52 protein-coding genes, 9 tRNA genes and 1 rRNA gene (1 of these 62 running past the window's edge) are annotated in these 57671 nt (G+C 47.3%); 56 read left to right on the plus strand and 6 right to left on the minus strand.

The window, feature by feature from the left end:
- The 12 genes from RQP50_RS17035 to RQP50_RS17090 form a co-directional block, all read left to right on the plus strand.
- Positions 1-123, plus strand: a 23S ribosomal RNA gene (locus RQP50_RS17035); the annotation flags it as partial.
- A 113-nt stretch (positions 124-236) separates the two neighbouring features.
- Positions 237-325 (plus strand) — tRNA-Ser (locus RQP50_RS17040).
- Between the two features lie 33 nt (positions 326-358).
- Positions 359-435: transfer RNA gene (locus RQP50_RS17045), tRNA-Met, on the plus strand.
- A 23-nt stretch (positions 436-458) separates the two neighbouring features.
- Positions 459-534, plus strand: a tRNA-Val gene (locus RQP50_RS17050).
- A gap of 6 nt (positions 535-540) precedes the next feature.
- Positions 541-616: transfer RNA gene (locus tag RQP50_RS17055), tRNA-Thr, on the plus strand.
- Between the two features lie 13 nt (positions 617-629).
- Positions 630-706 (plus strand) — tRNA-Asp (locus RQP50_RS17060).
- A 53-nt stretch (positions 707-759) separates the two neighbouring features.
- A tRNA-Phe gene (locus RQP50_RS17065) sits at positions 760-835 on the plus strand.
- A gap of 9 nt (positions 836-844) precedes the next feature.
- A tRNA-Tyr gene (locus RQP50_RS17070) sits at positions 845-929 on the plus strand.
- A gap of 5 nt (positions 930-934) precedes the next feature.
- A tRNA-Lys gene (locus RQP50_RS17075) sits at positions 935-1010 on the plus strand.
- Between the two features lie 77 nt (positions 1011-1087).
- A complete protein-coding gene (locus tag RQP50_RS17080) occupies positions 1088-1285 on the plus strand; it encodes a hypothetical protein (protein WP_139295378.1) in 198 nt (65 codons plus the stop codon).
- 107 nt (positions 1286-1392) lie between these two features.
- The gene (locus RQP50_RS17085) at positions 1393-2511 is read left to right on the plus strand and encodes a PucR family transcriptional regulator (RefSeq protein WP_021252863.1); all 1119 of its coding nucleotides are present in this window, start codon (positions 1393-1395) and stop codon (positions 2509-2511) included.
- 112 nt (positions 2512-2623) lie between these two features.
- The gene (locus tag RQP50_RS17090) at positions 2624-3745 is read left to right on the plus strand and encodes an ABC transporter ATP-binding protein (protein WP_021252862.1); all 1122 of its coding nucleotides are present in this window, start codon (positions 2624-2626) and stop codon (positions 3743-3745) included.
- Between the two features lie 176 nt (positions 3746-3921).
- On the opposite strand, the gene RQP50_RS17095 is transcribed toward RQP50_RS17090, so the two are convergent.
- A complete protein-coding gene (locus RQP50_RS17095) occupies positions 3922-5742 on the minus strand; it encodes a fibronectin type III domain-containing protein (RefSeq protein WP_315746166.1) in 1821 nt (606 codons plus the stop codon).
- A 379-nt stretch (positions 5743-6121) separates the two neighbouring features.
- On the opposite strand from RQP50_RS17095, the gene hprK reads away from it, so the two are divergent.
- The 22 genes from hprK (at position 6122) to RQP50_RS17205 (ending at position 28572) form a co-directional block, all read left to right on the plus strand.
- Positions 6122-7060, plus strand: coding sequence for an HPr(Ser) kinase/phosphatase (gene hprK / locus RQP50_RS17100; RefSeq protein ID WP_021252860.1), 939 nt, complete (start codon positions 6122-6124; stop codon positions 7058-7060).
- Positions 7061-7097: 37 nt separating this feature from the next.
- Positions 7098-8246 carry a prolipoprotein diacylglyceryl transferase gene (lgt, locus tag RQP50_RS17105; RefSeq protein WP_268626259.1) on the plus strand — a complete coding sequence of 383 codons (1149 nt, stop codon included), beginning with the start codon at positions 7098-7100 and terminating at the stop codon, positions 8244-8246.
- Between the two features lie 9 nt (positions 8247-8255).
- Positions 8256-8903, plus strand: coding sequence for a pyrophosphatase PpaX (gene ppaX / locus RQP50_RS17110; RefSeq protein WP_315746428.1), 648 nt, complete (start codon positions 8256-8258; stop codon positions 8901-8903).
- Positions 8904-8905: 2 nt separating this feature from the next.
- The gene (locus tag RQP50_RS17115) at positions 8906-9412 is read left to right on the plus strand and encodes an acyltransferase (RefSeq protein WP_315746167.1); all 507 of its coding nucleotides are present in this window, start codon (positions 8906-8908) and stop codon (positions 9410-9412) included.
- 160 nt (positions 9413-9572) lie between these two features.
- Positions 9573-10802 (plus strand): polysaccharide deacetylase family protein, encoded by a 1230-nt coding sequence (locus RQP50_RS17120; RefSeq protein WP_021252856.1) that lies wholly within the window; start codon positions 9573-9575, stop codon positions 10800-10802.
- A 92-nt stretch (positions 10803-10894) separates the two neighbouring features.
- Entirely contained in the window at positions 10895-12073 is a 1179-nt protein-coding gene (locus RQP50_RS17125) for an acyltransferase (RefSeq protein WP_315746168.1), read from the plus strand.
- A gap of 89 nt (positions 12074-12162) precedes the next feature.
- On the plus strand, positions 12163-13344 hold the full coding sequence (locus RQP50_RS17130; protein WP_315746169.1) for an acyltransferase: 1182 nt from the start codon (positions 12163-12165) through the stop codon (positions 13342-13344).
- Between the two features lie 276 nt (positions 13345-13620).
- A complete protein-coding gene (locus RQP50_RS17135) occupies positions 13621-14838 on the plus strand; it encodes an ATP phosphoribosyltransferase regulatory subunit (RefSeq protein WP_315746170.1) in 1218 nt (405 codons plus the stop codon).
- Between the two features lie 20 nt (positions 14839-14858).
- Complete coding sequence (hisG, locus tag RQP50_RS17140) at positions 14859-15512, plus strand: ATP phosphoribosyltransferase (protein WP_315746171.1); 654 nt, start codon at positions 14859-14861, stop codon at positions 15510-15512.
- 72 nt (positions 15513-15584) lie between these two features.
- Complete coding sequence (gene hisD, locus RQP50_RS17145) at positions 15585-16913, plus strand: histidinol dehydrogenase (RefSeq protein ID WP_315746172.1); 1329 nt, start codon at positions 15585-15587, stop codon at positions 16911-16913.
- Between the two features lie 417 nt (positions 16914-17330).
- On the plus strand, positions 17331-17939 hold the full coding sequence (gene hisB / locus RQP50_RS17150; protein WP_072730308.1) for an imidazoleglycerol-phosphate dehydratase HisB: 609 nt from the start codon (positions 17331-17333) through the stop codon (positions 17937-17939).
- A gap of 3 nt (positions 17940-17942) precedes the next feature.
- Positions 17943-18587: an imidazole glycerol phosphate synthase subunit HisH gene (gene hisH / locus RQP50_RS17155; protein WP_315746173.1), complete on the plus strand. Its 645-nt coding sequence runs from the start codon at positions 17943-17945 to the stop codon at positions 18585-18587.
- A 33-nt stretch (positions 18588-18620) separates the two neighbouring features.
- Positions 18621-19364 carry a 1-(5-phosphoribosyl)-5-[(5-phosphoribosylamino)methylideneamino]imidazole-4-carboxamide isomerase gene (gene hisA, locus RQP50_RS17160; RefSeq protein WP_072730306.1) on the plus strand — a complete coding sequence of 248 codons (744 nt, stop codon included), beginning with the start codon at positions 18621-18623 and terminating at the stop codon, positions 19362-19364.
- Between the two features lie 24 nt (positions 19365-19388).
- Entirely contained in the window at positions 19389-20147 is a 759-nt protein-coding gene (gene hisF / locus RQP50_RS17165) for an imidazole glycerol phosphate synthase subunit HisF (protein ID WP_315746175.1), read from the plus strand.
- The gene (gene hisIE, locus RQP50_RS17170; protein WP_315746176.1) at positions 20144-20851 is read left to right on the plus strand and encodes a bifunctional phosphoribosyl-AMP cyclohydrolase/phosphoribosyl-ATP diphosphatase HisIE; all 708 of its coding nucleotides are present in this window, start codon (positions 20144-20146) and stop codon (positions 20849-20851) included. Before hisF ends, hisIE begins: the two co-directional genes overlap by 4 nt.
- A 414-nt stretch (positions 20852-21265) precedes the next feature.
- Entirely contained in the window at positions 21266-23077 is a 1812-nt protein-coding gene (locus RQP50_RS17175; RefSeq protein WP_315746177.1) for a tetratricopeptide repeat protein, read from the plus strand.
- Positions 23078-23116: 39 nt separating this feature from the next.
- Positions 23117-24082: a thioredoxin-disulfide reductase gene (trxB, locus tag RQP50_RS17180; protein ID WP_072730302.1), complete on the plus strand. Its 966-nt coding sequence runs from the start codon at positions 23117-23119 to the stop codon at positions 24080-24082.
- A gap of 288 nt (positions 24083-24370) precedes the next feature.
- The gene (locus RQP50_RS17185; protein ID WP_021252842.1) at positions 24371-25321 is read left to right on the plus strand and encodes an ROK family glucokinase; all 951 of its coding nucleotides are present in this window, start codon (positions 24371-24373) and stop codon (positions 25319-25321) included.
- Positions 25322-25351: 30 nt separating this feature from the next.
- Positions 25352-26248 carry an RNase adapter RapZ gene (rapZ, locus tag RQP50_RS17190; protein ID WP_021252841.1) on the plus strand — a complete coding sequence of 299 codons (897 nt, stop codon included), beginning with the start codon at positions 25352-25354 and terminating at the stop codon, positions 26246-26248.
- Between the two features lie 12 nt (positions 26249-26260).
- On the plus strand, positions 26261-27247 hold the full coding sequence (locus tag RQP50_RS17195; RefSeq protein ID WP_021252840.1) for a gluconeogenesis factor YvcK family protein: 987 nt from the start codon (positions 26261-26263) through the stop codon (positions 27245-27247).
- Positions 27248-27253: 6 nt separating this feature from the next.
- Positions 27254-28186, plus strand: coding sequence for a DNA-binding protein WhiA (gene whiA / locus RQP50_RS17200; protein WP_021252839.1), 933 nt, complete (start codon positions 27254-27256; stop codon positions 28184-28186).
- Between the two features lie 119 nt (positions 28187-28305).
- Positions 28306-28572: an HPr family phosphocarrier protein gene (locus tag RQP50_RS17205; RefSeq protein ID WP_005545782.1), complete on the plus strand. Its 267-nt coding sequence runs from the start codon at positions 28306-28308 to the stop codon at positions 28570-28572.
- 205 nt (positions 28573-28777) lie between these two features.
- Here the strand turns inward: RQP50_RS17205 and RQP50_RS17210 are convergent, their stop codons facing one another.
- A complete protein-coding gene (locus RQP50_RS17210) occupies positions 28778-29272 on the minus strand; it encodes a hypothetical protein (protein WP_072730301.1) in 495 nt (164 codons plus the stop codon).
- A gap of 286 nt (positions 29273-29558) precedes the next feature.
- On the opposite strand from RQP50_RS17210, the gene RQP50_RS17215 reads away from it, so the two are divergent.
- The 6 genes from RQP50_RS17215 to RQP50_RS17240 all read left to right on the plus strand — a co-directional run bounded on the left by RQP50_RS17215 (position 29559) and on the right by RQP50_RS17240 (position 34707).
- Positions 29559-30329: an SIMPL domain-containing protein gene (locus tag RQP50_RS17215; RefSeq protein ID WP_072730300.1), complete on the plus strand. Its 771-nt coding sequence runs from the start codon at positions 29559-29561 to the stop codon at positions 30327-30329.
- A 454-nt stretch (positions 30330-30783) separates the two neighbouring features.
- Complete coding sequence (locus RQP50_RS17220; protein WP_175400538.1) at positions 30784-30924, plus strand: hypothetical protein; 141 nt, start codon at positions 30784-30786, stop codon at positions 30922-30924.
- Between the two features lie 7 nt (positions 30925-30931).
- Positions 30932-31903, plus strand: coding sequence for an ABC transporter ATP-binding protein (locus RQP50_RS17225; RefSeq protein ID WP_028533457.1), 972 nt, complete (start codon positions 30932-30934; stop codon positions 31901-31903).
- The gene (locus tag RQP50_RS17230; protein ID WP_021252835.1) at positions 31900-32751 is read left to right on the plus strand and encodes an ABC transporter permease; all 852 of its coding nucleotides are present in this window, start codon (positions 31900-31902) and stop codon (positions 32749-32751) included. Before RQP50_RS17225 ends, RQP50_RS17230 begins: the two co-directional genes overlap by 4 nt.
- The gene (locus tag RQP50_RS17235; RefSeq protein ID WP_315746181.1) at positions 32748-33566 is read left to right on the plus strand and encodes an ABC transporter permease; all 819 of its coding nucleotides are present in this window, start codon (positions 32748-32750) and stop codon (positions 33564-33566) included. The genes RQP50_RS17230 and RQP50_RS17235 overlap by 4 nt, the downstream gene beginning before the upstream one ends.
- Positions 33567-33660: 94 nt before the next feature.
- On the plus strand, positions 33661-34707 hold the full coding sequence (locus tag RQP50_RS17240; protein ID WP_072730298.1) for an ABC transporter substrate-binding protein: 1047 nt from the start codon (positions 33661-33663) through the stop codon (positions 34705-34707).
- Between the two features lie 73 nt (positions 34708-34780).
- On the opposite strand, the gene RQP50_RS17245 is transcribed toward RQP50_RS17240, so the two are convergent.
- A complete protein-coding gene (locus tag RQP50_RS17245) occupies positions 34781-35461 on the minus strand; it encodes an alpha/beta fold hydrolase (protein ID WP_072730297.1) in 681 nt (226 codons plus the stop codon).
- 457 nt (positions 35462-35918) lie between these two features.
- On the opposite strand from RQP50_RS17245, the gene RQP50_RS17250 reads away from it, so the two are divergent.
- From RQP50_RS17250 to RQP50_RS17260, 3 genes are all read left to right on the plus strand, one after another.
- Positions 35919-36875: an ABC transporter permease gene (locus RQP50_RS17250; protein WP_021252831.1), complete on the plus strand. Its 957-nt coding sequence runs from the start codon at positions 35919-35921 to the stop codon at positions 36873-36875.
- 18 nt (positions 36876-36893) lie between these two features.
- Positions 36894-37805: a carbohydrate ABC transporter permease gene (locus tag RQP50_RS17255; protein WP_021258708.1), complete on the plus strand. Its 912-nt coding sequence runs from the start codon at positions 36894-36896 to the stop codon at positions 37803-37805.
- 216 nt (positions 37806-38021) lie between these two features.
- Positions 38022-39629 carry an extracellular solute-binding protein gene (locus tag RQP50_RS17260; RefSeq protein WP_072730296.1) on the plus strand — a complete coding sequence of 536 codons (1608 nt, stop codon included), beginning with the start codon at positions 38022-38024 and terminating at the stop codon, positions 39627-39629.
- 108 nt (positions 39630-39737) lie between these two features.
- On the opposite strand, the gene RQP50_RS17265 is transcribed toward RQP50_RS17260, so the two are convergent.
- Entirely contained in the window at positions 39738-42047 is a 2310-nt protein-coding gene (locus tag RQP50_RS17265) for a helix-turn-helix domain-containing protein (protein WP_315746182.1), read from the minus strand.
- A gap of 696 nt (positions 42048-42743) precedes the next feature.
- Between RQP50_RS17265 and RQP50_RS17270 the strand changes: the two genes are divergently transcribed.
- Positions 42744-43910, plus strand: coding sequence for a cytochrome P450 (locus tag RQP50_RS17270; protein ID WP_072730294.1), 1167 nt, complete (start codon positions 42744-42746; stop codon positions 43908-43910).
- 106 nt (positions 43911-44016) lie between these two features.
- Here the strand turns inward: RQP50_RS17270 and clpP are convergent, their stop codons facing one another.
- Both clpP and RQP50_RS17280 read right to left on the minus strand, forming a co-directional pair.
- Positions 44017-44598 (minus strand): ATP-dependent Clp endopeptidase proteolytic subunit ClpP, encoded by a 582-nt coding sequence (gene clpP / locus RQP50_RS17275; RefSeq protein WP_021252826.1) that lies wholly within the window; start codon positions 44596-44598, stop codon positions 44017-44019.
- Positions 44599-44801: 203 nt separating this feature from the next.
- A tRNA-Arg gene (locus RQP50_RS17280) sits at positions 44802-44876 on the minus strand.
- A gap of 563 nt (positions 44877-45439) precedes the next feature.
- On the opposite strand from RQP50_RS17280, the gene RQP50_RS17285 reads away from it, so the two are divergent.
- The 12 genes from RQP50_RS17285 to rnr form a co-directional block, all read left to right on the plus strand.
- Positions 45440-46489, plus strand: a complete 1050-nt coding sequence (locus tag RQP50_RS17285; RefSeq protein ID WP_315746183.1) for a sugar-binding transcriptional regulator — start codon at positions 45440-45442, stop codon at positions 46487-46489.
- A 41-nt stretch (positions 46490-46530) separates the two neighbouring features.
- On the plus strand, positions 46531-47535 hold the full coding sequence (gene gap / locus RQP50_RS17290) for a type I glyceraldehyde-3-phosphate dehydrogenase (protein ID WP_072730293.1): 1005 nt from the start codon (positions 46531-46533) through the stop codon (positions 47533-47535).
- Positions 47536-47814: 279 nt separating this feature from the next.
- Positions 47815-48996 carry a phosphoglycerate kinase gene (locus RQP50_RS17295; RefSeq protein ID WP_021252823.1) on the plus strand — a complete coding sequence of 394 codons (1182 nt, stop codon included), beginning with the start codon at positions 47815-47817 and terminating at the stop codon, positions 48994-48996.
- 60 nt (positions 48997-49056) lie between these two features.
- A complete protein-coding gene (gene tpiA / locus RQP50_RS17300) occupies positions 49057-49809 on the plus strand; it encodes a triose-phosphate isomerase (RefSeq protein WP_021252822.1) in 753 nt (250 codons plus the stop codon).
- Between the two features lies 1 nt (position 49810).
- Positions 49811-51349, plus strand: coding sequence for a 2,3-bisphosphoglycerate-independent phosphoglycerate mutase (gpmI, locus tag RQP50_RS17305; protein ID WP_021252821.1), 1539 nt, complete (start codon positions 49811-49813; stop codon positions 51347-51349).
- A gap of 67 nt (positions 51350-51416) precedes the next feature.
- The gene (gene eno, locus RQP50_RS17310) at positions 51417-52703 is read left to right on the plus strand and encodes a phosphopyruvate hydratase (protein ID WP_072730291.1); all 1287 of its coding nucleotides are present in this window, start codon (positions 51417-51419) and stop codon (positions 52701-52703) included.
- 390 nt (positions 52704-53093) lie between these two features.
- Positions 53094-53435, plus strand: a complete 342-nt coding sequence (locus RQP50_RS17315) for a PadR family transcriptional regulator (RefSeq protein WP_094183167.1) — start codon at positions 53094-53096, stop codon at positions 53433-53435.
- Positions 53436-53447: 12 nt separating this feature from the next.
- Positions 53448-54191 carry a DUF1700 domain-containing protein gene (locus tag RQP50_RS17320; RefSeq protein ID WP_268626265.1) on the plus strand — a complete coding sequence of 248 codons (744 nt, stop codon included), beginning with the start codon at positions 53448-53450 and terminating at the stop codon, positions 54189-54191.
- Positions 54188-55129, plus strand: a complete 942-nt coding sequence (locus tag RQP50_RS17325) for a DUF4097 family beta strand repeat-containing protein (RefSeq protein WP_315746185.1) — start codon at positions 54188-54190, stop codon at positions 55127-55129. Before RQP50_RS17320 ends, RQP50_RS17325 begins: the two co-directional genes overlap by 4 nt.
- 85 nt (positions 55130-55214) lie before the next feature.
- Positions 55215-56036 (plus strand): pyridoxine/pyridoxal/pyridoxamine kinase, encoded by an 822-nt coding sequence (gene pdxK, locus RQP50_RS17330; protein WP_268626234.1) that lies wholly within the window; start codon positions 55215-55217, stop codon positions 56034-56036.
- A gap of 174 nt (positions 56037-56210) precedes the next feature.
- Positions 56211-56447: a preprotein translocase subunit SecG gene (secG, locus tag RQP50_RS17335; protein WP_021252815.1), complete on the plus strand. Its 237-nt coding sequence runs from the start codon at positions 56211-56213 to the stop codon at positions 56445-56447.
- Positions 56448-56650: 203 nt separating this feature from the next.
- On the plus strand, positions 56651-57671 hold the 5' portion of the coding sequence (gene rnr, locus RQP50_RS17340) for a ribonuclease R (RefSeq protein WP_315746186.1). 2192 nt of this gene lie beyond the right edge of the window; only the first 1021 of its 3213 coding nucleotides appear in the window; it begins with the start codon at positions 56651-56653; the stop codon falls past the right edge of the window.

Here is a 57671-nt window from a genome sequence, read left to right on the forward strand (position 1 = left end):
CCCCTCAAGATGAGATTTCCCAATTAGTAAGACCCCTTGAAGACGACGAGGTAGATAGGTTGGAGGTGGAAGCACAGCAATGTGTGGAGCTGACCAATACTAATCGGTCGAGGGCTTATCCTATTTGATTCAGAGCATGACACTTTCGCATTCAGTTTTCAAGGTTCAAACCTTGTAATTGTATCATGAATCGCGTATAATACGGTGGACAAGCGTATTGCGCACCTTAACGAATTGGAGAGATACCCAAGAGGCCGAAGGGGACGCTTTGCTAAAGCGTTAGGGTGTAACAGCCGCGAGGGTTCGAATCCCTCTCTCTCCGCCAGTTATATTCTGGTGATACAATTGATGATAATATGGCGGTGTAGCTCAGCTGGCTAGAGCGTACGGTTCATACCCGTGAGGTCGTGGGTTCGACTCCCTCCGCCGCTACCATATTACCTTTCTTACAACAACATGGACGCTTAGCTCAGCTGGGAGAGCATCTGCCTTACAAGCAGAGGGTCGGCGGTTCGATCCCGTCAGCGTCCACCATAATATGCCGGTGTAGCTCAGTTGGTAGAGCGGCTGACTTGTAATCAGTAGGTCGAGGGTTCGACTCCTTTCGCCGGCACCATTTTAACCATCCTGGAGCTGTGGTGTAGAGGCCTAACATGCCTGCCTGTCACGCAGGAGACCGCGGGTTCGAATCCCGTCAGCTCCGCCATTTTTATTTCAAGTAAAAGTGGAGGTCAATCCCCACTTTTTTTAATTGAATACGGCTTGGTAGCTCAGTCGGTAGAGCAAAGGACTGAAAATCCTTGTGTCGGCGGTTCGATTCCGTCCCAAGCCACCATGTAAATGCGGAGGCTTAGTGAAGTGGCTAAACACGGCAGACTGTAAATCTGCTCTCTACGAGTTCGGTGGTTCGAATCCATCAGCCTCCACCATTTGCGAGCCATTAGCTCAGTTGGTAGAGCACCTGACTTTTAATCAGGGTGTCGAAGGTTCGAGTCCTTCATGGCTCACCAGTTTATTTAATCAATCTCAGCGGAAGCTGAGGTTTTTTTGTATGTTCACAACTATACCGAATGTAGGTGAAGACAGCATGAACAAGTGGATAATACGAGTGACTGTGTTTCTGGCAACTACGTTTATTGGCTTTGGTATTGCAAAATGTTTTGACGCAATCGGGAAGCCAAGGATAGCGGGTATTATTTATGCGTGCAGTATAGTGGCCGTGTTGGCTGCAGAAGAATGGATGAGAATGAAACAAAACAAACAGGCTGCTAAACAACCCATATAACACTCATCATACATAAGTACCGGACTGGGATTAGCCAGTCCGGTTTTTTTGTATCTTGATATGGTACAATGGAAGTAATTTATGCTGGATGAAATGGGTTGAGAGCGATGATGGATAAGCAAGCATTACAACTGCAAATCGAGCGACTAACAGGTATGCGCTTAGAGTCGCAACACATATCAACGGCACAGTGGGAAGATTGGATATCAGCAGCTGTGGGAGTGAAGGATGGAACTCCATCTCCTCGTACGATGGTGAAGCATGATGAGGAATGGTATTTGTTATGGAAGCAGGGTAAGACAACAACCGAAGTCATGAAGCTGCAAGGGAAATCGCTATCGGGACAAGAGCTGCAATGGCTTGAATTAGTGCTGTTGATGCAGCATCAACCGAAATCGGCGATGGATACGGTTCATGTCACGGATGAGCAGCAGGCCTATCTAATCGGTCAATGGATCATCGAGCACATGCGAGATGGAGATACGGCCGCGGAAATTCCGGACTCCTTCTCATGGAAGACGAAAATGTTCACACAGACAGTGCCTTTCTTGCTTGTTGCGGAACATGCTCATCGAGATGGGCCAGGGTACAAGCATTTATATAAACTGCTCAAGTCTTATTTTGGCGGAGAATTGATCCTCCTTCCTTTATCGGATAAGGAGTGGCTGATCTTATGTCCCGAGCAACTGATTCAAGTTAGTGAGGCAGACGAGGATGTAGAAACGAAGGAGACGATGGAAGAGCAACTTACTTCTTTTTGTCTGGGACTGTATGAGCTGGTGGCCAGTGAATGGGTAGGTGACAGCCAGCTGTCCATTGGGTATCCTTTTGCACCGGTGAAGGGTATGCCGTCGGTCGTTAGCCAGCTGAGAGAAACGATGTACTTGGGGCGGACGTTCCATGTCACAGACAATATTCATCTTCCATGGGAGCTGCATCTAGAACGGCTTGTCAACAGTATACCAGATGCGGTTCGTAAGCAGTTTCTGCAGCGTGTCGTTACGAAGGCAGACAGCTTCAATGATGTAGAAACACTGTCTACGCTGGATACGTTCTTCCAGCATGACTGTAGTGTAAGCGAGACAGCCAAGCGTCTCTATATCCATCGTAATACGCTATTATACCGATTAGATAAGATTAAACATGAGACCGGGTTGGACGTTCGTCAATTTACGGATGCTGTGTTGGTAAAATTGATATTGCTATTGTACAAAGTAACAAAATAGGCCATTCATTTTTTGTGCAGTTTGTGTATGGTCATTTGTACAGGGTTCCGGTAAGATAAATGTATCGAAAGTAACCGATTACATTGTATCTAACTATAAGGGGGAAACGCACATGGCAGGCGTACGTTTAGAACATATTTACAAGAAGTATTCAGGTTCAGATAATCCAACAGTTAAGGATGTTAACCTGGACATTCAAGACAAAGAGTTCCTCGTATTGGTAGGCCCATCTGGTTGCGGTAAGTCGACAACACTGCGTATGATCGCAGGTCTTGAAGAAATCTCTGAAGGTAAATTGTTCATTGGCGACCGCCTTGTGAATGACGTTGCTCCTAAAGATCGCGATATCGCGATGGTATTCCAATCTTACGCGTTGTACCCGCATATGAACGTGTATCAGAACATGGCATTCGGTTTGAAACTGCGTAAGTTCAAAAAAGAAGATATCGACAAGCGCGTTCGTGAAGCAGCTCGCATCTTGGACATTGAGCACTTGCTTGATCGCAAGCCTAAGGCTTTGTCCGGTGGTCAGCGTCAGCGTGTTGCCTTGGGTCGTGCGATCGTTCGTGAACCACAAGTATTCTTGATGGACGAACCACTTTCCAACTTGGATGCAAAATTGCGCGGTCAAATGCGCGCGGAAATCTCCAAGCTTGCTAAGCGTTTGCAAACAACTGTTATCTACGTAACGCATGACCAAATCGAAGCGATGACGATGGGTGACCGTATCGTTGTTATGAAAGACGGTATCATTCAACAAGCAGCTTCCCCGGACGTATTGTACAATCATCCGGTTAACATGTTCGTTGCAGGATTCATCGGATCCCCTACAATGAACTTTATTACAGGTGTATTGTCTGAAGAAGGCGGCAACTTCCGCTTCAAGGCGACTGGCTTGGATGTAGCAGTTCCTGCAGGCCGTGCACAAATTTTGAAGGAAAAAGGATATGTAGGCAAAGAGGTTATTCTCGGCGTGCGTTCCGAAGATATCCATGAAGAGCCAGTATTCTTGGAAGCTTCCCCAAGCAGCATCTTCTCTGCAGCTATCGAAGTTACAGAGAACATGGGTCATGAAATGTTCTTGTACTTGACAGGTGTAGGCAAGGAAACGGTTATCGCTCGTGTAGACGGACGTTCTAACGCGAAAGAAGGCCAAAACGTGAAGCTTGCTATCGACATGAACAAAATCCATATTTTCGACAAAGATTCCGAGTTGAACTTGTTCGAAAGCTAATTGGATACAATAAATAGAAGGCTGGCCCTGAGGGCCAGCCTTTTTTGCATGTTTTTGTTTCGTAATCTGTATGTTCAGTGAAGTATGGATGTTCGGATCGTGGAAGATTGAACCGCTTTTATTTTTGCTCAAAATCGAGGCCTGTTCTTGAATTTCTTAGATCCATAGTCCCCCAATTACTGCAACCCATTCAATGTGGTGCGTACAGGCTGGGAGAAGTTGTTCCCACTTGCTTGATCCCAGTTGATGGACCAGGTCATGACTCCGCGGAAGTTGCGATAGCCTGAGGATTTTATCAATTGATAGGTCCCTCCGTACGATGTTCCCTTGACGAGATATTGCAATGCCTTATCGATATTTGCAGGTGATGTATAACCGCCGCCTGCTGCAGCTGGAGCAGCTGGCAAGCCGATGGCGATTTGGTCTTCGCGCAATGCTGGGAAGCGGTTGGATGCGTTGCCGTTGACCGGGAAGCCTTGCAGCAGCATTTCAGCCATAGCTACTTGGAAATCCGCTGTGCCCTGGCTATAGGAACGTCCATCCAGTGCGGTTATGGAGCCTGTATTGTAATGTTGAACATGAAGGATGTTCAAGCGATCTTTAAACGCATAAATTACAGGCAGATAAGCTCCCCATGGGCCACCGTATGCAACCATGCCACCCTGTACATATGCAGTTTCTGGCGCCATAGTTAGCATGAAGTCTGAGGATTTTCCTTGTAGAATCGTACGGATTGCACTAATGAGATTAATAATCTTCGGGGTCGTTGGGTTTTTAAAGTCGGTATCGGCACCAGTCAAGGCAAGCGAGCTTCCTTCCAAATCAATGTCGATTCCGTTGAATCCATATTCTTGAATGAGATCATTCATAGAACGTACGAAGCTATCTCTAGCTGTGGTAGAGGTGAGTTCGACGGTTCCATTTGCCCCACCAATCGAAATAAGCACTTTTTTGCCTTGGGATTGAAGTAAAGCGATATCAGCCTTGAATTGTTCCTTCGTTGCGTTGTAAGGAGTGAAGGCCATTGTTACTCGATCGCCGATTGGCTCAGCGAATGCAACCTGGATGATATCGTAGCGCGGAGATATATCCTTTAAGCGGATATTGGTCGATCCATTATCGAAGTTATGCCAGTAGCCGATTAATTGTTTTGAGCCGCTGCCAATCGGAACTTGAGGGGTATCAGCAGTAAGAATGTTGCTGTCCGCAGAACGATTGCCGGCAGCGTCGTAGGCACGAACGAGAATCGTGTAAGAGGTGGCTGCAGTGAGCCCAGTCAATGTGTAGGTCGTGTTGGATGTTGAAGCAGCGTTGGTTCCGTTAAGGAGAATATCATATCCGGCGACGCCAATATTGTCGGTCGATGCATTCCACGAGAGGGTTATACTGGTTGGTGTAGCAGACAACAGTTGTAATCCTGTTGGGGCAGTTGGGGGTTCTGTATCCACAGGGGCCGTATTCGTATGGACGGCCAGACTGTTGCTCGCTTCTGACCGGTTGCCAGCAGCGTCGAGGGCTTTGATACTGAATGAGTACGCTGTGTCTGGGGTAAGTCCTTTGGCAGTGTACGATGTGGTATTCGTAGTGCCTGCCAGTTGTGAACCATTATACACTTCGTAAGATACGACGCCCACATTATCCGTAGCTGGGTTCCAGGCTAATACGACTTCAGTAATGCCAATTGAAGATGCGCGCAGATTGGTTGGGGCTGCAGGAGGTGTCGTGTCAACAGGCTCATCTGCTGACAGCTTCCATAAAGCAGGGACATTCGGTGGTTCCCAGCCGGTTAGTGAAGTATGCGGCTGAATGCAAGCATAAGTCTTGCCGCTATAGGAGACGAGTTCCCCAGTTTTGTAGGCTGTATTCGGTGACCATGGGGCTGCTGCCCCTAAGACAGTGGCAGGGAAGAGTGACAACAAGAGGATAAAAACAAGAACAAGAGCTGAAAGTGATTTTGGAAGCGGATTCATTGACAGACGTAAGGAACTTCGTTTCATATGATTGCCTCCTTCGTTCAAATATAAGGTTATGGACGAATGGGCCTGACAAGGAAGTCGTCATAGGTGGATTTCGGATTCATCGTCCTGCTCGCTTAACCTATTTATCAGCCAGGTACGGGAATCGGGATAAATATCATACACCTCCTTATCGATAGGTAGTTTGGAATATTCGTGGAGATAGGGTGATTTTCCTGCATCCCTTCAACAAATATGGAAAAAAATCGTGGAATATGCCCAGGTTGTGCTTGCGAAAGAAGGAACGTTGAAAAAAGCTAGTTTTTCCTATACGATGAATACAAAGAGATACGGCATTATTGGCATCATAACAGGACGTAATCGATTGTGAGCAATGCCGGAGACGAAGGAGTGAACGACGATGGCCAAAAAGGTAAAGGTCTCCGAGATGGTGGAACAGTTCCACCTGGAGGTGCTGGCTGGCGATACAGGCTTGAAGCGAACAATTACTGTTGATGATTTACATCGCCCAGGCCTAGAGATGGCCGGATATTTCGAATATCACCCGAAGGAACGAGTACAGCTTCTTGGTAAGACTGAGCTTGCCTTCTTCGAAATGCTCTCCCCCGAAACGAAGCGAGAGCGTATGCAATTGTTCTGCTCGGAAGAGATGCCTTGCATCATCGTAACAAGAGGACTCGAGGTTCCGCAGGAAATTCTCGACGTATGTCAGGAGCAGGGAGTGCCTCTGCTGCGCTCGCGCACCGCAACAACGATTCTATCGAGCCGCATTACGAGCTTCCTTGAGAAGAAGCTGGCACCAACGGCTACCATTCATGGTGTATTGGTCGATGTATACGGTGTTGGTATGCTAATTACTGGCGGCAGCGGGATTGGTAAGAGCGAGACAGCACTAGAGCTGGTCAAACGCGGACATCGTCTAGTCGCGGATGACGCGGTAGAGATCCGCCAAACTTCTGACAATGTATTGCACGGCTCGGCACCAGAGCTGATCCGCCATCTGCTTGAAATTCGCGGTATCGGCATCATTAACGTGATGACGTTGTTCGGGGCAGGTGCCATTCGGAACAATAAGCGAATCAGCGTGGTCATCTCTCTAGAGAATTGGCAGCAAGATAAGCAATATGATCGTCTCGGCATTGATGAAGAGACAACGAGAATTATTGATACGGATGTTCCTCTCGTTACCGTACCAGTTCGCCCAGGTCGGAACTTGGCCGTTATTATTGAGGTAGCAGCCATGAACTATCGCCTCAAGCGTATGGGTTACAATGCGGCATTGCAGTTTACGAACAAGCTGACGGAAACGATTGCCGAGGATATGGACGATTTCGATTGATCATCAGTGTAGCCTATATAATGAAGGAGTGTAGAGAATGGCAACAATGCTGCTAGACCCGATAGCCATTCAGCTCGGACCATTGAAAGTGCATTGGTACGGGATTATTCTTGGTACCGCTGCACTGGTTGGGCTGCTGCTTGCGATTCGGGAAGGGAAGAGATTTGGCATATCCCAAGATTTCTTTATGGATTTGGTATTGTTCGGTGTACCCTCCGCATTAATCGGGGCACGCGCGTATTACGTCGCGTTCAAGTGGGATGAATATAAGGACAATTGGGTAGATGTCTTTAAAATATGGAACGGGGGCATTGCCATCTACGGTGCTCTCATAGGTGCAGTCATCTGCGCGCTCATCTATGTCCGTAAGAAAGGATATACTTTTTGGCGGATTGCAGATATTTGTGCACCAGGACTTCTCATCGGACAAGCGATTGGACGGTGGGGGAACTATGTGAATCAAGAAGCATATGGAGGGCCGGTTGAGGAATCATTTTTGCGCAATAGCTTGCACCTCCCTGATTTTATTGTGAATCAAATGAACGTCCAAGGCACATTCCATCACCCTACCTTTCTGTATGAGTCTCTGTGGAGCTTCATAGGAGTGTTGCTGTTATTCGGCTTGCGACGTCTGCGTAGTGTTCGCAGTGGTGAAGTATTCATCAGCTACCTCATCTGGTATTCCATCGGCCGATTCTTTATCGAAGGCCTTCGCACGGATAGCTTGGCTTACCAAGGTTCAGACTGGGTAGTGTCGCTTATTGATGGATTGTGGTCGCCAATGACGGTTGTATTCGAGCCAGGCTTCCTTGATCCTGCGTATGGAAATGTACGTATCTCGCAGCTACTCGCGATCTTCTTGATTGTGGCCGGTGTAATTACGATTATCATTCGTCGGATGACTGGTGCCGCGCGAGTTCCTTATCATGCGCCGATTGTGTCTACCCTTCGTACGGAGGCTGCTGGTAGCATGGAAAAAGAAGTAACTACACAGGTGGATAAGGCCGAAGAGAATGTACATGAGGCAGGAGCATCTGCGGAAGAGCATTCAGACAATGCACAAACTGAAACTGTCAAAACCGAAACTGCACACACCGAAGCTGTGCAGGAATCATCAGACATTGATGATGGGAATGAAGCGAAAGATAATCAACAAAAAGATCATAACGAGAGCAAGAAGGAGTAATTAATGAAAATGATACGAACGGTACTGTTTGACTTAGACGGCACGATTATCGACACGAACGAGCTGATTATCGAGACATTTCTCCACGTTCTGCGGGACAAGACGCCGTCACCGTTCACTCGTGAACATATTATCCCGAGTATGGGATTAACGCTTGAAGAGCAGCTTCGAATTTTTACAGGGCAGGATCAGGTGGATGAACTGGTAGCAGCGTATCGTAAATACAATTTAGAACGCCATGATGAGCTTGTTCGTGAGTTTCCTTATGTGAAGAAAGTGATGGCGGATTTGCATGCATCAGGCATTCAGCTTGGTGTCGTGACGACAAAAATGCGGGCGACAACAGAGCGGGCGCTGCGTATGTTCGGACTCATTGATTACTTAAGCACGATTGTTACTGTACAAGATGTCAATCATCCGAAGCCGCATCCTGAACCGGTGCTGCGAGCCGTTGAAGCACTGCAGGCAAATCCAGCACAGACGATTATGGTTGGTGATAGTCCGGCTGATATTCTATCTGCGAACGCTGCCGGCGTAATATCATGCGGTGTAGCTTGGTCGCTGAAGGGAGAAACTGTCCTTCGCCAATACGAGCCACGCCATATTATTCATGACATGCGGGATCTGTACGCATTGGTCGGATTGGAGCGGAAATAGAAGTGAGAGATGTGGAGCGGCATCCTGTCGAAGGGCCGAACAGTCTATGGCAAATCTACCGAACCGTCAGTCCTTGGAAGGGAATGTGGAATTTCATTTGCATTCAGCTTGCACGATACAGCCCCTCCTTGCGTTTGAAGTTGTGGATATATCGCAAGCTGCTGCGCATGAAGGTAGGTGAATGCACAGCCTTCGGTCTAATGGCGATGGTGGATGTCTTTTTCCCTGAACGAATCGAGATTGGGGATAATACGATAATCGGCTATAATTCCACGATCTTGGCACATGAGTATTTGATACACGAATATCGGCTTGGAACGGTTCGGATTGGCAGTCATGTGATGATTGGAGCTAATAGTACGATCCTGCCGGGTGTCACGATTGGGGATCACGCTGTTGTCGCGACGGGAACGGTCGTGCACAAAGACGTATTGCCTGGTCAAATGGTTGGCGGCAATCCCATGCGGGTTATTCGTGATGCAGCTCTCATGATAGAAGCATCCTCATAATAGAAGGATAAGCTGAGAAGTGGTAGGAAAGGGGCTCCCCACCTGCCACTTTTTTTGGTATTTACAAACAATTTGAATATGGAAACAAAAATGACAACACTTGCGAAGTATGTTAGATTAAAATAAATGTAATGTTACTGGAAGAAGAGGGAAGTTCGACATGCGAAAGAAACGCACTGTAGGTGTCATATTGCTCATAGCTCTTCTAAGCAGCACGTTGTTCTTGAATACGGATGGGGTACAGGCGCTATCACATCGTATTGTATGGGACGGGTACAACGGTTCGGAAGAGCAGGCATTGTTAATGGGGAATGAATGGTATGTCCCAGCCGACGCCCTGAAGAATGCCTTCGGCATTCAAGTGCGTACGACAGACAAGCAATTAGACCTGGCACCAACGGATAATCTGGACTCACAATGGGTGTATACACCAGTCCATTATCGTGATGAAGTAGTGACACTGATGTACCACAATGTTCAGAAGAATCCAGATAACGTCACATTTATTTCACCGAATCAGTTGGAAGAGCAGATTCAGGCTTTACTCCATAATAACTATCATTTCATTTCCATGGATCAGTATATGAACTTTATGCTTCATGGAGGGTCGGTTCCACCGAATGCGGTCTTGATGACCTTCGACGATGGGTACGAATCTTTCTATACAGAAGTGTACCCGATCATGCAGAAGTACCATATACCTGCGACGAACTTCGTCATTGTCTCTACGATTGACAACCGCAAGAGTGCCGGACGACCGAAGCTGACATGGGAACAGATGCGTGAGATGAAGCGAAATGGAATGAGCTTCTTCAGCCATACGTACAATTCGCATGTATATACGGTGGTTAATGAGCAGGGTTCCTTGAGACCGATGTTGTCCAAGCCAGAATATTTGAAGAAGCTGCATCGCAAGGAGACACGCACGGAATTTACAGCGAAGGTTAAAAAGGATCTTAAGCGAGCTGAAGATCGCTTAAAGCAGATGCTTGGCAATACGTATAGTGTGGTTGCTTTTCCGTACGGAGCGTATAACAAGGATGTATTGGAAGTGTGCAAGCAGCTCGGTATCCATGTTACCTTCACGGTGAAGCCAGGTATCAATCAACGGACGACAACAAATGGATTCCGTATAAATGCAGGCAATCAGAAAATTCGAACATCAGAATTATTAGAACGCATGGGGAACAAGGGGAAAAATGTGCAGCTTGGGCGCGCAAAGACTTCATATACAGTAAGTTGGGATCAAGCACCCATATATTCCGAGCTTACGCCGGTTAAAAAAAAGGACATTTGGTACCTGTCACTGCACCAGCTTCATCAACTATTCGGTATAAAATACGAAATTGACGACGTTCAACAAATTGTGAGGTTGTTTCCCGGGAAATAACCTCGAACGTTGTCTTACGATAAACTTATTATTTGCCGAGTACCGCTTAGATTCGACACCCTTGATTCCTCGGTATGGGGAGAATAGATGACATGAGCAATAAGTCGAGCATTTCATCTTTATCGATATATAGAGCTATCGCGATGATGGCAGTTCTGTGCATCCATGCAACATCGCAGACGATTAAGGCGACACAGACAACCGATTCATTTGTTGTCTATAATTTTTTAAATGTGTTCAGCAAATTTGCTGTTCCTGCTTTTTTGCTGCTGACAAGCTTCGTCATGTTTTATAATTATTGCGACAAAGGATTAACCTCAGGGAGCTCCTTAAAGGAATTCTACACTAAACGATTAAAACTAATTCTTCTTCCTTATGTAATCTGTTCTACTTGCTATTTTTTGTTGAATCATTGGCTTGCCTATCGCAGTCGTGGTCTGGGAGATACTTTACAGGCCTATGTTGTCAGCTTAATTAAAGGAACAGCATACACACACCTATACTATGTCATTATTCTAATTCAATTTTATTTGATATTTCCGGTTATATTGTACTTCTTTCGCTCCGTAAAATCAGCGATATGGGCCATTCCTATTGGATTTGCCCTACATTGGGGCTTTGTCATTTGGAACAAGCTAGACCTGCATATTGTATACAAGGGGAGCCTGCTTGTGTCCTACTCGATCTATGTCATGGTAGGGGCGTTCATCGGTGTGTATTGGAACCGCATACAAGGTTGGTTCAATGCACTAACTCCTGAAGGCAGCAGACGTGATCGCTGGATTACGGCGGTGGTGTGGCTCGTGTGGATTGCGGCTTCACTCGGCCATGTTCAGCTATGGTATGCAACTTATAAATATGGTATGCGCTTCAATACGTTATGGTATGAGGCAGCTTGGAATGCCCACGCTTTGCTGTCGTGCGTCGTACTCATTCAATTATCTCAATACATTGAACGCAGATTTCCTGAGAGATTCGTGAAGTTAATTACTAGATTCGGAGATGTCTCATTCGGCATTTATCTGATTCATCCCGTGATCTTATATCTCTATCGCAAGATTCCGCTAGGAGGCGGAGACTCGATTAGTTATGCGCTGTATATCGGGGGAGGGTTCCTGTGTGCGTTCCTTCTGTCTTGGGCTATTGTAGAATTATGTCATCGCTATATTCCGTTCAGTTGGATGTTCTTTGGGGCTGTACCGAAAAAAAGAAGCGGGAATGTACAGAGGCAGAACCAACCAACACAGACGACAGTGCATCCTCCAAATTAGGTTATCACAATACATACAAAGGCAAAGGTCTATCCTCATGAAGTTGGATCGTATAACGAACCCCGCAAAGTGAATGGAGGGATGCAATAGTGGCACGGAAAGAACGGATTTCGACTCTTTCTATCGTGCGCGCACTTGCCATGCTTGGTGTTATTAGTGTCCATGCAACTTCGGAAACCGCAGCGATGATGAAGACATCAAGCTTATTTTACGGGTATACCTTTTTCAACATCTTTTTCAAGTACGGTACACCAACATTTATTTTACTTAGCAGCATGGTGCTCTTCTATAACTATGGTGGTGGAGATAAGCTGCAGCCTCAGGTGCTGGGGAAGTTCTATAAGAATCGATTTCGCTATGTATTTATACCTTATCTAATCTGCTCAGTCTTCTATTTTATGCTTGTGCAGGTAACTTGGTATCCAGAGCGTTCGTGGAGTGAAGCATTACCTGTGTTCGTTACGAAGCTATTAACAGGAACTGCATATACGCACTTGTATTTTGTGTTTATTAGTATACAGTTCTACTTATTGTTCCCTTTGCTGCTAATGCTATTTCGCTCCCGGCGAGTTGTCGCGTGGGCCATCCCACTCGGCTTGGCCTTGCAATGGGGGTATGTATTATGGAACAAATATGGCGTGCAAATTCCGGCAAATGGGAGTATTTCGCTGTCATACATAAGCTTTTATTTTGCAGGTGCTTACTTAGGAATTAACTTTCATAAAGTACGCCCTTGGCTTGATTCTTGGGGACGAGTCTGCTCGGTACGCTATAAGCTGATAACAGGTTCAATCTGGTTGTTATGGCTTGGATTCGCGCTGCTGCATGTGCAGATATGGTATTGGACACGCTCCACGGGCAAAGAGATGAACTCACTTATTTATGAACTGCTCTGGAACGGACATACGTTGTTATCTGCAATTGTACTCATCCAACTTGCCTTCTATCTGGAACGCCGTCTACCAGAGCTCGGAAGAAGACTACTGTCTCAGCTTGGGGATCTATCCTTCGGCATTTACCTCATTCATCCCGCATTCCTTGCCCTATATCGACAGTTTCCGTGGCATAGGGGGAGCGCCTCGCTATATCCATTATTCATCTTCAGTGGTTATGTGTTCGCCCTCGGAATGTCATGGATCATCGTGTATGGGGCACTTCGATTTATACCGGGCGCTTCATTTGGATTAGGGGCCCCGCCACGGGATTGGATGCAGAATCGGAAGATTCAGACTTCAGCAGTTGAAATGATTCGGAGTACGAATGCTTCTTAACGCCACCAGAAGAGCAGGAAATGTATGCATCTTCTACAATTAAGGGACACCCTCTATTCTTGCAGCTTGCAAGGATAGAGGGTGTTCCTTTTCTTTTGTGCAGGAAGCTCGGGCTGGGGATTGTGGGGGAGGAGAGAAATAAAGGGAATTGCGTTGAAAATGGATTGACGATGAGAATATTACGTGATAATATTACCAGTAAAATTCTTTGGTTTGCTAATAAGGTAACATGTTAATATATTAACTCACTAAAGCATCTAATTCCGAGGTGACGCAATGACAAAGCCGAGAATGTTCGAGAAGCCTTCGGGTGTTCGTGATTATTTGCCAGAAGCTGTGCGCCGGTTACGTGCAGTAGAAAGGAAAGCACTTTGCACGATGGATAGCTGGGGCTATGCACAAATTATTACACCGACAATGGAATATTACGAGACGGTAGGCACGGCGAGCTCTACCTCTGATCACAAGCTATTCAAGTTGTTGAATCAACGCGGCACAACAATGGTGCTTCGTTCTGACATGACTGCACCAATAGCGCGAGTTGTGGCATCCTTGCTCGGCAAGGAACCGTACCCTATTCGATTGTCTTACCATGCGAATGTGTTCCGCTCAATGGAGGAGGAGGCGGGACGTGAAGCTGAATTCTACCAGACAGGGGCAGAGATGATTGGGGATGGGTCTCCTGATGCTGATGCTGAGGTAATAGCGCTGTCGATTGCTTGCTTAGAAGCAACGGGGATTGAACGGTTTAAGGTCGCACTGGGACATCATGGCTTTTTGAAAGGGCTGCTCGAATATGCACTCCCTCAGCAGGACGAGGTACAGACACAATTGAAGCTGCGCCTAGTGCAACGGGATGTAGTTGGTTATCGAGAGCTCATTCATAACTTGCCTATAGATCAAGAGCATCGAGGCTGCCTGGAGCAAGTGCTGCACTTGCGGGGAGGCCGAGATGTACTGAAGTCAGCTCGGGGCATAGCTGATGTGCCAGCGATGATGGAATCCATCCATCATTTAGAGAAAGTGTGGGATGTGCTGGAAGCCTACGGGGTGGAAGACCATATAGTATTGGATTTAACGATGCTAGGTGACTTTTCCTACTATACAGGTACGATATTCGAAGGTTATGCGGCGGATACTGGATTCCCTGTCTTAAACGGAGGACGGTATGATAATTTGCTGCAGCAGTTCGGTCGCTCGGCGCCCGCAACTGGATTTGCTCTTCAGACGACCCGTATTGTAGATGCCTTGTCCATTAATAGAGATGCAGCAGATGAAGATATAGCGATACTCACTATTCAATATGATGAGCTTCACCGTCAGGAGGCATTCCGGGAAGCGGCACGTCTGCGGAAGGAAGGCAAGAAAGTGGTAACGCAATATATCGATTCTGAAGGTGAGAAACGATTGGACGTAAGTGTTGAGGCGGGGGTGCAGCCCGATACATGTGGTGATCGAGGAAGCAAGGTGCTTGCTTTCACGAACCGTGCTTGACGACGAAGGAGGAACGACTTATGCAAGATTGGCTTAAGGTTGCAATGCCTAAGGGCCGCATTTACAAGCAGGCATCTGCCTTGTTCCGTCAAGCTGGACTCTATGTTCCAGAGGATGAGGATGAGTCGCGCAAGTTGATTATAGATGTGCCGGAAGCGAGCATGCAGTTCATTATGGCGAAGCCTGTTGATGTCCCGACTTATGTGGAGTATGGAGCGGCTGATATCGGCATCGTTGGCAAAGATGTATTAATGGAGGAAAACAAGGATGTATACGAGCTGCTGGATCTAGGGATTGCACGCTGCCGGATGTCGGTCATCGGATTGCCATCATGGAAGCCGGTCAGCCACTTGCGGGTCGCAACGAAGTATCCGAATGTAGCCTCTCAATATTTTCGTGAGCAAGGTCAGCAAGTAGAGGTGATTAAGCTCAATGGTTCCATCGAGCTGGCTCCCTTGATTGGTCTGGCTGATCGAATTGTGGATATGGTGGAGACAGGCAAGACACTGAAAGAGAACGGCTTGGTAGAGCTAGAGGAGATGTTCGGCATTACAAGCCGACTGATCGCCAATCAGGTAAGTTATCGCATGAAGAGCGAGGCCATTCAGAGCTTGTGCGAACGGCTTCAACGGATTGTGCCCCAGACATTGGAGAAGTCAGCGGCCATTCGTTAGGATGTTCTTAGTCATCAGTCTAGATGAGCATCGAAGTCTATTGCAGCAGGGGATTAGGAGGGAGAGAGTGAGATGCGGATCATACAAGCAGCAGATTGGAGCCTGGATCGGAAAATTGATTACGGCACCCCCGAGCAATTGAGCAGCGTAAAGCGGATTGTTAGCGATGTGCGGCATGAGGGAGATGCAGGACTAATCAAATATACTAGGGAGTTCGATAAGGTCGCCATTACCCAAGGACAGCTTCGTGTAGAAGAGTCGGATATTGCGCTGGCTTACGAGCAGGTTGATCAAGCGTTCTTAGTGGCCATTCGTCAAGCTGCAAGCAACATCAGACGGTTCCATGAGCGACAAAAGCGGACATCATGGATGGAGTTCGAACCAGATGGGACTCTGCTTGGACAGATTATGCGTCCACTGAAACGCGTAGGTGTATATGTGCCAGGCGGCAAAGCTGCATACCCGTCATCTGTTCTCATGAACGTGATTCCTGCTCAAGTAGCAGGAGTACCGGAGATCGTAATGGTCACTCCTCCAGCTACTGGTGGGACGGAAGGAATCAATCCATACATACTCGTAGCGGCTGCCGAAGCGGGTGTAAAGGAAATGTATCGGGTTGGCGGTGCACAGGCGATTGCTGCATTAGCTTATGGGACGGATACAATTGCCCCAGTAGATAAAATATGCGGCCCGGGGAACATCTTCGTAGCACTGGCGAAACGCGAAGTGTATGGGGTCGTTGATATCGATAGTATGGCGGGGCCCTCAGAGATTGTCGTATTAGCGGATAGGCAGGCTAATCCTGTATTTGTGGCAGCTGATTTATTGTCCCAGGCTGAACATGACGAGATGGCATCGGCTGTCCTGGTGACAGACTCCATGGATCTGGCTCAAGCTGTGTCAATCGAGGTTGAACGTCAATTGAAGGAACTGCCTCGCCGTCACATTGCCTCTGCTTCTATAGAACAATACGGGGCAATTATCGTGGTTGAGGATCTGCGCGAGGGCGTCAAAGTCGTGAATCGATTGGCTCCTGAACATTTGGAAATCATGACGGAAGAGCCGATGGAGTGGCTCGGGCTCATAGAGAATGCTGGGGCAATCTTCCTTGGTGCTTACAGCTCTGAGCCGGTTGGAGATTACTTCGCGGGACCGAACCATATTATTCCGACGAATGGAACCGCGCGCTTCTCTTCCCCCGTCGATGTAGATATGTTTATGAAGAAGTCGAGCTTAATTCGTTACAGCAAGGAAGCACTGCTGACGAATGGGGCGGCCATTATCGAACTGGCTCGCCACGAAGGGCTAGAGGGGCATGCCAGGGCAATTGAGGTTCGTCTGCAAGAGCAGTCAAGCGTGGGGTTTGAAGCTACACAAAGCGTCATAGAACAGTTGCGATAGCAGTAAGAGTAGGATTAAGAGAAAACAGCAGCAACAGAAATCGCAGGAATAACAGCAGTACTATATCAATAACGATAGTAAGAATAGTGACAATAAAAGAGATAGTAGAGATAGCAGCGATAGTAGAAATAGTAAAGATGGCTGATTTAGCAGACATAGAAGGGATTCTGAAATTATAGAGATAGAAATTATAGAGATCATAGAGACTTAGAGATAGAGTGGAGAACATAAATAGAAACCGGGCGGAGCGGCACGGAAAGTAAAGAGAGACAGTGAAAGACAGGGAACAGTGGAGAAGGAACCGTGAGAAGCTAGGTGCAGTCAACGAGCTGCGAAACTTATATTGGAATAGCGGATTTTTGATCATAGAAAGTAAGAATAAAAACTGCAATCTTCAACAGAAGGGCGGAACTTTTAATGGTACAGGAAGCGATTAGCCGTATACGTCAAGCGGATATTGCCCGCAAGACGAATGAGACGAATATTCAGTTGTCATTCTCGATTGATGGGACGGGAAAAAGTGAGTTGGATACTGGCGTTCCGTTCCTTACGCATATGCTGGATTTATTTACGAAGCACGGTCACTTTGATCTGAAGGTCGATGCTACCGGTGATATCGACATCGATGATCACCATACAGTTGAGGATATCGGCATTTGTCTCGGGCTTGCATTAAGAGAGGCTTTGGGCGACAAGTCGGGGATCAAGAGGTATGCGTCTGTGTTTGTTCCGATGGATGAAGCACTGGCTCAAGTGGTTATCGATGTAAGCAACCGACCTCATTTCGAATACAGAGCTTCCTATCCATCCGCCCAAGTGGGCACGTTCACCACGGAACTTGTGCATGAGTTTCTGTGGAAATTAGCGCTGGAGGCGAGAATTACACTTCATGTCATCGTTCATTACGGTCAGAATACGCACCATATGATTGAAGCGGTATTCAAGGCGTTAGGGCGGGCGCTTGATGAAGCGACATCGGTTGATCCGCGGGTACAAGGTGTTCCTTCTACGAAGGGAGTGCTGTAGCTCATGATCGCCGTGGTCGATTATGGGATGGGGAACCTTCACAGTGTTAGCAAGGCAGTGGAGCGATTAGGATATGAGGTCGTCCTGACCAGTTCCCGTGAGGAATTGCTGACTGCTGATGGCATCATTCTTCCAGGGGTTGGGGCATACGGAGATGCCATGCAGGCGCTTCGGGGAAGCGGGCTCATTCCCACTCTGCAGGAGGTAGTTGAAGGAGGCAAGCCAATGCTCGGCATCTGCCTAGGCATGCAACTGTTGTTCGAGGGAAGCGATGAACATGGCTACCATGAGGGATTAGGCATGCTGCCAGGTCGTGCGGTGCGTTTCGAGGGCGGATCTTATAAGGTGCCGCATATGGGCTGGAATGAGCTGATGTGGCAGCAAGCAGCACATCCATTGGCGGGAGAGGCAGAGAGTGGTTATGTGTATTTCGTACATTCCTACCGAGTAGTTGCGGAAGAGCAATCAGATGTACTTGCGACGTGCAGCTATGGAGGCGTTGAAGTCGCGGCAATAGTAGGGCGCGGCTCTGTATATGGAATGCAGTTTCATCCGGAGAAGAGCGGAGCATTGGGACTACGCCTGTTAGGGAGATTTTTGGCGCTGACTGGCTCGGGCAGGCAATCCATACAACTGGCCAGATCATAGACAGGAGAATGATGGGAGAGGAAGGCGAGGCAGATGGCAGCGTTCACGATATATCCAGCAATCGATATTCGCGGGGGAAAGTGTGTCCGGCTTGTACAAGGGGATTATGGGCAAGAGACGGTCTACGATGAGCGCCCTGTAGAAGTAGCGCAGCGTTGGGAAGCGAATGGCGCTTCTTGGATTCATCTGGTGGACTTGGATGGAGCGAAGGAAGGGCGCCCGATCAATGCGGAGCTCATTGGTGAAATTGCACGGTCTGTAGCGGTTCCGGTACAGGTTGGCGGCGGCCTGCGCACGCTTGAGGACATTGAGCAGCTGCTGGAAGCGGGTGTGGCGCGTGTCATATTGGGCACAGCGGCAATAGAGGATCGTGGCTTCGTTGAAACCGTACTTGGCAAGTATGGCGACCGCATTGCGATTGGCATCGACGCCCGCAATGGATTCGTTGCCACACGTGGTTGGCTGGAGACCTCGGAAGTGAAGGCGGGCGTGCTTGCGGCTGAGCTTGTTGCGGCAGGGGCGAAGACGTTCATCTTCACGGATATCTCTCGAGACGGCATGATGAAGGGGCCGAATATCGAGGCAATTGTACAACTGGCGAAGGTCTCGGGGCAGACCGTAATTGCTTCTGGGGGCGTCAGCAGTATGGATGATATTCATGCTCTATCCAAGTATGCGGCTGATGGTGTAGGTGGAGCAATTATTGGCAAGGCACTCTATACAGGCAGCATTGATTTGGCAGATGCAGTACGGCTGGAGGCAGCCGTACGAAGCTAGCCATACGGAACGGGGGCGATTGCGGTGTTGGCGAAGCGTGTAATTCCTTGTCTAGATGTGAATGATGGCCGTGTTGTAAAAGGCGTCAATTTTGTTCAGCTTCGTGACGCTGGAGATCCGGTGGAACTTGCTGCGCTGTATGATCAGGAGGGCGCAGATGAACTGGTATTCCTTGACATCTCCGCGTCTATCGAGGGTAGGGCAACGATGGTGGAGGTAGTACGGCAGACCGCAGGAGAAATCTCGATTCCTTTTACAGTGGGTGGCGGGATCTCTTCTGTCGATGATATGATGCGCATGCTGCGTGCAGGTGCGGACAAGATCGGCATAAATACAGCGGCTGTGAAGCAGCCAAGTCTCATAACGGATGGTGCGCGGCGATTCGGGTCGCAATGCATCGTAGTAGCCATCGACGCCAAGTACAATGAGACCTGGGGAGAATGGGAAGTGTATATTCACGGTGGGCGTACACCTACTGGATTGCGTGCAGTGGCTTGGGCACAAGAGGTGGAGCGGCTTGGGGCAGGGGAATTGCTGCTGACAAGCATGGATGCGGACGGAACGAAGGATGGTTTCGATAATAAGCTGACACGTGCAGTATCCGATGCTGTCGGCATCCCCGTTATTGCTTCAGGCGGTGCAGGGCGAGCAGGTGACTTTGTGGAGGCATTTACGGAAGGACATGCCGATGCTGCGCTTGCAGCGTCAATATTCCACTATAAAGAAGTATCGATTGCAGAAGTGAAGGAGGCGCTTCACGCAGAGGGGGTACGTGTACGATGACGCAACAAGTAATAGTAGATGGAGGACGCTTGGCCGCATCCATCCGTTGGAATGAATACGGCCTCGTGCCGACTGTTGTGCAGGATTCCATCACGAAGGAAGTCCTTATGGTGGCGTATATGAATCAGGAATCCTTGCTCTTGTCGTGCGAGACAGGAGAGACAGTATTCTGGAGCAGGTCTCGTCAAGAACTGTGGCACAAGGGCGCAACGTCAGGCAATACGCAGCGAATCGTATCCATAACCGTGGATTGTGATCAGGACACACTGCTCGTGCAGGTCAGTCCCAGCGGACCGGCTTGCCATACCGGAAGCCGTACTTGCTTCGAAAGTGGCCTTATGGGATATGTGAGGGAAGAAGAGAGTCATGCGCCAGTTGTAAATTCGGTGCTGGCAGAGCTGGAGAACCTTATAGCACAGCGGCAGATTGAGCGTCCTGAGGGATCATATACAACCTACTTGTTCGAGAAGGGTCTCGATAAGATATTGAAGAAGATAGGCGAGGAGTCTACCGAGGTTGTGATCGCAGCGAAGAGTGACAACAAGGAGGAACTAGTTGGGGAGATTGGAGATCTGCTGTTCCATATGCTTGTTCTGCTACGCGAACGCAACATTGCGCTGGGAGACGTGTTATCTGTACTGGAGGCGCGCCACCGTGGGGCTAGAAGGGATACGTATAATCAGAATGGGAAAGTAAAGTCGTGAATACAAGCTGCATAGGATGGCGGGCGATGTCATGTGTTCCTTATGAGAGGTGCGCAATGCAATTGCCCGCCTATTGTTCGTTGTTTGCGTGGTTGTGAACTTGAATATGAACATATCTAAATAGGGGTCAACAGATTGCCTGTGATCAAGATTTGAGTTATAATAAGATAAGAATTATTATTATATAAAAATAATACATCGAAGTTGATAATGTATTACCGATGTGCTTCTTCTGAATCTCCGGCCCTTGCGGTTATGGGAAATATAGAGGCTTGTGCCTGAATCTACAGAGAAACGCGAGGTTTGAATCTGTCCCTTGGAAAGACTTCGCGAAAGGGATGCAGGAATTGAGCGTCAATATGATATACTGTTGGGTATGTGTACAGTATATGAGTGTCAGGAGGGGCCTTGGCGATGGCAGAACAGAACAAGGTAGTTATGTTCCCGATGGATGCTGCTTCGTTCTCTGAACGTGCGGTACAATCGTTGGAACGACTGCACTACGACAAGGCGTTGACATATTTTCGCAAGGCGGTGGAGTGCGAACCGGACAACCCTATCCTGCAGTGCAATCTTGCAGGAACTCTTGCAGAAGCGGGACGGTTCGAAGAGTCTAACGATACATTGCACCACATCTTGCATGAACTCGATCCGAATATGAATGAATGCTACTATTATATGGCGAATAACTTTGCTTATATGGAGCAGTTCGAGGAGTCGGAGGCGATGCTTGAGACGTATTTATCCCGTGATCTCACAGGAATGTATACAGAAGAAGCGGAGGAAATGCTCGAAATGATTCGTTTCGAGGCGAAGCAGTCTTCTTCATCACAGCATCGCGGTGAGCAGAATGTGGGAGCTCAATCGTCGGCTGCGAAGCTGCCGTCAGCGCTGAGCGACGAAGAGATGGGAATCTCTGAGCAGGCAGAGGATGAGCATGCAGAAGCACGCATGCTGCTCGAAGCAGGCCGGTTCGTAGAGGCAGAGAAATTGTTGAAGCGGGTTGTGGATTCGGATCCAGATTATTTGGCCGCATGGAACAACCTGGCGTTAGCTTATTATTATATGGGGCAGTTCGATGAAGCGCGGGAGGCACTTGATGCCGTTCTTGAGAGAGATCAAGGGAACTTGCATGCATTGTGCAACTTGGCGATATTCGAGCGCCATGCCGGCAATGAAGCTGTCGTCCAGCAGCTTATTGCGATGATTGGCAAGATTCAGCCCTTCTATCGGGAGCATCTGTTCAAGATTGCGACTACGATGGGTATGTTGGATGAGCATGAGCTTGCTTATCAGCATTTGCGCCGCTTAGTAACAGGCCATATGCTGCGGGAAGCGAGTATTTACCATTATGCGGCTGTAGCGGCTTGCCGCTTGGGTCGATATGAGGAGGCTTCTCGCTGGTGGGCAGTATGCCGCAGACTGGATCCCAATTCCGGCATTGCAACGTACTATATGGAACGATTGCAGCAGCGTGATGAGGGAGATATCGATCCTATGCCAACCTATCATTATCGTCTACCTTATGAGGAGGCTAGCCGTAGGGCTGCTTCGAAGGCTGATTCAACTGATGGCAGTCGTTCGGGTCGTTCAGAGGACGGCAAGGATTGGGAGCAGCAGCTCAAGAAAGATCCGCTTGTACGAGCTTCATTGTTCTGGGCACTGCGATTCGGTGAACCGGATGTCAAGCTTCAGGCACTCCAAGCGATGAGCTTACTTGGTGACGATGAGGCTAATGATGCGCTTCGCTCTATGCTGCTGGATCCAGACCAGGATGCATACATGAAGCAGGTTGCTGTATATGTGCTTCGTATGCATGGGGTAGAAGAGCCAATTGAGGTAGAATGGAAGGGCGAGTATATTCAAGTTCACCGTAATCATATTGCAAATCGTCTGCCGGTCTGGGAGTCGCAATGGCAGCAGGTACTAGATATATTGCGTGATTCTATGAAAGAGCGGTACGATCTGTTTCAGATGCATGATGCAGAGACGCTTTGGATTGAATTTATTACGCACTTATATCCCGACGAAGTGCCACGAATTGGCAAGGCGGGAAGCTGGGCTGCAGCGATCGAATTCATTATCGCGAAGATGATACGACGTGAGATGTCCTATCAGCTTGCAGCAGAGCAATATGGTGTATCGGCAACTACCGTTGCCAAGCATGTGAAACGAATGGAAGACACTTGTCAGGTAGAAGCTAAAATCAAGCAATCCTTTACATGAAGATAAAATAAATACTTGATTATAAGGGAGGCCAACCCCATGGAGAACAAAGTATATAAATCAGTTGTTATCGGCACAGGACCTGCTGGTTATACAGCAGCGATTTACTTGGCTCGCGCCAACTTGAACCCGCTTGTGATCGAGGGACCTCAACCAGGTGGACAGTTGACGACGACTACAGACGTTGAGAACTTCCCTGGGTTCCCAGAAGGCATCCAGGGTCCTGAATTGATGGACAATATGCGTAAGCAAGCTGAGCGCTTCGGCACAGAGTTCAAGACAGGCTGGGTAAACAGTGTTGATGTATCTAGCCGCCCATTTAAGCTTCAAGTTGAAGGTGTAGGCGAGATTGTCACAGAAACGTTAATTGTAGCAACAGGCGCTTCTGCGAAATATATGGATATTCCTGGTGAGCAAGAGAACTTGGGTAAAGGGGTCAGCGCTTGCGCGACGTGCGACGGATTCTTCTTCCGTGGGAAGAAAATCATCGTTGTCGGCGGTGGCGACTCTGCGATGGAGGAAGCTAACTTCCTGACTCGCTTCGCTTCCGAGTTGACACTCGTTCATCGTCGTGATGAGCTTCGCGCATCGAAGATTATGCAGGATCGCGCGAAAAATAATGAGAAGATCAAATGGGGCTTGAATCGTACTCCAATTGAGGTCGTATCTACAGGCATGGGTGTTACAGGTCTCAAGGTGAAAAACAATGAGACAGGCGAGGAAGAAATTCTGGAAACGGACGGTTTGTTCGTTGCTATCGGCCACAAGCCAAACACAGATTTCTTGAAAGGTCACATTGAACTGGACGATCATGGCTATGTAATTGTGAAGCCAGGTTCTACGGAAACGAGTGTACCAGGCGTATTTGCTGCAGGTGACGTGCATGATACGAAGTATCGTCAGGCGATCACAGCAGCCGGTTCTGGCTGCCAAGCAGCTCTGGACTGCGAGAAGTTCTTGGAAGGACATATTACGCAGGACTGGAGCCAGTCTTTGAATCAATAAGGTGAAAAAGAACTCACTTTTCGAAAGTTGGGAGCCAGTAGGCTCCCTCTTTATTTTCGTACGATTAGGTCAGGTGGTCGAGCGGGAAAAGTGGGAGTGGCGAGCGTGTCGAACGGACTGGAACGTATGGCCGAAAATTAGGCCGCAGGGAGGGCTTATACGCGCTTCTGGCGCGGCTTGGCAACGCTTGGCTAGGGGCTCCGTTCTCTTGACCTGACTAGTGGGTTCGCGTATAGTGGGTACTGAAAGTACCATAATTCGATTACGTATATAAAAGGTGGATGACGCATGTCTGAGCAGATCTACGTGGGTGTCGATTTGGGCGGTACGGCCATTAAAGTTGGAATTTGTGATGCGGAAGGCAAGCTTCTGCATACATTTGAGGGACCAACTGAAGTAGCTAAGGGTCCGGATACTGTCATGGATAATATCGAAAAATATGTTCGTCTCATTGTGGAACAATCTCCTTACGATTGGAGCCAGGTGGCTGGCGTCGGTGCAGGAGTCGCAGGATTTACGAATGTAAAGGAAGGCGTTATCATCTTGGCGCCCAACGTAGGATTCAAGGATGTGCCGATCCGTTCCATATTAGAAGAACGTCTAGGCAAGCCAGTTAAGATTGACAATGATGCAAATGTTGCCGCACTTGGCGAGGTGTGGAGCGGCGCAGGCAAGGGCATTGACCATTGTGTTTGCTACACGCTCGGAACGGGTGTCGGCGGAGGCATTATTATTAACGGTAGAATTGTACAAGGATTCTCAGGTCTAGCAGGAGAGCTTGGCCATATGGCGGTAATCCCTGATCTGGAAGCGATCCAATGTGGCTGCGGCAAGATGGGGTGCTTGGAGACAGTATCTTCGGCAACAGGTATTATTCGAATGGCCAATGATGCAGTTGAACGCGGAGATCGCACTTCCTTATCCTTGGTAGAGAGCATTACAGCAAAGGATGTATTCGATGCGGCGAAGGCGGGAGATGAGGTCGCAGTGCGCATCGTATCCCGTGCAGCTTATTATTTAGGCAAGGCGATGGCTGCTGTAGCAGTGACACTGAATCCAGAGCGGTTCATTATTGGCGGAGGCGTATCGAAGGCAGGCGAGTTCCTGTTCGAGCAAATTCGTGAAACATTCATGAAATTAACACCTGACCCGGTTACGCGCGGCGTATCCATCGTTCCAGCAGAGCTAGGCAATGATGCGGGTATGATTGGTGCGGCAGGCTTGTTCTTGCGTTCGTAGCCGAATCTTGTAAGAAGGAGAGGACGAACGATGATGGAATCGACAGAGATGACAGCTCTTGCGAAGCTGGTTATCATTACGGGGATGTCTGGTGCAGGGAAGACAATAGCTGTACAGAGCTTGGAGGATCTCGGTTTTTTCTGCGTGGACAATTTGCCGCCAGTACTTATACCGAAGTTTGCTGAACTCATCGAGCAGTCCAAGGGTAAGATTGGCAAGGTAGCGCTTGTCATTGACTTGCGCGGCAGAGAATTTTTCACGGCCTTATCAGAATCCATTAATTATATTCGGGATCACTTTACCATTAATTGTGAAATATTGTTCTTGGATGCAACGGATGCTGTTCTCGTGCAGCGTTATAAGGAGAGCCGTCGTCGTCATCCTCTCAATCCAGGCGGCATGCCGCTTGAAGGAATTAAGCAGGAACGCACACTGCTGGAAGATTTGAAGGGTTGGGCGACACAGGTTATTGATACGAGCAATTTGAAGCCTGTACAGTTGAAGGAACGAATTGCGGCACGATTCACGCACGCGGATCAGAATATGATGTCGGTGAATGTGACTTCGTTCGGTTTCAAATATGGGGTGCCGATTGATGCGGATCTCATTTTTGACGTACGTTTTTTGCCGAATCCGCATTATGTGGAGCAATTGCGCCCGAGAACTGGACAGGATATTGAAGTATATGATTATGTCATGAAATGGCCAGAAACACAGGCTTTCCTTGCTAAACTGCTTGATTTGCTGAATTTCCTTATGCCGCAGTATCGCAAGGAAGGGAAAGGTCAGGTTATCATCGGCATCGGATGCACAGGCGGCAAGCACCGATCAGTGGCCATTGCAGAATATTTAGGTCGTACAATCGGAGCGAGTGATACGGAGGTTGTCCGTGTCAGTCACCGTGATGCTGAGAGAGATCGGCATTAGTGGAGGGTCGTTATGGCATGTGAAAAAGAAGAGCGCGTAAACCCACGTATCGTAGTTATGGGCGGCGGCACAGGGCTGTCGGTCATGCTTCGAGGGTTGAAGGAGAAGCCGCTCGATATTACCGCAATCGTTACTGTGGCGGATGATGGAGGCAGCTCTGGTATATTGCGCAGCGAGCTGCAGATGCCCCCGCCAGGAGATATACGCAATGTATTGACAGCGTTGGCTGATGTGGAGCCATCGCTGTCGGAAATGTTGAAGTATCGCTTCAAGAGTGGATCTGGACTTGCAGGACATAGCCTGGGTAATTTGCTATTGGCGGCGATGACGGATATCACCGGCGATTTCGTTGCAGGCATTCGGGAGCTGAGCCGCGTACTTGCGGTTCGGGGCCGGGTACTGCCTGCAGCCAATCAAGCAGTTGTCCTGAAGGCCGAGATGGAAGACGGGTCTATTGTGTCTGGCGAATCATCAATCCCGCAAGCCGGCCAGCGCATTAAGCGTGTGTTCTTAGAACCGGAACAGGTGGAGGCGTTGCCTGAGGCAGTTGAGGCGCTCCGTCAGGCGGATGCCATCCTGATTGGACCAGGAAGCCTGTATACGAGCATTATTCCTACCTTGCTCGTACCGAAGCTGGCACAGGCAGTATTGGAATCAAATGCGGTAAAGATTTTTGTATGTAATGTGATGACTCAGCCGGGGGAAACGGATAACTATTCCGTGAGTGATCATTTGGAAGCTGTTCAGCTTCATGTCGGCACTCAATTGTTCGATTATGTTATCGTGAATAATGGGGAGATTCCGCCGCAAGTTCAGGATAAATATGCCGAACAGGGGGCGAAGGCTGTCCATTTGGATATGGAAGAAGTGACGAAGCGTGGATATCAGGTAATCGCGGATTCCTTAGTGCTGTTCCGCACCTATTTGCGTCATGACGCGGATAAGCTTAGTCATCATATTTATCAGCTTGTGGAAAATTGGATGTTACGAAAGAGGTGAGCCGCTATGTCTTTTGCAGCACAGACAAAAAAAGAATTAACCATGATCGAATCCGAGTCGTGCTGTGAGAAGGCGGAACTGTCTGCGCTAATGCGCATGAACGGTTCTGTGCAGCTCTCGTCCAACCGCAAGGTAATATTGGACATTTCTACAGAGAATGCAGCGATCGCACGCCGCATTTATACGCTTGTTAAAACGTATTTTCAAGTGCATACGGAGCTGCTTGTACGCAAGAAGATGCGCTTGAAGAAAAATAATGTGTACATTGTACGTATTCCGACGCGTGTGCAGGAGATTTTGCGTGACCTGCACATTGTATCGGAAGGGTTCTTGTTCACGGACGGCATTGACACGCAGATTGTTGAAAATAACTGCTGCAAACGCGCATATTTGCGAGGAGCGTTCATGGCAGGAGGATCGGTGAATAATCCAGAGGGATCTTCCTATCACTTGGAGATATCCTCGATGTACGAGGAACATTGCCGCGCATTAGTTGATCTGGCGAATGAGTTCCAGTTGAATGCACGATTCATTGAGCGCAAGAAGGGCTTCGTCCTGTACATCAAAGAGGGCGAGAAAATTATTGAGTTCCTCAATATCATCGGTGCTCACCAGGCGCTGTTCAAGTTCGAGGATGTCCGTATTATGCGGGATATGCGCAACTCCGTGAACCGAATCGTCAATTGTGAAACGGCTAACTTGAATAAGACGATTGGTGCGGCTGTGCGCCAAATCGAAAATATCCGTTATCTGGATAGGCATCTTGGATTAGATAAACTCCCAGATAAGCTGAGAGAAGTTGCCGAGGTCAGATTGGCACACCCGGATATTAATCTGAAGGAAGTGGGAGAGCTTCTGGGCGGTAAGGTTAGTAAATCCGGTGTCAATCATCGACTGCGCAAGATAGACGAGCTGGCTGAGCGAATGCGCAACGGATAGCGAGATAAACTTTATTCCTCGCTTAAAATCGTTTATAATGCTAATATGTGATGAAATAGAGCAAATTAGCGTAAATTTGTGTAATGTAAACTACATGGAATATAGGGGGTATGATTCGCATGGCTCAACAACCAATTGTCGTACGTTTGAAGACTGGACTGCACGCAAGACCTGCGGCCTTGTTCGTTCAAGAAGCGAATAAATATTCTTCGGATATCTTCGTTGAAAAAGAAGATAAGAAAGTGAATGCTAAGAGCATCATGGGTATTATGAGTCTCGCAATCAGCACCGGCACGTCAATTACCATTACTGCGGACGGCGCGGACGCCGATCAGGCTGTAAGCGCTTTAGTCGGGCTTGTGAGCAAGGAAGAATTGGACAGCTAATCTGTAGCTGACATCGTGTTCAATCATAGTGGGGGCAGCGAGCTGCGACTGTGATCAAGAGAAGAGCCATAATGGCTCTTTTTTTATTATGGTAAGCTTGTTGAATGGTGCATCAGATGAACGGTATGAAGTGTGATACAGCCTGATCTCTTGAAGGAGATCAGGCTGTATTTGTAGTGCGGTTGTTACGATTGATTGTCGAAGCCTATTCTCTATAGACGTCAACGGATCCTTTAACATTCCCATTGATGCGCAGACGATATGTATTGCCTGGCTTGAGCTTATAGAAGTATACAGGTGCATTTTGATAACCTACACTAAGTTCGCGTGATTCTTCGATCAAATAACCTGCCCAAGGGTAGTACATCTCTAATTCGACCTTGAATTTTTCATTACTGCCGGTATTTTTCTCAGAGCTAACGTTCAACTGGAGTGTAGTGCGGAGAGTGTCGCTAGGAACTACGATGTCTTTCTTAATTTGTTGTTGGGTTGTCGTGGAGAAATCAGCTGACCATTCGTATACAGCGGTTAATGCCTTAAGAATGTCTTGCTTTTGGTATACATTTGAATACCCCGTTTCTGGTCCGTACTTCTGTTCGATCATCAATTCATCAGCAGATTTGGCCGATAATGATGCAGGAGCAAGCATGCTCAATGCAAGAGCAACAAGCAAAGCGTATTTTCCTTTGTTACGAATCACATGTATTCCTCCTCAGACGTCTTTTAATGGAAATTACAGCTCTACCATATCATGGTTTTTCACCGATCGACAGGTCGAAATAAGCATAAAATGACAAAAATTGTATAAAACTGTAGATTAATGATTATAAAAATGAATCTGCAGAGTTACATTTGTACCGATTCAATAACTGCAGAAAATACATCTAAAGTTATGACCGGACTTGCAACAATATTTATCTTATTAACGTTTAGAAGACAAGAAGCAAGTCAATCTTACAATCTATAACGTGATGGAGGAATGGATTATGACGCAATTGACAGGAAGAATGACATGGCGTCGAATGACGATGGCGGTCATGCTTACAGGAGCGCTGCTTGTGGGGACAGGAGTTGCGGCACCGGTGCCTGTGCATGCAGCAGCGGCAGAATTCAGCGTGAAGGATACGGTGAACGTGTCAGGCATGGGAGAATTGGAAGTAACGCCTGATGTGGCTTATGCGGAGCTTGCAATAGATACACGTGGGAAAACAGCGGCTGAAGCACAAAAGCAAAATGCAGTGTTGTTCGAAAAAGTGAAACAGGTGCTTACTTCGAAATATGGTGTTCAGGAAAAGGATCTGAAGACGGTCAATTTCTCGGTTAATCCTGAATATAAATACGTGGAAAATAAAGAGCCTCAAATCATAGGCTATCAAGCACAGCATGCTGTGCGTGTGACGTATCGTGATTTGAATCGACTAGGGAGCTTAGTTGATGCTGCTACTGATGCAGGTGTGAACCGAGTAGTCCGTATTCAATTCGATACGGAGAAGCGCGCTGACTATGAGGCACAGGTGCTGGAGAAGGCAGTGCAGCATGCAGCGAAGAAGGCATCCACACTCGCGAAAGCGGCAGGCCGTGAAGCAGGTGTCGCACTTACGATTACAGAGTCTGGGGCGGACTGGTCCCCGATACGCGTGATGTACGACGCAGCAGCAAGCCCGTCGGATATGAAAAAGGATGTGGCTTCAACTTCTGTGCAGGGCGGACTTATTAAGTTGAATGCACAGGTGCAAATTCAATATCAATTGAAATAAAGAACGCAGAAACAACTGAAATGAAGCGTGCAGTAACAGCGTCGGCTTGGGTGAAAGCCTTCTGTTAAATCAATGAAATATTCCCAATTAGGCGGGTAAGAGTACATCAGAAATGGCGCTGTATCAAGGGGCACTCGTGTCAGAAATGACATAGTGCCTTTTTGTATGGAAGCCATCTTGGATTAGGGGTTGTATTTTAGGGAACAAAGCCCTAGAATGTAACAGGGGAATTGAATATTATCGTATTCTCCGATAGTTCGAATGTAAATAAGTGCCTCATGGCCTGATCGCTATTGGAAATAGGTCGAACCGTTGAAAAGAAATGTATGTTTTTGTCGAAATTACGTTAAAATAAGTTGTATCGTCAGACAAAACGATGTATATTGGATATGCAAAAACGCCAACGTGAACGGGACGTAGAAGCCATACCAATGGATATGGCTTTTTTTGCTTAATGAATAAGAACGTATCCTATACACTGCGCGCATTCTTGTTCATCCCATTTGGGGTGGTGCTGCAGAGCGTGTTAGCTTGCCATTGCGATGGCATGCTGCATGCAGGAACAGCTGCTCCAATTGGCAGACTGACGATGTAAGGGGTTGATGCTAATGATTGAACTGGTAAATGTGGAGAAGCATTTTGCCGGGCAACCCGTTGTGCATCCTCTGTCGCTTACGATTGGCGAAGGGGAATTTTTGACGCTGCTCGGTCCGAGTGGTTGTGGGAAGACAACCATTTTACGCATGATTGCTGGCTTTGAACAGCCTTCATCTGGCCATATCCGCCTAGATGGAGAAGATGTTACGAACTTACCTCCGAACAAGCGGAATTTGAATCTTGTATTTCAACATTACGCGTTGTTCCCTCATATGACGGTCGAGCAAAATATTCAATTCGGCCTAAAGATGAAGAAAATTCCGCAAGCTGAACAGCGCAAGCGTATTGATGAAGCCATTCGCTTGACGCAGCTAACAGCACTTGCTAAGCGTTATCCGCATCAATTGTCTGGTGGACAGCAGCAGCGTGTTGCGATTGCACGGGCAATTGCTAACAAGCCGAAGGTGCTGCTGTTGGACGAGCCGCTTGGTGCACTTGATTTGCAGCTGCGCAAAAATCTGCAGGCTGAACTGAAGCAATTGCAGCGGAGCTTGGGCATTACATTCGTATATGTAACCCATGATCAAGAAGAAGCGATGATGATGTCGGATCGAATCGTGATTATGAATAACGGACGTGTCGAACAGATCGACTCTCCTAAAAATATTTACGAACGCCCGGAGACGTTGTTTGCAGCTACGTTTGTAGGGGAGAACAACGTATTCCATGAAGAGAACCTCTTCACCGTACGTCCAGAGAAAATTCATGTGACAGCGGATGTGGAAGGTGCGCCTCGTACTGGAATTATTCAGGATATCGTTTATTTGGGGAACATTCACAAGCTGATCGTGCACTTGGATAACGACCAAACGAACGTATCGGTTGTGCTTGACTTCAAGGACGAGCGGACGTGGGAGATTGGCCAGCATATTGGAGTAAGCTGGAGTAAGCAAGATGAGGTGATGATCGGCTCATGAAACGCTCATTTGGCATCATTGCGCCGGTCGTATTGTGGCTGACGATATTCCTTGTCGTGCCGATGATCGCGGTCATCGCTGTATCCTTCATGCAGCGCGACGAGCTCGGCAATATCGTCTTTTCGTTTACGCTGAACAATTATGAACGATTTTTCGATCCCTTATACTTGGGTATTTATTGGGATACGCTGTGGCTATCCGTGTTAACAACGGCAATTTGCTTGTTGTTCAGCTATCCGCTTGCATATTATATCTCGACGACGAGCCCGGCGAAGCAGAAGCTGCTGCTCATTCTCATTACGGTTCCGTTCTGGATTAACTTCCTGATTCGGACATACGCATGGGTACTCTTGCTTCGTACGCAAGGGGTCGTTAATCAGACGCTCCTTGATCTGGGATTGATCGCGGAGCCTCTGCAAATGCTCTATACCAAGGGAGCAGTACTGCTTGGAATGGTCTATACGTTCATTCCGTATATGGTGCTTCCGATTTATGTTTCTTTGGAGCAAATGGACAAGCGATTGCTTGAGGCATCCAGTGATTTGGGTGCTACGAAATGGAAGTCGTTCTGGCATATTACGCTGCCGCAGACGAAGTCTGGCATGATGACAGGCAGTGTGCTTGTCTTCGTGACAACAGCGGGGATGTTCGTTGTTACAGACATTCTGGGCGGTGCTAAGGCGCAAATGCTCAGCAATATTATACAGAATCAGTTCCTAGGTGCGCGTGACTGGCCATTCGGTTCCGCGCTGTCAGTCGTGTTCGTGATCAGTTCCCTAATTATTATTGGGCTGTTCAACCGAGCACTCCGCTCCAAATATGATGCATCGAAGGAGGCGGGGGCATGAAGGCAGCAACCAAAAAGAATCAGAGTCCGCTTCTTGCGATCCATTCGATACTGTTAATTCTATTTATTTATATACCTGTATTTTTGATTATCGCGTACTCGTTCAACAATTCGCGGATTAATTCGAATTGGAGCGGTTTCACGTTCAAATGGTACAGTTCACTATTCGACAACCGACAAGTAATGGAAGCACTCAGCAACAGCTTGTCGATCGCATTGATATCTACAGTCATCTCGACTGTACTCGGCACGATAGCCGCAATTGCACTTCGCCGAATGACTGCCAAGCGCAAGCAAGGCGTAATCGGATTGTTGTACTTGCCGATTATTGTACCGGATATCATTATGGGCTTGTCCCTACTGGTGCTGTTCAGCCAGTTTAAGATTGATCTGGGCAAAATGACGGTTATTATTGCACATATCACGTTCAGTATTTCATACGTGTATGTGATTGTTGCTTCTAGGCTTGCCAACATGGGTAAGCAGCTTGAAGAAGCGGCATCTGACCTTGGTGCTACACCATGGCAGACATTCCGCTACGTTACGCTGCCTTCGATATGGCCAGGCGTGCTTGCCGGAGCGATCATGGCTTTTACACTGTCGATTGATGACTTTATGATCAGCTTCTTTGTTGCCGGACCGAACTCGACAACATTGCCGATTTACATTTATGGATTGGTAAAACGGGGGATCTCTCCAGAGATCAACGCCTTGTGTACGCTAATGATTATCTTGAGCGTTGTGCTGATCGTACTGGCGCAATGGTTGTTGAACCGCGGTAACGGAGAGAAGAAAAGCTCTATGCTGCCGTTCTAATTCACTGTTCACCCGATGTGAGCAAGTGAATTTGAATCATAATAATTATTACATTCTAAGGATCTGTTGCAGGATCAGAGAGGGGTAACAAGAATTGAACAAAAAGAAATGGTTCGCGGTCGTATTGGCCGGGATGTTGGCACTTACTGCACTGGCAGGCTGCTCTTCTAAGCCGGAGCAAACATTGAATTTGTACAGCTGGGCAGATAACTTCGATATGGATATGATCAAGAAATTCGAATCGGAGAATAACGTAAAAGTTAACTATGCGATTTTTGCCAACAACGAGGAACTGCTGGCGAAGTTGAAAGCCGGCGGCGCGAATTATGATTTAATTCAACCGTCCGACTATATGGTGGCTAGCATGATTAAGCAAGATTTGCTGGAGCCGCTTGATTTAAATCATATTCCGAATTTCCAATACGTCACGGATCGTTTCAAAAACCCTGAATTTGATCCTGGCAACAAGTACTCTATTGTATATACATGGGGTGTTACAGGCATTGCCTACAACACAAAATATGTGAAGCAAGCTCCAACCGATTGGGCGGATTTGTGGAAGGATGAGTACAAGGGTAAAGTACTTCTTCTGGATGACAACCGCGAGATCGTAGGTATGGCGCTGAAGAAGGCAGGCAAGTCGAACAGTTCCCAAAATGAAGCGGAAATCAACGCGGCTGTTGATGACCTGCGCAAGCTTGTTCCGAACGTGCTTGCATTCGATACGGACAACATCAAGCAGAAGATGATTGCGGAAGAAGGCTGGATCGGTACGGTATGGTCTGGCGATGCATCTGTCATTCATGGTGAGAACCCAGATGTTGCATTCATGATTCCGAAGACAGGAAGCACGATCTTCTCGGACAACTATGCGATTCCAAAGGGTACGAAGAATAAGGAATTAGCGGAGAAGTTCATCAACTTCATGCTTGATCCGGAGAACAGTGCGAAGAACTATGAGGCTATCGGTTACAGCAATCCTGTGACGAAGGCAAAAGAGCACCATAGCAAAGAGTATCTGGACAACAAGATGATTAACTTAACTGACGAAGAACTGGGTCGAACAGAATGGCTCGGTGATGTTGGAAAAAATATTCAATTATATGATCGCTTGTGGACAGAACTGAAGAGCGGAAGATAATCGCATAGTATTGATTGAATAATAAATGCCCTTAATCCACACCTAATGTGGATTAAGGGCATTTTTATGTTGATTACAGATTCAGGAGCAGCTTGGATAATGGTTCGGGCTGAGTCTTCATGAGCCAATGCCCTCCTTGCTCGAGACTCATATGGCGCCAGCCGGCATCCCGGGCGCGTAAGGCCATTGCGCGGAAAAAGGCAGCCATCGGCCAACTATCAGGATGATCCAGCGGTTCTATGTAGATGCGAGGAAGGGCAGCGGCACGCTCATTGGTAATAGATAGCTCCTGCATATACGAACGTGTCGGCATTGGCGATTTACGCGGATCTGTTAAGTTAGGTGGTGCAATAAACGCCGGTGTGTCGCCATCTGCAGTACTTGGATAGGGATTATCCAAGTATGGAGCTGAGAGGGTCGCCACAGATTCTCCATGGCGTGGAACCATGGCATCAACATAGACCAGCTGCCTGATTCGATCAGGTACTATTTCAGCTACCCCGGTGATTACCATTCCAGAGAAGCTGTGTCCAACAAGAATAACATCCTCGAGCTGTTCATAAATAAAGACCCCTACAATATCCTGAATGAAGGTATGTAGATCAATGTCTGGATGAGCTAGATGTGTTCGCTCTCCAAGTCCAGTGAGGGAGGGTGTGTACACATCATGACCAGCTTGTCGAAGCAGGGATGCGACTTCCCTCCATACAAATCCGCCATCCCATGCTCCGTGGACAAGAAGATAAGTAGACAATTGAATCTTTCCCCTTTCTTATACATGTGTCCATGTATGTAAGTTTATAAATTCATTAGTTCTATGATAATAGAACTATCATACATCCTGATACAGAATTCAGCAATAGATGGAAGGGTTGGAAGCTGAACATTAAGCGTTGTAATCAGCCTTGTTCGATATGTTTTTCCTGACAATGTGTAACATTTGGTGTGTGATCGGTAACATCAAAATGTACCAATTTCGCCTGCAATTGAGGTAGTACCGACGCAGGGTGCGTGATCAAAAAACGCGCAGTGGCGCGGTTGTAAAGGATATGTTAACGACAATGCGGAATCGACATATTTACGATATTGGTAAAGGATGCCTAAAATGTTCTCATGAAAGCGTTAGCATGGCTTCATGCACAGTTCATCGTTTCATCAATGAAAGTGACTGTGCCAACCATGCCATCATTTGAAGGGAGGGAGTGGACACGATGCAAGGAAATGGACAGAGTGCCCTTTCAATGAACGTGGTTCCAAATAAGAAGAAACCGACGTGGAAGAAGATGCTTCAGAATTGGGAGTTGTATTTATTTATTGCTCCTGCATTTTTGTACTTCCTCATTTTCCATTACGGCCCGATGTACGGGATTCAAATTGCATTCAAAAACTTCATCCCAGCGAAAGGGATTATGGGGAGCCCATGGGTCGGATTCGACCACTTCGAGCGCTTCTTCAACTCGTACTACTTCTGGGATCTGCTGTGGAATACGCTGAGCATCAGCTTGTATGAGCTGGCGATAGGCTTCCCGCTGCCAATTATATTGGCGCTTGCCTTTAATGAAGTTAAGGATGGGATATTCAAGCGAACGGTACAGACGATAACCTATGCACCGCACTTTATTTCCGTTGTCGTCATGGCAGGTATCATTATTACGTTCCTGTCTCCTTCAACTGGTATCATCATTCATATCATTAAGTTCTTCGGATTTGAACCGGCCTCTTTCCTTACGGATCCGGCATGGTTTAAGACAATGTATGTCTTGTCTGGTGTGTGGCAGGGTACGGGATGGGGGACAATCATTTATTTGGCAGCCTTATCTGGTGTTGATCCACAGCTCCATGAAGCGGCCGTTGTAGATGGCGCGAACCGGTTCCAACGTATCTGGCATATTAACATTCCGGCAATTATTCCAACGATTACAATCTTGCTCATTTTGAACATGGGCAGCATTCTCGGTGTCGGATTTGAGAAAATATTGCTCTTGCAAAACCCACTCAACATGGAATCTTCTGATGTCATATCGACATTCGTATATCGTTCAGGTCTAGTAGATGCGCAGTACAGCTTCTCCACGGCGATAGGTTTATTTAACTCGATCGTTAATGCTATTTTGCTCATCGTTGTTAACCAAATCGCGCGACGCACGAGCGAAACAAGCTTGTGGTAGGAAGGAGGAGAATGGAACATGGCTGCTACTGTGAAAGAAACGAGAGCGGACAAGATTTTTATCGTATGTAACTATATTTATTTAACGATAGCTTTGATTCTTGTATTGTATCCTGTGTTGTATATTCTCAGCGCGTCTATCAGTGATCCCAAGATGGTAGCCTCTGGTGAAATGTGGCTGTTCCCAAAAGGAATCACATTTGACGGATACGCACGCGTGTTCGAGAACTCAAAGATATGGAGTGGTTATGGGAACACCATTTTATATACCGTTGTAGGTACTTGCGTTAACCTAGCCGTAACGTTACCGGCAGCATACGCATTGAGCCGATCGGACTTTATTGGACGTAATTTCTTTATGGGGATGTTCCTGTTCACAATGTTCTTCGGTGGCGGATTAGTTCCGGGATATCTGTTGATTAAAGAATTGGGGCTAATCAACAGTATGTGGGCGTTAATTTTGCCGGGTGCAGCATCGGTCTGGAACATCATAGTGGCACGGACATTCTTCCAATCCACGATACCTAGAGAACTTCAGGAAGCAGCAAGCATTGACGGCTGTACGAACATGCGGTTATTCCTGCAGATTATTTTGCCGTTGTCAGCTCCGATCATAGCCGTTATGGCATTATTCTATGGGGTTGGACATTGGAACAGCTACTTTGGCGCTCTCATTTATTTGAATGAAGAGTCGAAATATCCACTGCAAATGATCCTACGTCAAATTCTTGTTCTGCAGGAAATGTCGGCAGAAACGACTGGTGCTGCGGTAAGCAGTTCGGTTGCCGCTGCGCTAAACAACAAGGCAGAAATCGCATCGCTCGTCAAATATTCGGTCATTATTGTTTCGACTTTACCGGTTATCGTAGTATACCCATTCTTGCAGCGTTACTTCGTGCAAGGGGTTATGATTGGATCGGTCAAAGGATAGCTTGAACAGACTGTTGCAAATTTTAGAATGCGCTTGTGATTGTAACCAGAGTAGAATTCATCAGTAACGAATCTCGTCTATTTCGTCTAGTGAGCATGAAAGATATGTACGTTGTCATTGTCGAATCTATGAACGGTAATAAACGAAGGCTCGCCTTTGCTTATTATAGAAGCAGGACAAAGAGTATAATAATCATCAAAAGGGAGGATCATTGCCATGCAAAAATGGAAAAAAACGTGGGCATTGTTGATGTCTATGACCTTGATCTTCACAATGCTCGCAGGATGCGGATCGTCAGACAAGCCTGCCGCAGAGGGAAGCAAAGGTAGCGAGGAAGCACTTAGCAACTTAAATCAAGAAGGCTTCCCGATCGTTAAGGAACCTATTACACTTACGATGATGGGACAAGACGTAGGGATTCAAAACTGGAAGGATATGGCTTTATTAAAGCAAATGGAAGAGAAGACTGGCATTAAGTTTGAATACCGAAATGCACCTCTCGACAGCTTTGACACAAAGCGCAACCTTGTATTTGCTAGTGGCGATTATCCTGATGTGTTCTTCTCTGGCCAATTGCAGTCTGCAGATGAAATCAACTATGGAAGCAGCCAAGGGGTACTGATTCCTTTGGAAGGACTTATTGAGAAGTATGCACCGAATTTGAACAAAATCCTGAATGATAATCCAGATATTCGCAAGTCGATTACGACGCCAGATGGACATATTTATTCCTTGCCAAGCATTGACTTGGATGCAGGCTGGTATCGTGGTCCATTGTGGTATAACGGCAAGTTCTTGAAGAAGCTTGGCATGGACAAAGTACCATCCACAACGGATGAACTATACACATACTTGAAACGGGTTAAAGAAGAAGATCCGAACGGAAATGGCAAGAAAGATGAAATTCCGCTCGTTTCCGTTAAGCTTGACGACATTCGCATGTGGTTGTTCGGCTCTTGGGGGATGTATGGCGAATTCATCTATGCGGATAAAGCAGGGAAAGTTCACTACTCTCCAATGGAGGAAGGATACAAAGGCTATCTTACGTTCTTGAACAAGTTGTGGAACGAAGAATTGTTAGATCATGAAACCTTCTCCCAAACGGATGAGCAAAAGAAAGCAAAAGGGAAAAATAATCAAGTGGCATTGTTCGCTGATTACCATGCCTACTTCACATTGGGTGGCGAGCCTAGCATGACTGACCCGATGTACGCTCCTGTGAAAAGCGAGATGGGCGAACCGGTCGCAGCGAAGCATCCAGGTTTGATGAAGGGCGTATTCGCGATTACGAACAAGAACAAAAACCCAGAAGCAACCATGCGATGGGTAGACTTCTTCTATTCGGTAGAAGGCTCCGAATTGCTTAGCTACGGTCCGGAAGGCACGTTGTGGGAGTATGCAAACAAGGAAGACCATACAAAGAAACAACTTCCGGTACCGGATGGTAAGGATCGTGAGGACTATCGTGCAACTTTGACGCCGGACTACGGTACGATCGTCCCGAAAGTCATGACAGAAGAAGTGAAGCGCGGATTCGAAGGCGAATTCGAGAAGTGGTTGAAGAAAGAAACAGAGGAAAAAATCAATCCGATCGCGAAGGTTCCATTCCCGAGCGTATATTTGTCCGAGGCTGATCAGCAGCAAGTATCGAGCTTGCGCTCTGACCTCGACACTTACGTGAAGCAAATGGAAGCGAAGTTCGTAACAGGGCAAGAACCGCTTGCGAATTGGGATAAGTATATAGGTACATTGAAGAAGATGGGCGCTGAGAAAATCGTTGAGGTTTATCAAAAAGCCTATGACCAATGGAACTCAGGGAAGTAAACGTTAGTTGTAACCTCGTAAATTGTGAAATAAGCTAATCGGAAAGAAAACGAGCACCTTAGGCTTCCTATTCTGCCTTTGGTGCTCGTTTTCTTTGTACGTATGCACTTAGCTTATAGATTCATCGTCCGCATCTGCGGCGGCTTTCGCTTGCTCGCTTGAAGCATGAAGCTTCCGGTATTGGCCTGGTGTATATCCCGTCTCTTTTTTGAACTTGCGAATAAAGTTCGGTGTATCCAAATATCCGACCCTGACGATGATGTCCTTCAGCGGATCACTAGTCGTCAGCAGCTGGCGAATGACCTCATCCATGCGGCGCTGCCATATATATTGAGAGAAGTTGCTGCCTGTCTTCTCCTTGAACGAACGGCTGAGATAAGAGGACGAGATAGAGAACTTCTGTGCGGTCGCTTCCAAGCTCAAGCTGTAGTCGGTATACTGTTGATCAACGTACGCAATGACGCTGTCCATTAAAGAGAGCTGTTCATTTTCCGAGTTGCGCTCTACTTGTTCGCAGATATGTGCGGCCAAGAGCTGAAGCTTCTTCTCAAGCTCCTCCAGTGACTCGAAGGAGGTGAAGCTCGGAATATCACGAATTAACTCGTTCAAGCCGAGCTCAGACGCTGTCTTCAGCAAGGTATTCATAATATCGAAGCAAATACAGCGAAGGAGAGAGATCGATACGCGCTCTGCCTTCAGCTTGTTGAATATCGCTTCAATCATTTGCATTGCAACGGTATCATTGCCCTGCTTCAAGCTTTGTGTAAGCTTAAGCAGGGAGTCCTTAGCGATCCAGAACGTGTCGTTAGGCGTATGGGACAGCTTGTTGAAATAAGTAATGCTGCCCTTGCCGTTCGCCATACGATACTCCAGCGCAGAAGCTGACTCGATATAAGACTGATTCAAGAGCGCTGCATCCTCATAGGCATTACCAACACCAATGGATGGGATGAGGTGCGTGCTTTCCATCACGGTTGTTCGAAGAGCTTCGACGATTTGTTCCATCTGGTGCTCCACGGAGATTCTTGTGTCCTCATTCATGCTGACGATGAGGGCGAATTGATCAAAATGCGGCAGCTCAATGCCATATGCGTGTGCACCGTATTCTGGAATTTCAATTTCCTCGAACAGCTCTACGATCTGCTGACGATGCTGCAATGCATCTGCGACGCCAGGATACTCATCCCAAGAGATTGCAATGATGAAATAGTACTTGCCTGTCAGTTCAATGCCGATCATCTCCATAATATGTGCAGATTCTGGGTTGTCCAGCTTCCCATGCTTGAGCAGCATGAGCAGAAATTGATTTCGGGCAAATGGCTCTTGAATATCGACGCGGGCACTATAGTCATGCAGAGTTTTACGAATCCACTCCAACTCATTGCGTCTCTTAGGTGCTGGCTGTGCAGCAGAGGCTTCTTCATTCAACAAGGCAAATTCCATAAGATCATGGATTGGATGGTATTGCTTGCGTGCCAGGATTATGGCTGCTAGAATGCCGGCGATGACCACTACAGCGAATGCGAGCATGAAGAAGGTCTGAATATGGAACACACGCCCGAAAAATTGCTCGCTTGGCATAGCCGTCACATAGGTCCACCCATTCATGGAAGATTTAACAGAAACAATGGATTGCTGCATATTATCCAGCTTCAAGCTATGGATGCCGGGCCCGAGCTCTGACAACAAGTGAATCTCAGTTTTTGGGATAGGCTCTCCATGATTATTCTGGGTAAGCACACGGCCCTTCTCGTCGAAGATGTAGGTATTGCCTTTGAATCCATTCAGAATGGTATCCATAAGTCCCGTTAGCTTCGATTCCTCCATCAGGAACAGCACGGTTCCGTGTGGAGACGAGCTGTTAGGAGTGATCGGGATCATATACGCAAGCATGGACTTGGTAATATTCATGCTCAAGTTAACGGATTCCGCTGGTCGCACGACAGGATAGAGCTCAGTTTCCAGCTCCTTAATAATATCCTTCTTGCTCCAGTCCTCGAATAGATAGTATTGATCAAAGAGGACATCTACATTGGTCATTCCTTTTGACGAGTAGATGGCGTGGCTATTCCTGTAGAAAAGGAATAGCTCTTCTAGAATGGAACTGTTCGCTTTATATTTGCCGAGCGCGGATATCGCATCGCGGCTGTAATAGGGATGCCGTATCATATAAGGTGTCAATTGTTCATCATAAGCAATGCGAGAAGCAATGTCTCGAAGCTCCGTCATGCGAGAATCGATGTTCAGCTTCACCTGATTGAGCTGGTTCACGTTCGATTGCTCAATTTCGGAACGAAGATTGTTTACGGCATTTTGATAGATAAAGATCGTGAGAACCACTAATGGGATGAGAAAAATCAATATATACGACCATATGTACTGTAATAGCAGCTTCGACCGAAAATAGTTCCAACTCATCCTGACAAGCCTCCTAGTAGTCTCTTGATGTAATCTTGCTATGAAGTGAATCTGGCAATTAGTAAGAAGACAATTTAATAGAGAAAAGATGCTGATGATTTGTAATTATTGTATACGTTTCGCTTCATCTGTAAAGCGAGAAATTGAAAAAAAGCGGCAATATTCATATTGTAAACGATTCCAATCGGAAATGGAATGACTTCGTAGTGTGTACAACAATTTCTGTAGAGTGGACATTGTAGGTGTATAGCCATTGAGGGAATTGCTTTTTATCTTATTTTAAGGTTCGGTTCAGTTTTCTTTAATGTAACTCTAGTATTCTAACAATGGACCGAATGACAGATGAGTTCTTGCGAAGGAGGGTTGCCGGCAGCGATTACTGGCCTTGGTCAACCGGAGTCTTCCGTTGCACAAGGTGATCCGTTTCATCTTTCTCATGGTTTACAGTTTACCCCTAGAACATATATAGACCGCATCGGCATTTGCGCGATGCGGTCCTTTTTTTGTAGCTAAATAAATTGAATTCGGTGTTTAACAGGTCGACCCGAAGTTGTTTCAGTGCATACAGGCCTAGGTCTATGTAGGTTATTATTTACATATATTAGTTTTAATGCAAGATATTATTTCGAATCCCTGTAAATCGAGGAAGAGTTGTGACTGAAGCTATGTTGCATGGTTAAGGAGGGGAGAGGTTGAATGATGAAATGGATTCAAGAGCATGAAGTGCTGCCATTATCTCATTACAAAACTATGCGGTCAGAGAGTCCTTTGTTGTGGTCAGAGAGCTCTCTGTTGCGTTCAGAGAATCCTCAGCTGCTGGGGGGAACGTTCTGGCATGCGTACCGATACGATCATATTAAGAGGATATTTGCTGATTACAACCATTTTTCTTCCGAATTGCGAAGCGAAGACAAGCGGCCGATTGAATACAGCATCCTCCGCACCGATCCGCAGAAGCATAGCCAGCTTCGAACATTAGTCTCACAAGCCTTCACACCTAGATCCATTGAAAAGATGATTCCACGAATTGAAGCATTGGCGGATGAGCTTCTAGATAAGGTGGAAAGCAAAGGACGAATGGATGCAGTTCAAGACTTCGCAGTTCCGCTCCCGATTATTGTAATCGCAGAAATACTCGGCATACCGGTACATGATCGAGATCAGTTTCGAGAATGGTCGGAGGCATTAGTGAGTGGTGACATTGACCGCAATAGCAATTGCCAGAAGGAGATGGCTGTATATTTCGAGGCGATCGCAGAAGAACGCCGCCGTAATCCACAGGATGATCTGATCACTAGGCTTGTGCATGCAACGTCAGACGGAGAACCGTTGTCCCCCTTTGAGCTCATTGGGTTTTGTATTTTGCTGCTTGTGGCTGGCAATGAAACGACAACGAATTTGCTCTCTTCTGCACTAGCGTGTTTCGACAGTGAGCGCATCGCATGGGACGATATTAGATCCGATCGTTCTTTACTGCCTGGCGCTATTGAAGAAGTGCTGCGGTTTACCTCGCCGGTACAGTTAATGTTTCGCCGTGTGAAGAAGGATGTGGAAGTAGATGGCATGATGTTAACTGAAGGGCAGTTCGTCATGTTGTGGATCGGGTCAGCGAATCATGACGAGTCTGTGTTCGAACAGCCAGAACTCTTCCATATTCGCCGTCAGCCAAACCCGCATTTAGCGTTTGGTCATGGTATCCACTTCTGCCTGGGGGCTCAACTTGCACGGCTGGAAGCGAGGATAGCGTTGAATGCAATGCTCGATCGTTTCCCGAACTATCAATGTGATCATTCCAAGCCGTTGAAGCGCATCCAGAGCGAGTTTATGTTCGGTTTCGAGTCCTTGCCGATCATTCTTACCTAAGTAAACCTAGCTTTTCGTTATTCATTTCAGATGAAATAAGCAATAAAAAACAGCCTCTCTACATGCAAAATAGATCGCATGAGAGAGGCTGTATCACGTTTACTGTTTACTCTTTGCCAAGAACCTTATCAACCAGACCGTATTCATACGCTTCTTGGGCAGACATGAAGTAGTCGCGATCCGTGTCGCGCTCCACGCGCTCAAGTGGCTGACCTGTGCGATCCGCCAAAATTTTGTTCAACGTGTCGCGCATCTTCAAGATGCGGCGTGCGCGAATCTCGATATCGGACGCTTGCCCTTGTGCTCCGCCAAGCGGCTGATGAATCATAATTTCGCTGTTCGGCAGGGCGAAACGCTTGCCCTTGGCACCTGCATTAAGCAGGAACGCTCCCATGGAAGCTGCCAAACCCACACAAATCGTAGATACGTCCGGCTTGATGTGCTGCATTGTATCGTATATGGCCATGCCGGCTGAGATTGAACCGCCTGGGCTATTGATGTACAAATGAATATCCTTCTCCGGGTCATCTGCAGCCAAGAACAACAGCTGGGCGATAATCGAATTCGCCACGAGATCGTTCACTTCTGTTCCGAGGAAGATGATGCGATCCTTCAACAATCGAGAGTAAATATCATAGGATCTTTCGCCACGATTCGTCTGTTCAACAACTACGGGTACATAACTCAAGATAACCCCTCCTAACTAATATCATTACACATTCAATATAAAGGACTTGAAACAAAAAGTCAAAGATGGTCAAACTATGTAGAGAAAAAAACATCTATCGTTTCGCTTCTGCAAAATTCAAGATGTTACTTCCGTGCTTATTCACCTAAATATATGCGTAACGTAGCTTCTTATCCTGTACCAAATAAGGACAGGAGTGTAAATGGCGCGCCCGCAAGGAATCGAACCTTGATCTCAGGCTCCGGAGGCCTACGTCATATCCATTGGACCACGGGCGCATTCATACAAGAGCAAAATTTATTATATAAGAAAGCGTATAACAAAGTCAAGTGAGCGCCACTGAATATTTATTTTAAAATAATTCTTTCTATAATAAGTGGACGGTGCCGAATAAGGTGTATGTTGCCCGATCTAAGTGAGCAATGTCGATGTCTAAACTACATGGGGATGTGGAGAGCGAACAGGATGTGAAGGAAAGCTCAAAACTTTTGTTGTAAACACAGGTACGAGCAGGGCATGATGTCCGTCATTAATGTCTATACTGAGGAATGTCTAAAATTTTTGCGAAATATGTATTAACTTGTCGTATTTTGGGTTAATTACATCATAGGCAGTCGTATGCCCTTCTAGATATGTTGTCTGATAATGAATAACTTCGATATTGCTTGCTTATTATAGAAGTTGTTTATAGGCAGAGAATTCGCGGTTTTGGGCGCAAAATCAGGGGTTCAGGATACTTGCAAGTTGCTGCGTTATTCGGTAGAATAGTGGTGGGACAAAAAATGTAGAGATGGGACGTTTTTAGTCCAATGGTTGCTTATGGGAAGCAGGAGTGGAGAGAATGCGTGAGTGGTTAGAAATACAGAAGCGACTTCTACCTGAACTCATTGAACTGTTGAAGAAGCGTTACACCATCCTGCATCAAATCATGTTGTCCGACTCCATTGGGAGAAGAACGCTGGCAACGTCATTGCAGATGACCGAGCGTGTGCTCCGTGCAGAGACCGATTTATTGAAGGCGCAAGGCCTGATTGATTCGGATAACACGGGTATGCGAATCACTGATGAAGGCCGGCAACTTGTCCGGAAGCTGGAATCCGTGATGGGCGAATTGCTCGGGATGCGCCAGCTGGAGGAGAGTATCCGCCAAGCATTCGGTTTGAAGCAGGTCATTGTCGTACCCGGCAATTCGGATGTATCGCCTGCCGTGAAGCAAGAACTCGGGCAAGCGGCTTGTAGAGCGCTCAGCAGCGTAATGGACAAGGAAGATGTCGTGGCGGTGACAGGCGGCTCCACATTGGCTGCAATGGCAGATCAATTGACGAGTTCATCACCGTTGAAAGCCAATTGGTTCGTACCCGCACGTGGGGGACTTGGGGAGAGCTTGGAATACCAAGCGAACACAATCGCTTCCACGATGGCGAAGCGCGTAGGCGCTCAGTATCGGCTCTTGCATGTGCCGGATTTGCTGAGTGAGGAAGCGTATCAGTCGCTTAAGCAGGAACCGAACATCCAAGACATTTTGCGAGTAATTCGCCAAGCACGCATTGTCGTGCATGGCATTGGAGAAGCTCTCGTTATGGCGAAGCGCCGCCGTGCGGATGAAGAGACGATCCAGCAGCTGCTCGAAGAAGGGGCGCTTGCAGAAGCGTTCGGGTATTATTTTGACCGAGACGGGCATGTCGTTCATACGATGCTAACACTAGGCCTTCGCCTAGAGGACATCTCTCGTATGGAGGTAGTCATTGCCATTGCTGGAGGTCAGAGCAAAGGTGAATCGATTACTGCAGTGCTTCGTGCAGGACACGAAGACATTCTCGTTATCGATGAAGCAGCAGCAGTTGAAGTATTGAAACATTGTGGTCTCGATGTGCCTTACAGGCCGTCTTGAGATATATAAAAAAATTGCGAAGGAAATGGGAGGAATCATCAATGGTTAAAGTTGGTATTAACGGCTTTGGTCGTATCGGACGTAACGTATTCCGCGCAGCATTGAACAATTCAGAAGTAGAAATCGTTGCAATCAACGATTTGACAGATGTAAACACTCTGGCTCACCTGTTGAAATATGACACAACTCACGGCAAATTCGAAGCTTCTGTAGAAGCTAAAGAGGGCGCATTGGTTGTTAACGGCCGCGAAGTGAAAGTATTCGCTGAGCGCAACCCTGAGAACTTGCCTTGGGGCGCTAACGGCGTTGAAATCGTTGTTGAGTCCACTGGTATCTTCACAGCGAAAGACAAAGCTGAAATGCACTTGAAAGGCGGCGCGAAGAAAGTTATCATCTCCGCACCTGCTACTAACGAAGATATCACAATCGTTATGGGCGTTAACGAAGATAAGTATGATGCTGCAAGCCATACAATCATCTCCAACGCTTCTTGCACAACAAACTGCTTGGCGCCATTCGCTAAAGTATTGAACGACAAGTTTGGTATCGAAAAAGGTATGATGAACACAATTCACTCCTACACTAACGACCAAAACGTTCTTGACTTGCCGCACAAAGACTTGCGTCGTGCTCGTGCAGCAGCTCAAAACATCATCCCTACTACAACTGGTGCTGCTAAAGCGGTATCCCTTGTATTGCCTGAATTGAAAGGCAAATTGAACGGTATGTCCATGCGCGTTCCTACTCCTAACGTGTCTGTTACAGACTTGGTAGTAGAACTTAAGAAAGACGTTACTGTTGAAGAAGTAAACGCAGCTTTGAAAGAAGCAGCTGAAGGCCCATTGAAAGGCATCTTGAACTACACTGAAGAGCCATTGGTATCCAGCGACTTCAACGGCGACCCAGCTTCCTCCACTATCGATGCTTTGACAACGATGGTAATCGGCGGAAACTTGGTTAAAGTTGTATCCTGGTACGACAACGAGTGGGGCTACTCCAACCGCGTTGTAGACTTGGCAGCTTTCATCGCAAAAAAAGGTCTGTAATCGCATAGCACTTACAATCAAAGAGGAGTGACCGTTCAGGCCTCCTCTTTTGATCCTTATAGTGCCTAGAGCATATCGAGAACCAGTGCGGACACAGATTTTTAGATATACAGAGATAGAGAGTACAGAGAGAAACCAGAACATACTAACGAACGATATACGATATATAGAGAGAAAGATTTAGATGGAACCCATACAGAACAAGAACACAGAACATACCGAACAACACACCAGAGAGAAGCGTGTGCCGGTGTAATCGACGATAGGAGGAACACGGGGATGAACAAGAAAAGTGTGCGTGATGTAGAAGTTAAGGGTAAGCGCGTATTTGTACGTGTGGATTTCAACGTTCCATTGGAAAATGGTGTGATTACGGATGATACACGTGTACGCGAAACGCTCCCGACAATTAACTACTTGGTGGAACAAGGTGCGAAAGTTATTTTGGCAAGCCACATGGGTCGTCCGAAGGGCGAAGTTGTGGATTCCATGCGTCTGACACCTGCAGCAGTACGTCTTGGCGAACTGCTTGGTAAGCCCGTTAAGAAGCTTGACGAGTCAATTGGTGAAAACGTAAAAGCTGAAATTGCAAAAATGGAAAACGGCGACGTTGTCGTGCTTGAAAACGTTCGTTTCCACAAAGGCGAAGAGAAGAACGATCCAGAATTGGCTAAAGCCTTCGCAGAACTTGCGGACTTGTTTGTGAACGACGCGTTCGGTGCGGCTCACCGTGCACATGCATCCACTGAAGGCATCGCACATCACTTGCCAGCCGTGTCCGGTCTGTTGATGGAGAAAGAATTGAATGTACTTAGCAAAGCGCTGACAAACCCTGAGCGTCCATTTACAGCAATCGTAGGTGGTTCCAAGGTTAAAGATAAAATCGACGTTATCAACAAAATGTTGGAAATCGCCGACAATATCGTGATCGGTGGCGGCCTGACATACACATTCTTCAAAGCACAAGGCAACGAAATCGGGAAGTCGCTTGTCGACAACGAGAAGCTTGATGTTGCTTTAGGCTTCATCGAGAAAGCCAAAGAACTTGGCAAAAACCTCTACTTGCCAGTAGATATCGTAGTTACAGATGACTTCAGTGCAGATGCAAACACACAAGTGGTAGCGATCGACAGCATTCCTGCTGAATGGGAAGGCATTGACATCGGTCCAAAAACTCGTGAAATCTATGCTGACGTTATCAAGAATTCCAAGCTTGTTGTATGGAACGGGCCTATGGGCGTATTCGAAATCGAGCCGTTCTCTCATGGTACGCGTGCAGTAGCAGAAGCATGTGCGGAAACTGCTGGTTACACAATCATCGGCGGCGGCGACTCTGCAGCAGCGGTTGAGAAGTTCAAGCTGAAAGATAAAATGGACCACATCTCCACAGGCGGCGGCGCTTCCCTTGAATTCATGGAAGGCAAAGCATTGCCAGGCGTGGTTGCATTGAACGATAAGTAAGAGAGCAAGTAAGGGGATGGCGGCTTCGGCCGCTCCCTTATGCGTAAAGGAGTGAATCGTGTGAGACAACCGATTATCGCAGGGAACTGGAAAATGTTCAAAACGGTATCGGAAGCTGTCGCTTTCGTATCCGAAGTGAAAGGCAAAGCAGAAGTGGAAGGCGTAGAGAGCGTACTCTGCGCACCATTTACAAACTTGCCAGCATTGGTTGAAGCAGTGAAAGGCACAAGCATCAAGATTGGTGCACAAAACCTTCACTTTGAAGATTCCGGTGCATTCACAGGCGAAATTTCCGGCGCTATGTTGAAAGACCTTGGCGTACACTACGTCATTATCGGTCATTCCGAGCGTCGTGCATACTTCGCAGAAACTGATGAAACAGTAAACAAAAAAATGCATGCAGCATTCCGTCATGGCTTGACGCCAATCGTATGCGTGGGTGAGTCGCTTGAAGAGCGTGAATCTGGCAAAACGAACGACGTGTGCAAAGTGCAAACAGAAGCAGCATTCCAAGGATTGTCTGCTGAACAAGCAAAAGAAGCTGTCATCGCTTATGAGCCAATCTGGGCGATCGGTACAGGCAAATCCTCCACAGCAAAAGACGCGAATGAAGTTATCAGCTACATCCGCAGCGTTGTGAAGGGCTTGTACAATGATGAAGTTGCTGCTGCTGTTCGCATTCAATACGGCGGAAGCGTAAAACCGGAAAATGTACGTGAATACATGGCAGAAAGTGATATTGACGGCGCATTGGTAGGTGGCGCAAGCTTGCAACCAGCTTCCTTCATCTCCTTGGTGGAAGGGGCGAAGTAAGATGTCCGCACCTAGACCGGTAGCACTTATCATCATGGACGGCTTCGGACTTCGCGATACACTAGTTGGCAACGCAGTCGCGCAAGCGAACAAGCCAAACTACGACCGTTACATGAGCCAATTCCCTCATACGACACTGACAGCTTGCGGCGAAGCGGTAGGCTTGCCAGAAGGTCAAATGGGGAACTCCGAGGTAGGTCACTTGAACATCGGTGCAGGCCGCATCGTATATCAAGACCTGACTCGTATTACGAAATCGATCCGTGAAGGCGACTTCTTCTCGAACGAAACACTGCTTGCAGCAGTGAAGACTGCGAAGGAGAACAATAAGGCGCTTCACATTTACGGATTGTTGTCTGATGGTGGCGTACACAGCCATATCGACCACGCGCTTGCGATGCTCGATCTCTGTGAGCGTGAAGGCTTAAAGGACGTATACATTCACGCATTCTTGGATGGCCGTGACGTTGCGCCTGATAGCTCCCGCGGATATATCGAAAAGCTGCAAGCCAAAATCGCTGAAGTTGGCATAGGCCGTATCGCTACGGTTCAAGGCCGCTACTATGCGATGGATCGCGACAAGCGCTGGGAACGTGTTGAGAAATCGTACCGCGCAATGGTATACGGCGAAGGCCCGAAATACCGCGATCCAATTGCTGCAGTTGAAGAATCTTATTCCCAATCCGTATATGACGAGTTCGTTATGCCTACGGTAATTGTGGATGAGAACGATCAGCCGGTTGGCTTGGTTCAAGAAGGCGATTCCGTCGTATTCATGAACTTCCGCCCAGACCGTGCGATCCAGCTTGGCCAAGTGTTCACCAACGATGATTTCCGCGGCTTCGATCGTGGCGACAAGTTCCCTAAGAACTTGCATTTCGTTGCGCTTACGCTGTTCGCAGAAACAGTTGGCGGATATGTTGCTTACTCTCCAAAAGAGTTGGACAACACGCTTGGTGAAGTGCTCGTGCAGCATGGCAAGAAGCAGCTTCGCATTGCGGAAACTGAGAAGTATCCGCACGTAACGTTCTTCTTCAGCGGCGGCCGTGACGTTGAGCTTCCTGGTGAGAAGCGTGTGCTTATCAACTCGCCTAAGGTAGCAACTTACGACCTGCAGCCTGAAATGAGTGCTTACGAAGTTGCAGAAGCAGCAGTGAACGAAATCAACTCTGACCAGTTCGATACGATTATCCTGAACTTCGCGAATCCTGATATGGTTGGTCACTCCGGTATGCTGGAACCAACAATCAAGGCCGTAGAAGCTACGGATGAGTGCATGGGCAAGGTAGTTGAAGCGGTATTGGCGAAAGGCGGCGTCTGCCTCATTACGGCGGATCACGGCAACGCGGATATGGTATTCGACGAGCAAGGCCGTCCATTCACTGCACATACGACGAACCCAGTTCCATTCATCGTTACTTCGAATGACGTGGAATTGCGCGAAGGCGGCATCTTGGCAGACATCGCTCCGACGATTCTTGACTTGATGAACGTTCCTCAGCCAGCAGAGATGACTGGACAAAGCATGATTAAGAAGTAAGTTTTACAACTTACTTAGATATATAGTAATTTATATATAAACAATCAAAAAAGGAGTTGTACACACCATGACAATGATTATGGACGTATACGCACGTGAAGTGCTTGACTCCCGTGGTAACCCTACGGTAGAAGTAGAAGTAAAATTGGAATCCGGCGGCTTCGGCCGTGCAATCGTACCTTCCGGTGCATCCACTGGTGCTCACGAAGCAGTTGAGCTTCGCGATGGCGACAAAGGCCGTTACGTTGGTAAAGGCGTAGAGAACGCTGTTAAAAACGTAAATGAAATTATCGCTCCAGAAATCATCGGTTACGATGCTCTTGATCAAGTTGCAATCGATAAAGCGATGATCGAGCTTGATGGCACGCCTAACAAAGGCAAATTGGGTGCTAACGCAATCTTGGCTGTATCCATGGCAGTAGCTCGCGCTGCTGCACATGCATTGGATATGCCTTTGTACACGTACCTTGGCGGATTCAACGCGAAGCAATTGCCAGTACCAATGATGAACATCATCAACGGTGGTGAGCATGCTGACAACAACATCGACGTTCAAGAGTTCATGGTATTGCCAGTAGGCGCACCTAGCTTCAAAGAAGCACTTCGTATGGGAGCTGAAATCTTCCACAACCTGAAGTCCGTATTGAAGAGCAAAGGCTTGAACACAGCTGTAGGTGACGAAGGCGGATTCGCTCCTAACCTTGGTTCCAACGAAGAAGCGCTTCAAGTTATCATCGAAGCAATCGAAAAAGCTGGCTACAAGCCAGGCGAAGAAGTATTCTTGGGTATGGACGTTGCGTCCACTGAGTTCTACAAAGACGGTAAATACACATTGGCAGGCGAAGGCAAGTCCTACACATCTGCTGAGTATGTTGACCTTCTTGCTTCTTGGGTTGATAAGTACCCAATCATCACAATCGAAGACGGTATGTCCGAAGACGATTGGGATGGCTGGAAGTTGCTCACTGAAAAATTGGGCGGCAAAGTACAACTCGTTGGTGACGACTTGTTCGTTACAAACACTGAGCGTCTTGCTCAAGGTATCGAAAAAGGAATCGGTAACTCCATCTTGGTTAAAGTTAACCAAATCGGTACGCTTACAGAAACATTCGAAGCGATCGAAATGGCTAAACGTGCTGGCTACACAGCTGTTATCTCCCACCGTTCCGGTGAGTCCGAAGACAGCACAATCGCTGACATCGCGGTTGCAACAAACGCTGGCCAAATCAAGACAGGTGCTCCTTCCCGTACAGACCGCGTTGCGAAGTACAACCAATTGCTTCGCATCGAAGACAACTTGGGAAGCACAGCTCGTTACGACGGCTTGAAATCCTTCTACAACTTGAAAAAATAATTAGCTTGCCGCACAAGCGGCTTGCTGATTCGATAGCCAGACTCCCTTGAAGGGGTCTGGCTTCTTTTTTATGACCCCATATCCATATGTGAGGTAGGCATATTGTGCTCTTCCTCTAATCTACCTTTTACTCTTGCTTGCCTTTCGTACTTGCCCTTCTTGTCCTCCCTTATTTCTCTTTGTTCTTCCCTAGTTCTGATCCTTGTGAAATTATGCTTCACTGCTTCATTCCGACTCTAGTTGGGTCTTACCTAGACCTGAGGCTAGTTTTGGAAATAACCTATTGTGGAACACTATTCCAGGGGATATAATCATCGTGTACTACTAATCAATATACAATACTGAATCATAAATTATAATTCATCACATTATGGAGTGGGGGTGACTCGATTGAAGGAAATCGTTCAATTTAAAAAAGGGGTGCTCGGACTGTGTGTCATGGTTCTCATTAACCAGAGAGATCGTTACGGCTTCGAGCTGGCCCAGCAGATATCCAAGCATGTGGAGGTTGCCGAAGGTGCTCTATATCCAGTTCTGCGGCGGATGGTTGCGGATGGTCACTGTACAACCTATTTGCAAGAATCTACCGAGGGACCGCCACGGAAATATTATAAGCTTACTTCAGTAGGCAAGGATTATATGAATGAGCTCGTGACCGAATGGGATAAATTTGTGTCGGGAGTAGCCAATCTTCTTACCGAGGCGGAAGAAGAAGAATCCAAGGAGAAGTGAGAGGTGAACAACATGCATAAGCAGTTATTTATGCTGCAATTGAAAATGGGCCTACTGTCGCTTCCTGAGGCGGAGCGCAATGAAATATTAGCAGAGTATGATGCACACTTTGAATTCAGCAAGCAGCAGGGACGAACGGAAGAAGAGATTGCTAGAGAGCTTGGCGATCCGGAAGAGCTTGCGGCCGAGTTGCTGTTAGGTGAGCGAGGGGATAAAGAGGTTGAACGGGAGCCGGTGACAGAGCCGGGGTCGTTTATTCCTAGTCATCAAGGTCAAGCGTCACAAGTGCCTCCACTCTTCGAGGATCCTAGCTTCCTGAAGAATGCTGAGCAGCCGTTAGATTTGAATCGACACTATGGGGAACCAAATCGATATTCTCAAGAGTACGTCGGAATACCGAATACTGCTTACCCACCATATCAGCAGTCCGAAGGACGACGTCCCCGTTCAGCTATCGCCTACGCAGGTACGATTTTTATTAGCATTATGGTTGTCCCGGTTATGTTCGGGCTATGGGCAACGTGGTTTGGGCTTGGTGTAGCGGCAATAGCGTTATTGGCAACTCCTCTTTTGTTCGCATTCAAAATTGGGTTTGGCGGAGAGTTTTATCGTGCAGAGTTGTCGATCGTAGCGATTGCGTTCGGCATCGGAATATTTTTAATACAAGCGATAGTTGCTGTAGGACGTGCATATATGAAATGGAACCGAATCTATTTCCATTGGGTCGCCTATGAAGGAAGGAGTGAGGTTAGATGAATTGGAATCGTGCAACTATGAACATGGTCGGAATTGTATGTATCGTGGCAGGTGCTGCGGGCTTGATGTATTACGGACCAAGTCAGTTATTTAAGTCACAACTGCCATCTTATGAGTACCGCATCTCTGCGGAAGGAACACAGAATGCATCTGGTCAGGAAAAAGGGGCAGATAAGACATCTGATTACGAATCTCGCATTGATGTAAGGGAACTTGAGAGTATAGATATCAAAGCGGATTATGGGGATGTTAAGGTGAGCTGGATCAATGATAACAAGAATATGATTGAGTTGAAGGGGCAGGCGCCAGAAGCGGTTATTAATCAAATCCGTGATGTACAGGCGGAGAATGGAACACTAGAGCTGAATTTTGAAGACAATACCAATACCAAAGCAGGATGGTTGAATATCAACTTCGGCATTACGCAGCGCCGTTACCATGAAATTATCATCCATACATCGGAAGATTTTGTGCTCGACAATTTGTCATCGATGGTGTCTGCTGGGACGTTTGAATTGACAGGTGGACATATTAAGCGGCTTGAAGCTTCAAGTAATTTGGGAAGGGTAAAGGTAAAGAACGTAACAGGGGATTTCGTTAGCCTCAGATCGGACTCAGGTCAAGTGGTAGCAGATAATGTCGATGCAGAGATCGAAGCAAGCTCTTCACTGGGAAGTGTTGACTTGAATCAGACGAAGAAGAATGTTCAGGCTTCAGCCGATGCAGGCTCCGTCTCGATTGTTCAAGCTGCGGCACATCCGATTGATGCGGCGAGCCAGCTTGGAAGCGTAAATATTCGTATTGTTCCTGAATACAACGGGAAGTTTGATTTGAAAACAGAGTTAGGAAGCGTCTCCGCACCGAATGAGAAACATGGAAGCGATATGGTTATTAAGGCGCGGACAGAAGCGGGCAGTATAAAGATTGTCGAAAAATAGTATTGGCTGTCTCGGAAGATTCATGTGAATCGGTTATAATGTACTTATCTTAAATTGTTGATATCAGGTAAAGGGGTAAGGATACATGAAACCGATTCATAAAGTGCTGACATTAGCTGGTTCGGATACGAGCGGTGGAGCTGGCATTCAAGCTGACCTAAAAACATTCCAAGAACGCGGTGTGTACGGCATGACCGCATTGACGACCATTGTAACGATGGATCCGGAAGAAGGATGGGCGCACCGGGTGTTCCCAATCGCGCTCTCTACGATAGAAGAGCAATTGAAGACAATCATGAGTGTCGGTATTTCAGGCATGAAGACCGGTATGCTGGGTTCTATCGATATTATTGAGCTGGCAGCACGCACCATTGATAAGCATAACATTCCGAACGTCGTTGTTGACCCGGTTATGGTGTGCAAGGGTGCTGACGAGGCGCTTCATCCAGAGACGAACGAGGCTTTGCGAGACATACTCGTACCGAAGGCTGTCGTGGTTACACCGAACTTGTTCGAGGCTTCACAGCTGGCAGGAATAGCGCCAATTCGTACGCTCGAAGAAATGAAGGAAGCCGCTGCCCTCATTCAAGAGCAGGGAGCGAAGTACGTATTGGTGAAGGGCGGCTCCAAGATTGGATTGCCTACTTCAGTCGATGTATTGTATGACGGCAAATCCTTCGAAATATTGGATGCTGATCTGATCGATACAACCTATACGCATGGCGCTGGCTGTACGTATTCAGCAGCAGTAGCAGCAGAACTGGCGAAGGGGAATGATGTACGTGAGAGTGTCCATAAGGCGAAGAGCTTCATTACGGAAGCGATCCGTCATTCTTTCCCACTTAATCAGTATGTTGGACCTGTGCGCCATAATGCACTGCGCTTGCTGCAGCATGGCGAAGAATAAGTAAGGGATATATTCGTGTAGGGATGCACCAAATGCCTTGTAACCTGGGGTAAGCTTTTCGGAAGAGATAGGAAGGGGGAGAGGATAAGCCTTGCCTGCTTCTTATTCGTGTGATACAATAAAAGTACTGTTTTTGGCTTTTCGAACGTGTATCACGCATTAGGAGGTGTAACTGTGGAAATTTTCTTGAAAATTTTGCTTGTCATTTTTTCTATCGGTTTGATTAGCATTGTGCTTCTGCAGAAAGGGAAAAGTGCCGGCTTGTCAGGTGCCATCTCCGGCGGTGCGGAACATCTATTCGGAAAGCAGAAGGCACGCGGTCTGGACTTGTTCCTGCAACGTGCAACGGTTGTATTGGCAGGAGGATTCTTTATCTTGTCACTGATCGTAGCTTATTTCCTTAAAGGTTAATTCCCATTCGTAAGCAAAGCGAGGACATGCTCCTCGCTTTTTTTGTACCCATTTTTCCGGCGGAGACAAGAAACTTGCTACGATGTGGATCGAACGGAAAAAATGTAGGAAAAGCGCCGGGATGTAACGATTTTATTTCGTGTATACTAGGTTATATATTGTTATACTGTATCATGCAGGTCATGGCAAGGTGAGGTGAAGGAATGGTAACAGAACAACAGTTGTTGGACTTTATGCGTGAAACCGCTTATAAGCCGATGACCTATCAAGAACTGGAGCAGCATTTCGATATTGAAGGCGCTTCAGAATTCAAGGCATTTCTGAAAATGTTGAATCAAATGGAAGAAGAGGGTAAGGTGCTGCGCACTCGCACAGACCGCTACGGTGTGCCGGAGCGTATGAACTTGCTGCGCGGACGTCTGCAGGCGCATGCCAAAGGCTTCGCATTCTTGATTCCGGAAGAAACGGGGCACCCCGATGTATACATTCACGCGAATGATTTGAAGACTGCGATGCATGGGGATACCGTGCTTGTACGCGTGACGAATAAAGGCTTTGACGGCGCTCGATTGGAAGGCGAAGTTGTGCGCATTGTGAAGCGTGCAGTGGAGCGTGTTGTCGGCCTTTTTCAAAATTACGAATCGTATGGATTTGTCATTCCAGATGACAAGCGGATCAATCGCGACATCTTCATTCCGAAGGAAGATATGCATGGCGCGGTTACCGGGCAGAAGGTCGTTGTCCATATTGTAAGCTATCCGGAAGGAAGAGCAGCAGCGCAAGGTATGGTGGCCGAAATTCTCGGTCATAAGGATGATCCTGGCGTTGATATTTTGTCCGTCATCCGTAAGCATCAGCTTCCGGAGGCGTTCCCTGATGAAGTGATGGCAGAAGCAGAAGCTGTGCCGGATTCCATAACCGAGGAAGAAATCATCAGTCAGCGACGCCGTGATTTACGGGGCATGAATATCGTCACGATCGATGGAGAAGATGCGAAGGACTTGGATGATGCGGTATATGTAGAGCAGCTTCCGAATGGACATTACAAGCTTGGCGTCCATATTGCAGACGTCGGATATTATGTGAAGGAAGGTTCTGCGCTGGATCGCGAGGCATATGCTCGCGGTTGCAGTGTGTATCTGGTGGATCGAGTTATTCCGATGCTGCCGCATCGATTGTCCAACGGAATATGCTCTCTCCATCCACGTGTGGATCGTTTGACAT

It is taken from the genome of Paenibacillus suaedae, from assembly GCF_032337355.1.
GTDB lineage: Bacteria > Bacillota > Bacilli > Paenibacillales > Paenibacillaceae > Paenibacillus_B > Paenibacillus_B suaedae.

Coding starts and splice junctions, on each gene's coding strand:
- RQP50_RS17080 (WP_139295378.1), top strand. CDS start 1,088: ATGAACAAGTGGATAATACGAGTGACTGTGTTTCTGGCAACTACGTTT.
- RQP50_RS17085 (WP_021252863.1), top strand. CDS start 1,393: ATGATGGATAAGCAAGCATTACAACTGCAAATCGAGCGACTAACAGGT.
- RQP50_RS17090 (WP_021252862.1), top strand. CDS start 2,624: ATGGCAGGCGTACGTTTAGAACATATTTACAAGAAGTATTCAGGTTCA.
- RQP50_RS17095 (WP_315746166.1), bottom strand. CDS start 5,742: ATGAAACGAAGTTCCTTACGTCTGTCAATGAATCCGCTTCCAAAATCA.
- hprK (WP_021252860.1), top strand. CDS start 6,122: ATGGCCAAAAAGGTAAAGGTCTCCGAGATGGTGGAACAGTTCCACCTG.
- lgt (WP_268626259.1), top strand. CDS start 7,098: ATGGCAACAATGCTGCTAGACCCGATAGCCATTCAGCTCGGACCATTG.
- ppaX (WP_315746428.1), top strand. CDS start 8,256: ATGATACGAACGGTACTGTTTGACTTAGACGGCACGATTATCGACACG.
- RQP50_RS17120 (WP_021252856.1), top strand. CDS start 9,573: ATGCGAAAGAAACGCACTGTAGGTGTCATATTGCTCATAGCTCTTCTA.
- RQP50_RS17125 (WP_315746168.1), top strand. CDS start 10,895: ATGAGCAATAAGTCGAGCATTTCATCTTTATCGATATATAGAGCTATC.
- RQP50_RS17135 (WP_315746170.1), top strand. CDS start 13,621: ATGACAAAGCCGAGAATGTTCGAGAAGCCTTCGGGTGTTCGTGATTAT.
- hisG (WP_315746171.1), top strand. CDS start 14,859: ATGCAAGATTGGCTTAAGGTTGCAATGCCTAAGGGCCGCATTTACAAG.
- hisD (WP_315746172.1), top strand. CDS start 15,585: ATGCGGATCATACAAGCAGCAGATTGGAGCCTGGATCGGAAAATTGAT.
- hisB (WP_072730308.1), top strand. CDS start 17,331: ATGGTACAGGAAGCGATTAGCCGTATACGTCAAGCGGATATTGCCCGC.
- hisH (WP_315746173.1), top strand. CDS start 17,943: ATGATCGCCGTGGTCGATTATGGGATGGGGAACCTTCACAGTGTTAGC.
- hisA (WP_072730306.1), top strand. CDS start 18,621: ATGGCAGCGTTCACGATATATCCAGCAATCGATATTCGCGGGGGAAAG.
- hisIE (WP_315746176.1), top strand. CDS start 20,144: ATGACGCAACAAGTAATAGTAGATGGAGGACGCTTGGCCGCATCCATC.
- RQP50_RS17175 (WP_315746177.1), top strand. CDS start 21,266: ATGGCAGAACAGAACAAGGTAGTTATGTTCCCGATGGATGCTGCTTCG.
- trxB (WP_072730302.1), top strand. CDS start 23,117: ATGGAGAACAAAGTATATAAATCAGTTGTTATCGGCACAGGACCTGCT.
- RQP50_RS17185 (WP_021252842.1), top strand. CDS start 24,371: ATGTCTGAGCAGATCTACGTGGGTGTCGATTTGGGCGGTACGGCCATT.
- rapZ (WP_021252841.1), top strand. CDS start 25,352: ATGATGGAATCGACAGAGATGACAGCTCTTGCGAAGCTGGTTATCATT.
- RQP50_RS17195 (WP_021252840.1), top strand. CDS start 26,261: ATGGCATGTGAAAAAGAAGAGCGCGTAAACCCACGTATCGTAGTTATG.
- whiA (WP_021252839.1), top strand. CDS start 27,254: ATGTCTTTTGCAGCACAGACAAAAAAAGAATTAACCATGATCGAATCC.
- RQP50_RS17205 (WP_005545782.1), top strand. CDS start 28,306: ATGGCTCAACAACCAATTGTCGTACGTTTGAAGACTGGACTGCACGCA.
- RQP50_RS17215 (WP_072730300.1), top strand. CDS start 29,559: ATGACGCAATTGACAGGAAGAATGACATGGCGTCGAATGACGATGGCG.
- RQP50_RS17220 (WP_175400538.1), top strand. CDS start 30,784: ATGAATAAGAACGTATCCTATACACTGCGCGCATTCTTGTTCATCCCA.
- RQP50_RS17225 (WP_028533457.1), top strand. CDS start 30,932: ATGCTAATGATTGAACTGGTAAATGTGGAGAAGCATTTTGCCGGGCAA.
- RQP50_RS17230 (WP_021252835.1), top strand. CDS start 31,900: ATGAAACGCTCATTTGGCATCATTGCGCCGGTCGTATTGTGGCTGACG.
- RQP50_RS17235 (WP_315746181.1), top strand. CDS start 32,748: ATGAAGGCAGCAACCAAAAAGAATCAGAGTCCGCTTCTTGCGATCCAT.
- RQP50_RS17250 (WP_021252831.1), top strand. CDS start 35,919: ATGCAAGGAAATGGACAGAGTGCCCTTTCAATGAACGTGGTTCCAAAT.
- RQP50_RS17255 (WP_021258708.1), top strand. CDS start 36,894: ATGGCTGCTACTGTGAAAGAAACGAGAGCGGACAAGATTTTTATCGTA.
- RQP50_RS17260 (WP_072730296.1), top strand. CDS start 38,022: ATGCAAAAATGGAAAAAAACGTGGGCATTGTTGATGTCTATGACCTTG.
- RQP50_RS17265 (WP_315746182.1), bottom strand. CDS start 42,047: ATGAGTTGGAACTATTTTCGGTCGAAGCTGCTATTACAGTACATATGG.
- RQP50_RS17270 (WP_072730294.1), top strand. CDS start 42,744: ATGATGAAATGGATTCAAGAGCATGAAGTGCTGCCATTATCTCATTAC.
- RQP50_RS17285 (WP_315746183.1), top strand. CDS start 45,440: ATGCGTGAGTGGTTAGAAATACAGAAGCGACTTCTACCTGAACTCATT.
- gap (WP_072730293.1), top strand. CDS start 46,531: ATGGTTAAAGTTGGTATTAACGGCTTTGGTCGTATCGGACGTAACGTA.
- RQP50_RS17295 (WP_021252823.1), top strand. CDS start 47,815: ATGAACAAGAAAAGTGTGCGTGATGTAGAAGTTAAGGGTAAGCGCGTA.
- gpmI (WP_021252821.1), top strand. CDS start 49,811: ATGTCCGCACCTAGACCGGTAGCACTTATCATCATGGACGGCTTCGGA.
- eno (WP_072730291.1), top strand. CDS start 51,417: ATGACAATGATTATGGACGTATACGCACGTGAAGTGCTTGACTCCCGT.
- RQP50_RS17320 (WP_268626265.1), top strand. CDS start 53,448: ATGCATAAGCAGTTATTTATGCTGCAATTGAAAATGGGCCTACTGTCG.
- RQP50_RS17325 (WP_315746185.1), top strand. CDS start 54,188: ATGAATTGGAATCGTGCAACTATGAACATGGTCGGAATTGTATGTATC.
- pdxK (WP_268626234.1), top strand. CDS start 55,215: ATGAAACCGATTCATAAAGTGCTGACATTAGCTGGTTCGGATACGAGC.